This window comes from Streptantibioticus parmotrematis (assembly GCF_019890615.1).
Lineage (GTDB): Bacteria > Actinomycetota > Actinomycetes > Streptomycetales > Streptomycetaceae > Streptantibioticus_D > Streptantibioticus_D parmotrematis.
The window spans coordinates 1-57,671 of sequence record NZ_JAINVZ010000024.1; the positions used below are offsets into that span (position 1 = coordinate 1).

Below are 57,671 nucleotides of genomic sequence, written 5' to 3' on the forward strand. Positions count from 1 at the left end.
CCGAACGCGTGGCGCAGCGCCCAGGGAGAATTGACCCCCACTCCCCAGACCGGGCCGAACTCCTGGCCGATGATCGTGGTCACCCCGGAGGCGAGCGAGGCCTCCATCACGCGGGGCGACAGCAGGTGGACGTGGGTGTCGACGGCGCCCGCGGTGGCGATCATGCCCTCGCCGGGGACGATGGTGGTGCCGGTGCCGACGACCACGTCGACGCCGTCGAGCGTGTCGGGGTTGCCGGCCCGGCCGATGGCGTGGATGCGGCCCTCGCGGATGCCGATGGAGACCTTGCGGATGCCTTGGGCGGCGTCGATCACCAGGACGTTGCTGATGACCAGGTCGCAGGTGTCGCGGACGGCGGCGGCCTTCAGGTGCAGCCCGTCGCGGGCGGTCTTGCCGAAGCCGGCCAGGAACTCCTCCCCCGGCTTCTGCGCGTCCGACTCCACGCGCACGACCAGGCCCGAGTCGCCGAGCCGCACCCGGTCGCCCGCGCGCGGGCCGTGCACGGCGGCGTACTCGCGCGGGTCGATGGACGTGGCACGGTCCGCGTGCCGGTCGAGATGCCCGTACTTCACGAGGAGACCTCCGCTCCCAGGTAGCCGCAGGCGGCCGCGCGGCGCAGCGCCTCGTCCTTCGCGCCGGGCGCGTCCAGCGGGCCGTCCACCAGTCCGGCGAAGCCGATCGCGATCCGGTCGCCGCCGATCGGCAGCAGTCCCACCTCGGCGCTCTCGCCGGGCCCGAACCGCACCGAGGACCCGGCGGGCACGGCGAGCCGCATCCCGTAGGCGGCGCGGCGGTCGAACTCCAGGCGGGGGTTGGCCTCGAAGAAGTGGAAGTGCGAGGTGACGCTCACCGGGACACCGGCGGTGTTGCGCACGGTCAGCCGCACCGCGGGCTCGACGGGCGGGTCGGCCGGGCCCGGCAGCACCGCGCCGGGGGCGTCGTCGCCCGCGCCCGCGCCGCTGATCGGGTCGGTGACCACGGCGAGCCGGGAGCCGTCGTCGAAGACCGCCTCGACCATCACGTCGCCGATCACGTCGGCGACGCCGGGCAGCACGTCGTCCGGCCCGAGCACCCGGCTCGCCGCCTCGATCGCCTCGGCGAGCCGGGCGCCGTCCCGGGCGGCCTCGCAGACGGTGTCGGCGATCAGCGCGGTCGCCTCCGGCACGTTGAGCCGAAGGCCCCTGGCGCGGCGGGCGCGGGCCAGTTCGGCGGCGCCGAACAGCAGCAGGCGGTCACGTTCGGTCGGGGTCAGCCGCATCCCGCCACACCTCCACAGCTTCGCGGTCCGATCACTCGGCGCCCCGGCGGTCGACCCGGCGGGGCTGATTTGAACGCTACTCTAACAAGCAAAGCTTTTGACGAGAAGTATTGACCTGCACGCAATGTACGAGTCACATTGAACGGCGTTCTAACTAGTTCGGCGCTCAAGGAGTCAGGGCCATGCGGATCGAACAGCGGGGAGTGGACACCGTCCCCGAACAGGAGCGGACCAGCGGGCCGCGTGACGTGATCAGCATCCTGCTGGGCTCCAACCTGGCCCTCGGTGTGATCGTCTTCGGCTGGCTGCCGGTCTCCTTCGGGCTCGGCTGGTGGGCGTCGTTCACCTCGCTGGCGGCCGGCACGCTGGTGGGCACCGTGCTGGTGGCCCCGCTCGCCCTGGTCTCGCTGCGCACCGCGACCAACCTGTCGACCTCCAGCGGCGCCCACTTCGGGGTGCGCGGGCGGCTGCTGGGCTCCACGATCGGCCTGCTGCTGTCGCTGGGCTACACCGCGCTGACGCTGTGGGTCGGCGGGGACGCGGTGGTGGGATGCCTGCACCGGATGCTCGCACTGCCCACCGGGCCCGCCAGCTACGCGGTGGTCTACGCGGTGCTGGCGGCGACCACCGCCTCCTCGGCCGTCTTCGGCTACCGGATGCTGCTGCGGCTCAGCCGGGTGCTGACCGTCGGCCTGACCGCGCTGCTGCTCGTGGGCGTGGTCGCGTACGCGGGCATGTTCCACCTGCACGCGCCGCACGCCGCGCCGTACCTGCTGGGCTCCTTCTGGCCCACCTGGCTGCTGTCGGCGGTCTCCGCGGGACTGTCGGGGCCGATCGCGTTCATCACGCTGCTCGGCGACTACACCCGCTACGTCTCACCGCACCGCTTCAGCCAGCCGAAGGTCTTCGTCGGCACCTGCTTCGGCCTCGTCGTCGGCCTGCTGCTGCCGCAGCTGTTCGGCACCTTCACCGCGCTGTGCGTGGGCGCCGGCAGCGACTACGCGACGTCGCTGGTGGCCGCCTGCCCGGTCTGGTACCTGCTGTTCCTGCTGCTCAACGCGTCCGCCGGGTCGGTGGGCAACGCGGGGCTGATGCTCTACAGCATGGGCCTGGACCTCGACGCGATCCTGCCGAAGGCCAGCCGCACCCAGGCCACCTACGTGGTCGCCGCCTTCTCCACCGCGCTGGTCTACCTCGGGCACTTCGCCTGGGCGGCGCAGGACGCCATGACGTCGTTCGTGCTGGTGCTCACCGCGATCGGCACCCCGTGGGCGGTGATCACGCTGCTGGGCTTCCGCCGGGTGCGCGGGCGCTACGACGCGGACGCCCTCCAGGTCTACAACCGGCGCACCCGCGGCGGCATCTACTGGTACCGCGGCGGCTGGAACGTCTCCGCCGTGATCGCCTGGGCGTGCGGCTCGGTGATCGGCCTGCTGGAGGTCGACACCCCGCTCTACAGCGGCCCGCTGCTGCACTTCACCGGCGGCATCGACATCAGCTTCCTGCTGGCCGCGGCCGTGACCGCCGCGGTCTACCTGCTGCTCAGCGCCAAGCAGCCGCATCCCCTCCCGGCGCCGGACGCGGCAGTGCAGGACGCGGCGGCCGTGGTGGCCTGAGCCCGTACGCGCGAGGAGGGGGCCCGCGGCGGCGGGCCCCCTCCTCGTGTGCTCGCGGTCGCTCAGCCCAGCGGGTGCATCCAGCCGTGGGTGTCGGGGGACGCGCCGGTCTGGACGTCCAGCAGCGCGCGGCGCAGCCGCATGGTGACCTCGCCGGGCTCGCCGTCGGCGATCCGCCAGTCGGCGCGGGTGGACTTGACCGCGCCGACCGGGGTGATCACCGCGGCGGTGCCGCAGGCGAAGACCTCGGTGAGCGAGCCGTTCTCGGCGGCCTCGCGCCACTCGTCGACCGAGACGCGGCCCTCGGCGACCTCGTAGCCGAGGTCGGCGGCGATGCGCAGCAGCGAGGCGCGGGTGATGCCGGGCAGCAGCGAACCGGACAGCTCCGGGGTGACGATGCGGTCGCCGTACACGAAGTACAGGTTCATCCCGCCCATCTCCTCGACCCAGCGGCGCTCGATCGCGTCCAGCCACACCACCTGCGGGCAGCCGTGCTCGACCGCCTGGGCCTGCGCGACCAGCGAAGCGGCGTAGTTGCCGCCCGCCTTCGCCGCGCCGGTGCCGCCGGGCGCGGCCCGGACGTACTCCTCGGAGACCCACACCGAGACCGGCTTGACGCCGCCGGGGAAGTAGGCGCCGGCCGGGGAGGCGATGACGACGAACAGGTACTCGTTGGACGGGCGCACCCCGAGGCCGACCTCGGTGGCGAACATGAAGGGCCGCAGGTACAGCGACGCCTCGCCCTCGCTGGGCACCCACGCCTTGTCCTGCCGGACCAGCGCGTCGCAGGCGGCCACGAACAGCTCCTGCGGCAGCTCCGGCATCGCCAGCCGCCGCGCGGAGGACTGGAAGCGCTCGGCGTTGGCGAACGGCCGGAAGGTGGCCACCGAGCCGTCCGGCTGCCGGTACGCCTTGAGCCCCTCGAAGATCGTCTGCGCGTAGTGCAGCGTCATGTTCGCGGGGTCGAGCGAGATCGGCGCGTACGGGACGAGCTGGGCGTCGTGCCAGCCACGGCCCTCGGTCCACCGGATCGTCACCATGTGGTCGGTGAAGTGGCGGCCGAAGCCGGGGTCGGCGAGGATCGCCTGCCGCTCGGCGTCGGCCAGCGGGTGCGAGGAGGGCTTGAGTTCGATCGTGGGCGTCGTGGGCGTCGTCATAGTCGCGTGTCCTTCACCGTGAGGTCGTGGTGGACCGCACCGGCGTCCGCACCGCCGCGGCGGTAGTAGGACGTCCGACTTTCCCCTCACACGGCGGCCCTGCGTCCGATTATCCCGTAACCGGGTGTCCGGAGGGAATCAGGTGTGCCGGAGCGAGGTGTTCCGGTGATGCGGCCCAGATGGATGGTCGCACCCGGCCCCCGTGATCACCTACGGGGGCCGGGCTCAGCCGTGATGTCGTCGCGCGCGTGGGCGCTGCGCTGGCTTTCTCTGACCTGCCGGGCCGGCTGAGGGCTCTCCGCGGAGGTCAGCTCGCTACTCGGGCGGCGAGCGCGTCGCCGATGGCCCCGGTGGAGCGCGGCGCGGTGCCGCGGGCGGCCACGTCGGCGGCGACGGCGGCCTCGATGCGGGCGGCCTCGTCCTGGTAGCCGAGGTGCTCCAGCAGCAGGGCGACGGAGCGCACGGTGGCGGTCGGGTCGGCCTTGCCCTGTCCGGCGATGTCCGGCGCCGAGCCGTGCACCGGCTCGAACATGGACGGGAACGCCCGGGAGGGGTTGATGTTGCCGCTGGCGGCCAGGCCGATGCCTCCGGTGACGGCGGCGGCCAGGTCGGTGATGATGTCGCCGAAGAGGTTGTCGGTGACGATCACGTCGAAGCGCTCGGGCTGGGTGACGAAGAAGATCGTCGCCGCGTCCACGTGCAGGTAGTCGGTGGTGACGTCCGGGTACTCGGTGCCGACGGCGTCGAAGATCCGCTTCCACAGGTGGCCGGCGTGGACCAGCACGTTGTTCTTGTGGACCAGCGTGAGCTTCCTGCGCGGGCGGGCCTGGGCGCGGGCGTAGGCGTCGCGCACCACGCGCTCGATGCCGTAGGCGGTGTTGAGGCTGACCTCGGTGGCGACCTCGTGCGGGGTACCGGTGCGGATGGCGCCGCCGTTGCCGGTGTACGGGCCCTCGGTGCCCTCGCGGACCACCACGAAGTCGATCTCCGGGTCCCCGGCGAGCGGCGAGGCGACGCCGGGCAGCAGGGTGCTGGGCCGCAGGTTGACGTGGTGGTCGAAGGCGAACCGCAACTTGAGCAGGAAGCCGCGCTCCAGCACGCCGGACGGCACCGAGGGGTCGCCGATCGCGCCGAGCAGGATCGCGTCGTGGCGCTTGAGCGACTCCAGGTCGGCGTCGGTGAGGGTCTCGCCGGTGGCGTGGTACCGCCGGGCGCCGAAGTCGTAGGAGGTCGTCTCCAGCTTCACGTCGGACGGCAGGACGGCGCCGAGGACCTTGAGGCCTTCGGCTACCACTTCCTGGCCGATGCCGTCACCGGGGATCACTGCGAGGCTGATGCTGCGGGACATGCTCCGCACTGTACGCCCGCGTCCCACCCCATGACACGTGCGGTCCACATGCCGGACAGATCAGGAGTGGGCGGTGCGATGAACGACCTGGCGGGACGCGCGAGTTGGGCCCTCGCGGTGCGCGGGGGCCCGACTCGGCGGCGTTGTGCAGGGGGCGTAGGTCAGCGGCGCTCGTGGCCGGTGGATCCGCCGTTGTCACGGCGGTCGAGGGCGCGCTGGAGGGCTGCGGCGGCGTTCTTGCGGGTGGTCTCGTCCATGGGAGCACTTCTCCATCCGAAACGAAGGTGAGGGTGCGCCGGAAGGGGCGGGGAGCGGGCGCCGCAGGGGTGGCCTGCGTGGGGCACCGGCTCTACTCCGCCGATCGCTGGATCTAGCGAGACGTTCGGCTCCCTACAACGCTAGGACGAGATCGCCGTTCTGTCTCCACAGTTAGTCGGACTTCCTACTATCTGAGACGGCACCCCCTCCGACCTGCGGTCCCCACCCATGGCCAGGGCCCGGCACCGCGTGTTCGCGGTGCCGGGCCCCTACTTTCAGCCGCCTCGCCCGGTAGGGAGAGCCGCCTCGACCGCTCAGCCCATGTGGGGGTAGCGGTAGTCGGTCGGCGGGATCAGCGCTTCCTTGATGGAACGCGTGGAGGTCCAGCGCATCAGGTTCTGCGCGGCGCCCGCCTTGTCGTTGGTGCCGGAGGCACGGCCGCCGCCGAAGGGCTGCTGGCCGACCACGGCGCCGGTCGACTTGTCGTTGATGTAGAAGTTGCCCGCGGCGTAGCGCAGCACCTCCATGGTGTGCGCGGCGGCCGCCCGGTCGCCCGCGATGACCGAGCCGGTCAGGGCGTACTTCGCCACCGACTCCATCTGGGCGAGCATCTCGTCGTACCGCTCGTCCTCGTAGACGTGGACGGCGAGGATCGGGCCGAAGTACTCCTCGGTGAAGACCTCGTTCTCCGGGTCGGAGCAGGCCAGCACGGTCGGCCGGACGAAGTAGCCGACGGAGTCGTCGTAGCTGCCGCCCGCGACGATCTCGGTGTCCGGGTCGGCCTTGGCGCGGTCGATGGCCGCCTTGTTCTTGGCGAACGAGCGGTCGTCGATGACGGCGCCGACGAAGTTGTCCAGGTCGGTCACGTCGCCCATGGCGATGCCCTCGACCTCGGCGGCGAACGACTCCTTGAAGCCGCCCTCCCAGATCGAGCGCGGGATGTACGCGCGGGAGGTGGCCGAGCACTTCTGGCCCTGGTACTCGAAGGCGCCGCGGGTCAGCGCGGTCTTGAGCACCGCGGGGTCGGCGGACGGGTGCGCGACCACGAAGTCCTTGCCGCCGGTCTCGCCGACGATGCGCGGGTAGTTGCGGTAGTTCTCGATGTTGGCGCCGACCGTCTTCCACAGGTAGTGGAAGGTCCTGGTCGAGCCGGTGAAGTGGATGCCGGCCAGGTCCGGGTGGGCGAGGGCGACCTCGGAGACCGCGACGCCGTCGCCGGTGACCAGGTTGATGACGCCCTTGGGCAGCCCGGCCTCCTCCAGCAGCTCCATCAGCAGCACGGCGGCGCGGGTCTGGGTCGGCGACGGCTTCCACAGCACGACGTTGCCCATCAGCGCGGGCGCGGTCGGCAGGTTGGCGGCGATCGCCGAGAAGTTGAACGGCGTGATCGCGTAGACGAAGCCCTCCAGCGGGCGGTGGTCCAGGCGGTTCCAGACACCCGGCGAGTTGGTCACCGGCTGCTCGGCGAGGATCTGCCGGGCGTAGGAGACGTTGAACCGCCAGAAGTCGACCAGCTCGCAGGGGCTGTCGATCTCGGCCTGCTGCGCGGTCTTGGACTGCCCCAGCATGGTGGCGGCGGCGATGGTCTCGCGCCACGGGCCGGCCAGCAGCTCGGCGGCGCGCAGGATGATCGCGGCGCGGTCGTCGAAGGACAGCGCCCGCCACGCCGGGGCGGCGGCCAGGGCGGCGTCGATCGCCTCGCGGGCGTCGTCCTGGGTGGCGTGGCGGCCGGTGCCCAGGCGGGCGGCGTGGTTGTGCGGCTGGACGACGTCGAACGGCTCGCCGCCGCCCATCCGCTTGGCGCCGCCGATGGTCATCGGAAGGTCGACCGGGTTCTCGCCCAGCTCCTTCAGCTTGGCCTCCAGGCGGGCCCGCTCCGGGCTGCCGGGGGCATAGGAGTGCACCGGCTCGTTGACCGGGGCGGGGACCTGGGTCACGGCGTCCATGGGAGGGGTCTCCTTCTGCGGGGGTGTGCTGCTGGGGTGTGCTGCGGGCGGGCGATGGGCCTTCGGGCGGCGGGCCTTCGGGCGGCGGGCCCGGTGCCGGTCAGGCTCCGGGGACGAACGAGCGGAGGAAGAAGGCCAGGTTGGCCGGGCGCTCCGCCAGCCGCCGCATGAAGTACCCGTACCAGTCTGCGCCGTACGGCACGTAAATACGCATGCGCTCGCCCGCCTCGGCCAGCCGGCGCTGCTCGGCGACCCGGATGCCGAAGAGCATCTGGAACTCGTAGTCGCCCGCCTGGCGGCCGTGCTCCCGGGCCAGGTGCTGGCCGATGGCGATCATCCGCGGGTCGTGCGAGCCGATCATCGGGTAGCCGGCGCCCGCCATGAGGATCCCCAGGCAGCGCACGTACGCCTTGTCGACCTCGCGCTTGTCCTGGTGCGCGACGGAGGCGGGCTCCTTGTACGCGCCCTTGACCAGTCGCACCCGGGAGCCGGGGGTGGCCAGGCGGCGGCAGTCGTCCTCGGTGCGGAACAGGTAGGACTGCACGACGGCGCCGGTGCCCGGGTGGTCCTGGCGCAGCTCGTCGAGGATGGCCAGCGTCGAGTCGACGGTGGTGTGGTCCTCCATGTCGAGGGTGACCGTGGTGCCCGCGGCGGTGGCGGCCTCGGCGACCTGGCGCACGTTTTCCAGCGCGATGTCGTGGCCGCCGGACGACAGCGCCTGGCCGAACGCCGACAGCTTCACGGAGACCTCGGCCTTGCCGGCCAGGCCCTCGGTGCCCAGCGCGTCCAGCAGCCGCAGGTAGGCATCGCGGGTGGCGGTGGCGGTGGCCTTGTCGGTGACGTCCTCACCCAGGTGGTCGAGGGTGACCTCGCGGCCGGAGTCGGTCAGGGCGCGGACGCTGTCCAGGGCGGGAGCCAGCTCGTCACCGGCGACGAAGCGGTCCACGACCGGCCGGGTGACGGGGGCGGCCGCGACCAGGCGGCGCATACGGTCGCTGCGCGAGGCGGCGAGCAACACGGGACCCAGCACGGGCTCCTCCAACAAGTGCGTGACGCAAGGTGCGTGGCCCTGCGGCGGGACGGCCGGACACCCCGCGGCGGGGCAGGTGGCTACGCGATGAAATCTAGGTTTCGCCTCCACCGTGGGCCATCGACAGGTGTCACGCATCCGTGACCGGCCTCTCATACAGATGTATGAGCGACAATGGGCCGGTGCGCGCTGACGGGGACTTCCAGGAACTGGTCGACGAGGTGTCGGCGCTGCTCGGCACGCCCGCGACACTGGAGGACCGCGACTTCCGGCTGATCGCCTTCGGCGCCCACGACAGCGACGACGAGGCCGCCATGGACCCGATCCGCACCCGGTCCATCCTCACCAGGCGCTCGACCGCGCAGGTGCGCGAGTGGTTCGAGGGGTTCGGCATCGCGCGGGCCCGCGAGCCGGTGCGCGTCCCGGCCGACCCGGCGGCGGGCATCCACGCCCGTATCTGCCTGCCGGTGCGCCACCGCGGCGTGGTGCACGGCTACGTGTGGCTGCTGGACGACGGCACCGACCGTCCGCTGGACGCGGCGATGGCGGTGGCGGCCCGGATCGGCACGCTGCTGGCCGCCGAGGCGCGGGCCGGGGCGGACACCGGGCGGGAACTGCTGGGGCTGCTGACCGGTCCCGGCTCCCGCCGCGAGGGCGCGCTCGCGGCCTTGCGGGCGGCGCTGGGGCGGGTGGCGGACGACGACTTCGCGATGGTGTGCGTGGCCCCGTGGGACGGCGGTGAGGACGAGGCGTCCGATCCGCTGCCCGGGCCGCGGGCCCTGCCGGGGGCGGCCGCGGTGTGCGCGGTGCCGTCCCCCGGGCCGGGCGGGCTCGCGGTGCTGGCCCGGGCCCGGGCGGCGGACACCGTGGCGGCGCGGCTGCTGGAGTCCGCCCGCGCCCGGGGGGCCACCGCCGGGGTGAGCGGACGCGGGGCCGGGCTCGAAGGGCTCCCGGAGGCGTGGCGCGAGGCGTCGGGCGCGGCCCGCGCGGCGCACGCCCAGCCACGGCTGGCCCCGGTGGCGCACTGGTCGGACATCGGCCCGTACCGCCTGCTGACCCGGCTGCCCACGACCGCCGACCCGGCGGTCGCCCCGCTGCTGGACGCCGCGCACACCGAACTCGCGCACACCGCCGAGGTGTTCCTCGACTGCGCGGGCCAGGCCGGGCGGGCGGCCGCCGCGCTGGCCATCCACCGCCAGACGCTCTACTACCGGCTCTCCCGCGTCGAGCACCTCACCGGTCTCGACCTGGACGACGGCGAGGACCGCCTGCTGTTGCATCTGGCACTCAAGGCGGCCCGGCTCGGGTAGCGACCCGGCTCGGGTAGTGCCCGGCTGGGGCAGCGCCGGGCGCCCTCAGCCGACGTCGTGGCGGTACGGCGTCGTGGTGCCGAGCGCCTCGAAGCCGAGGCGTTCCAGGATCGGGCGGCTGGCGTCGGAGGCGTCGACCTGGAGCCAGCGGTAGCCGCGGTCGGCGGCCAGCCGGACCCGGTGGGCGACCAGCGCCCGGTAGATGCCGCGTCCGCGCCAGGCCGCCAGCGTGCCGCCGCCCCACAGCCCGGCGAACTCGGTGCCCGCGTGCAGTTCCATGCGGGCCGCGGCGACCGGCACGTCCCCCGCCATCGCCACCACGGCGCTCACCGTGTCCGGGTGGTGGGCCAGTTGGGACAGCAGACGCTGGCGCAGGCGGGAGCGGCTGGAGCGGAAGACCTGCTCGTGGACGTCGGCCACCAGGTCCACCCCGGCCGCGTCGGTCACCGCGCGCAGCCGCACCCCCTCCGGCAGCACGACCTGGTCGGACAGTTCGGCGACGGCGGCGACCATCAGGGACTCGGCGGCCTCCGGCACGAACCCCGCGGCGCGCAGCCGCGTCGCCAGGTCGGCGGGCCGGTCGTGGGAGTACAGCTTCCACTCGAAACCGTGGCCCAGCTCGCCGAAGTGCCGCAGCTGTTCGGCGATGGCCGCGTCCGCGGTCTCCTCGGTGAGGTCGGACCACAGCACACCGTTCCACGCGGCGGGCCCGCCGGCCTGCCGTACCACGTCGCCGACCCGCTCGACGCGGGCCGTGGGGTCGTCGGGCCGGGCGCCCCGGCGCATCTGACGGTCGAACAGGCTGAGCACGTGATCGCGGTCCATTTGGCCATTCCAGCACCACGACCGCTCCGGGCCAACGGCATTCGTGCCGGGTCGGCCGCGCACGGCCGTACGGGTCAGGCCCGGGCGGGACGGCGCTTGCGGACGGCGGTGACCACGGCGGCGGTGCCGAGCGCCAGCAGGCCGCCGGCCAGGCCGAACCAGCCGCCGCCCACGCCCGCGTCCACACCCTTGGTCGGCGTCAACGACCGTGTGACGGCGAGGGATTCGCTCCTGCGCACCCGGCCGTGGTGGCTGACGACGGTGACCGGGTAGCTGCCGGGCGCCAGGTCGGCGCGGACGTCGGCGGTGCCGTAGAAGCGGGGCGCGTCGCCGTCGGCGCCCTTGCTGTCGTCCGGGGCGAGGCGCACCGGCGCGGCGAAGGCCGGGGAGGTGGCGGTGAGGCTGCCGGTCTCCCCCGGGTCGGGCGCCGCGTCGTGCCACATCACGTCGACCTTGCCGCCCGCGTGGACCGTGAAGCCGTTGGTCGTGGCCCGACCGGGATCCCCGGAGGGCGTGAAGAACGCGGGCCCTGACACCTTGCCCAGGTAGTCGGGGTCACCGGGCCGCGCGGCGCGCACCGTCAGCGATCCGGAGGCGGCCCGCTCGCCGTGCGGTCCGGTCAGGCTGAAGGCGTAGGAGCCGTCCTTCGTCCCGGCCGGGACCTTGGCGGTGGCCGAGAAGGCGCGCGGGTCGTAGAAGTCGGTGGCGTCGTCGTGCTCGAGGCGGACCGAGCCAGGCAGCGCCCGCGAGGAGACGGTGAAGTCGGTGCCGGTCTGCCCGGGGTGGAGGTCGTCCCAGCGCAGCGAGATCCGCTGGCCCGGGCGGACGACCTGGCCGCCGGGGACCCCGGCGACGGTGAAGCGCGGGGCCTGGCCCGGGGAGACCTCGATCCGGTCGTGGCCGACGACGCGGTCGCCGATCGAGACGGTCAGCGGGTACGAGCCGGGCTTGGCGGTGGGCGAGAGGGTGACCAGCGCGTCGTAGCCGGAGACCCACTGGGAGTGGTACCAGCGCAGGTGGACGCGGCCGGTGAAGGCGTGCGACGAGGCGGTGACGCCCGCCTTGCCCTGCGCCTCGTCCACACCCTGAAGGTTGACGTCGACGCGCTCACCGGGGCGGGCGTCGTAGTTGCCGTTGACCAGCAGCACGGGGTGCGGCGTGCCGGAGGAATCGGCCGTCGCGGTGCCGGCCGCCACAGCGCAGCACAGCACGCCGGCGCCCAGCGCCGCCGGTACCGCTCGCATCCACCGCATGCCGTGCCCCCTTGTGGCCCATGTGCCGTGGCGTCTCGATGCCCTGGCGTCCTGAGAGACGGGAAATCCACCGGAACGGTTGCGCCCGGGCGGCCATTGTGCTGGGGGTCGCACGAGCGGAGGGAAAGCGGCGGCCCGCCGTCCGGGCCGGGCCACGGCCGCCGGATGCCGGCCTGGTCGGGCGCGCCCGGTGGACGCGCCCGACGACGGGCCTGCCGACGGTCGGTCGACCGTCAGTCGACGAGGTTGACCGCGCGGGCCGAGGTGGCGCCGATCTCCTCGGCGATCTCGGCGAGCACCGGGGCGGGGATGGAGTCGTCCACGGTCAGCGCGACCAGTGCCTCGCCGCCCTCGTTGGTGCGGGCGACCTGCATGCCCGCGATGTTGATGCCGGCCTCGCCGAGGATGCGGCCGACCGTGCCGACCACGCCGGGCCGGTCGCCGTAGCGCAGGAAGCCCATGTGGTCGGTGAGGACGAGGTCCACGTCGAACTCGCCGACGCCGACGATCTTCTGGATGTGCTTGGGCCCGGCCAGGGTGCCGGAGACCGCGATCTCGTCGCCCCCGGAGAGGGTGCCGCGCACGGTGACCAGGTTGCGGTGCTCGGGCGACTCGCTGCTGGTGGTCAGCCGCACCTCGACGCCGCGCTCCTGGGCGAACAGGGGTGCGTTGACGTAGGAGACGGTCTCGGCGACGACGTCCTCGAACACGCCCTTGAGCGTGGACAGTTCGAGCACCTTCACATCATGCTGCGTGATCTCACCACGCACCTCGACATCCAGACGCACCGCCACCTCACCCGCCAACGCCGTGAAGATCCGCCCCAACTTCTCCGCCAACGGCAACCCCGGCCGCACGTCCTCCGCGATCACACCACCCTGCACATTCACCGCATCCGGCACCAACTCACCCGCCAACGCCAACCGCACCGACTTCGCGACCGCGATACCCGCCTTCTCCTGCGCCTCACCGGTGGAAGCGCCCAGGTGGGGGGTGGCCACCACGTTGTCGAACTCGAACAGCGGCGAGTCCGTGCACGGCTCGGACGAGAACACGTCCAGACCCGCACCCGCGACCCGACCCTCCTTCAACGCACTCGCCAACGCCGCCTCGTCCACGATCCCACCACGCGCCGCGTTGACGATCCGCACCGACGGCTTGACCTTGTGCAACGCCTCATCACCGATCAGGCCGAGAGTCTCGGGGGTCTTCGGCAGGTGCACCGTGATGAAGTCCGACACCTCCAGCAACTCATCCAGCGACAGCAGCTTCACCCCCATCTGCGCCGCCCGCGCCGGCTGCACGTAGGGGTCGTACGCCACGATCTTCATGCCGAACGCCGACATCCGCTGCGCGACGAGGACGCCGATCCGGCCGAGGCCGACCACACCGAGGGTCTTCTCCGCCAGCTCGACACCCGTGTACTTGCTGCGCTTCCACTCACCGTTCTTCAACGCCGCGTTCGCCTGCGGAATGTTGCGCGCCGACGCCACCAGCAGACCACACGCCAACTCCGCCGCGGTCACGATGTTCGACGTCGGCGCATTGACGACCATCACACCGGCCTTCGTAGCGGCCGAGACATCCACATTGTCCAGACCGACACCCGCACGAGCGACGACCCGAAGCTTGCGCGCGGCGGCGATCGCCTCCGCGTCCACCTTCGTGGCCGAACGCACCAAAACCGCGTCCACCTCCACGATCGCACCCAGCAACTCGGCACGATCCGCCCCGTCGCAATGCCGGATCTCGAAATCCGGACCCAAGGCGTCCACCGTGGCGGGCGAGAGTTCTTCGGCGATGAGTACGACAGGCTTGCTGGCTGAAGCAGTGCTCACGTGATCCTCACTTGTCCTACGTGGGCGGCCGGTCCCTTTCGGCCGCTCCAGGGAGGGAGGGGCTGGCATGCCGCGTGGAAGACGCACGACGCTGTGAGCCTGACGCGCTTGTTACGGCAGTCTATCGGCGACGTGACCGGCTGCCTGTGCCGTTGCGGAAGGATCACCCGGACGTGGGTGTACGGCGTGGACAAACCTTCCGGTCACGACGCGACGGGGGCCTCCAGGGCAGCGCCCCGGAGGCCCCCGTGCACCGCGGGTGAGGCCTTACGCCTCGTCGTCCACCCAGCTCATCAGCTTGCGCAGCTTCTTGCCGGTGGTCTCCAGCAGGTGCTCGCTGTCGGCCTTCTTGTACTCGTTGTACTTCGGCAGACCGGCGTTGTACTCGTTGATCCAGTTCTTGGCGAAGGTGCCGTCCTGGATCTCGCCGAGGATCTTCTTCATCTCGGCCTTGGTCTGGTCGTTGACGACCCGCGGGCCGCTGACGTAGTCGCCCCACTCGGCGGTCTCGGAGACCGACCAGCGCATCTTCTCCAGGCCGCCCTCGTACATCAGGTCGACGATGAGCTTCAGCTCGTGCAGGCACTCGAAGTAGGCGATCTCCGGCTGGTAGCCCGCCTCGACCAGGGTCTCGAAGCCCGCCTTCACCAGCGCCGAGGCGCCGCCGCACAGCACGGCCTGCTCACCGAACAGGTCGGTCTCGGTCTCCTCGGTGAACGTGGTCTTGATGACGCCGGCGCGGGTGCCGCCGATGCCCTTCGCGTAGGACAGCGCGAGCGCGAAGGCGTTGCCGGAGGCGTCCTGCTCGACCGCGACGATGCAGGGCACGCCGCGGCCCTCCTCGTACTGGCGGCGGACCAGGTGGCCCGGGCCCTTCGGGGCGACCATGCACACGTCGACACCGGCCGGGGGCTCGATCAGGTCGAACCGGATGTTGAAGCCGTGCCCGAAGAAGAGCGCGTCGCCGTCCTTGAGGTTCGGGGCGATGGACTCGGCGTAGACCTTGGCCTGGATGGGGTCCGGGACCAGGACCATGATCACGTCGGCCTCGGCGGACGCCTCGGCGGGGGTGACCACGCGCAGGCCCTGCTCCTCGGCCTTGACCCGGGACTTGGAGCCCTCGGGCAGACCGACGCGCACGTCGACGCCGGAGTCGCGCAGCGACAGCGCGTGGGCGTGGCCCTGGCTGCCGTAACCCAGCACCGCGACCTTGCGGCCCTGGATGATGGACAGGTCGGCGTCGTCGTCGTAGAACAGCTCGGCCACTTCGGGTTTCTCCTTGGTTCTCGGGTTGTGCCGCCCACCGTACGCCCGGCGGACGAGGGGTGGCTTACGGTCTCGCGATGCGGTCGGACCGGCGCGTCACGCGCTGCGGTCCAGTGCCCGCAGCGAGCGGTCGGTGATGGAGCGGGCGCCGCGGCCGATGGCGATCGTGCCGGACTGCACCAGCTCCTTGACGCCGAACGGCTCCAGCATCCGCAGCAGCGCCTCCAGCTTCTCGGCGCCGCCGGTCGCCTCGATCGTGACCGCCTCGGGCGAGACGTCCACGGTCTTGGCGCGGAAGAGCGAGACGATCTCGGTGATCTGCGAGCGCGTCTCGTTGTCGGCGCGCACCTTCACCAGGACGAGTTCCCGCTGTACGGCGGAGGACGGCTCCAGCTCGACGATCTTCAGGACGTTGACGAGCTTGTTGAGCTGCTTCGTCACCTGTTCCAGCGGCAGTTCGTCCACCACGTTGACGACGATGGTGATGCGGGAGATGTCGGGGTGCTCGGTGGTGCCGACCGCCAGGGAGTCGATGTTGAAGCCGCGGCGGGAGAAGAGCGCGGTGATCCTCGCCAGGACACCGGGCTTGTTCTCGACCAGGACGGAGAGCGTGTGCTTGGACATGTTCCGTGATTCCTTCGCGTTGTCTTCCGGCCCGGCTCAGTCGTCCATGTCGCCGAAGTCGGGGCGCACCCCGCGGGCGGCCATGACCTCGTCGTTGGAGGTGCCTGCGGCGACCATCGGCCACACCATGGCGTCCTCGTGGCAGATGAAGTCCACGACCACCGGGCGGTCGTTGATCGCGTTGGCCTTCTCGATGACCGCGTCGAGGTCGGCCGGGTCCTCGCAGCGCAGCCCGACGCAGCCCATCGCCTCGGCGAGCTTGACGAAGTCGGGGGTGCGGGTGCCGTTGAGCGCGGGCTTGCCGTCCCCGCCCGGTCCCGAGTGCAGCACGGTGTTGGAGTAGCGCTCGTTGTAGAAGAGCGTCTGCCACTGGCGGACCATGCCCAGCGCGCCGTTGTTGATGATGCCGACCTTGATGGGGATGCCGTTGAGCGCGCAGGTGACCAGTTCCTGGTTGGTCATCTGGAAGCAGCCGTCGCCGTCGATCGCCCACACCGTGGTGTCGGGCTTGCCGGCCTTGGCGCCCATCGCGGCCGGGACCGCGTAGCCCATGGTCCCGGCGCCGCCGGAGTTGAGCCAGGTGTACGGCTTGTCGTAGCGGATGTACTGCGAGGCCCACATCTGGTGCTGGCCGACCCCGGCGGCGAACACGGTGTCCTTCGGGGCGAGTTGGCCGATGCGCTCGATGACCTGCTGCGGGGAGAGGCTGCCGTCCTCGGGCAGGTCGTAGCCGAGCGGGTAGGTCTCGCGCCAGGAGTCGATCTGCCGCCACCAGTCGGCGTAGTCGCCGCGCCGGCCCGCCTCGTGCTCGGCCTGGACCGCGACGATCAGGTCGGCCAGCACCTCGCGGGCGTCGCCGACGATCGGCACGTCGGCGGCGCGGATCTTGCCGATCTCCGCCGGGTCGATGTCGGCGTGCACGATCTTGGCGTACGGGGCGAACGTGTCGGTCTTGCCGGTCACCCGGTCGTCGAACCGGGCGCCGAGCGCGACCAGCAGGTCGGCCTTCTGCAACGCGGTGACCGCGGAGACCGAACCGTGCATGCCGGGCATGCCGACGTGCTGGCGGTGGGTGTCGGGGAAGGCGCCCAGCGCCATCAGCGTGGTGGCGACCGGGGCGCCGGTCAGCTCGGCCAGGATGCGCAGTTCCTCGGTGGCCCGGGCCTTCAGCACGCCGCCGCCGACGTACAGCACCGGGCGCCTGGCCTGGGTGAGCATCCGGGCGGCCTCGCGGATCTGCTTGGCGTGCGGCTTGGTCACCGGGCGGTAGCCGGGCAGGTCGGAGACGGGCGGCCAGGAGAAGGTGGTCCGCGCCTGGAGGGCGTCCTTGGCGATGTCGACCAGCACCGGGCCCGGGCGGCCGGTGGAGGCGATGTGGAAGGCCTCGGCGATGGTGCGCGGGATGTCGGCGGCGTCGGTGACCAGGAAGTTGTGCTTGGTGATCGGCATGGTGATGCCGACGATGTCCGCCTCCTGGAAGGCGTCGGTGCCGATGGACTTGGAGGCGACCTGGCCGGTGATGGCGACGATCGGCACCGAGTCCAGATGGGCGTCGGCGATGGGGGTGACGAGGTTGGTGGCACCCGGGCCCGAGGTGGCCATGCAGACGCCGACCTTGCCGGTGGCCTGCGCGTACCCGGTGGCGGCGTGACCGGCGCCCTGCTCGTGGCGGACCAGGATGTGGCGCACGCGCTGCGAGTCGAACATGGGGTCGTACGCGGGGAGGATCGCCCCGCCGGGAATGCCGAAGACGGTGTCGGCGCCGACTTCCTCCAGAGAACGGATGAGGGACTGGGCACCCGTCACCTGTTCGGTGATGGGCTGCTGTGCCGCGCTGCGGGCCCGCGGCTGCGGATGGTGGGCCCCAGTGGCCTGCTCGGTCATCTGCGTGTCTCTTCTCGGAGAGGCCGCCCCGGTCGCGGTGTGGAGGGGGCGGTGGGTGCCAGTGCAACAAAAAACCCCTCGTGCCAGAAGGCAAGCGAGGGGAAGCGCGCCGGTGCTTGTCGCGGGGCGATGATGAGGCCCCGGTCAGCCGACGCGCCGTCCAAGTACGAGAATTCGGGTGCGCATGGCACCGACCCTCCTCCCGCCACAGCCCACGTGTCAAGTGGGTGGGACGGACGTCTCATTATGTGAGCGCAGCGGAGGGCTGGCGAGCGGGTCGGGTCCGGCCGCGCCACCGCGTCTGACCGGCAGCGCTCCGGCGCCCGCGGTGACGACGTCACGCTCGGGTCCGCCCGGGACGGGGAAGACCCCGCGCAACAGGCAGCCGTGCAGCCGCGGGGAATCCAGCGGCCCCGCGAACGCCATGCCCTGGCCGTGGGTGCAGCCCATCTCGCGCAAGGCCACCGCCTGGTCGGGCCGGTCGACGCCCTCGGCGACCGACCGCAGTCCCAGGTCGCGGGCGATCCGCAGCAGACCCGAGGTGATCTTGTGCAGCCGGGCGGACTCGACCAGGCCCTCGGTGAAGGCCCGGTCCAGCTTGAGCACGTCGACCGGCAGCCGCCGCAGCGCCACCATCCCGGCGTACCCGGTGCCGAGGCCGCCCAGCGCGATCCGCACGCCGAGCCTGCGCAGCGCGCCGAGCCTGCGTTCCAGCTCGTCCAGCGGGACGCGCGGATCGTGGCCCGAGACCTCCAGGATCAGCGCGTCGGGCGGCAGCTCATGGCGTTCCAGCAGCGCTTCCAGCCGCTTGACCGGCAGTTCGCGGCTGAGCAGCTTGCCGGCCGGCACCGGCACGCACACCGGGACCCGGTGGCCCAGCCGGTGGCGGGTCGCGGCCTGTTCGACGGCCTCCTCCAGCAGCCATCTGCCGACCTCGGCGCGTTCGGCGCCGTCGGCCGAACCGGCGTCCACGAACCGCAGGAACTCGGCGGGCGTGAACAGGATGCCCTGCGCGCTGCGCCACCGGGCCTGCGCCTGGACGGTGTCGACGTCACCGCTGTCGAGGTCGACCACCGGCTGGTGCAGCAACGTGAACTCGCCGTCGCGCAGCGCGCTGCGCAGCCGGGCGGCCAGCTCCGCGCGGTGCGCCACCTCGCTGTGCATCTGCGGCGCGTACAGCTCCACGCGGTTCTTCCCGGCCGACTTCGCGCGGTACATCGCGAGGTCCGCGTTGCGCATCAGCTCGGCGGAGGTGATGCCGGGGGTGGCGAAGGCGACGCCGATGCTGGCGGCGACCCGCACCTGCGTCCTGCCCTCCCGCCGCCCTTCGGGGGCGCCGTGCTCCATGGGCGCGTCGCCGCCGGGCTTGCGGCCGCCGACGGAGACCACGTACGGCTCGGAGAGGGTCAGCCGCAGCCGTTCCGCGATCTCCACTATCTGCCGCTCGCGCACCTGGGGGTCGCCCTTGCCGCCACAGATGAGGGCGGCGAACTCGTCGCCGCCCAGCCGTGCCGCCGTGTCCCCGGCCCGGACCGAGTCCTGGAGCCGGCGCGCCGCCTGGATCAGCAGTTCGTCGCCGGCCTGGTGGCCGACGGTGTCGTTGACCGCCTTGAAGCCGTCGAGGTCGATGTAGAGCACGGCCGCCTCGCCGTCGTCGGCCCGGCGTCCGCCGAGGGCGTGCCCGACGCGTTCGGTGAACAGGGCGCGGTTGGGCAGGTCGGTGAGCGGGTCGTGGGAGGCGTTGTGCTGCAACTGGGCCTGCAGGCGCACCCGTTCGGTGACGTCGCGGCTGTTGAAGATCAGGCCGCCCTGGTAGCGGTTGACGGTGGACTCCACGTTGAGCCAGCCGCCGTCGCCGGAGCGCACCCGGCACTCGATGCGGGTGGCGGGCTCGGCGGACGGCTGCGCGGCGAGGAAGCGGCGCACCTCGTGCAGCATCCGGCCGAGGTCCTCGGGGTGGATGTGGGAGGCGAGTTCGGTGCCGACCATGGAGTCGGGGTCGCGGCCCAGGACCCCCTTGGCGGCCGGGCTGACGTAGCGCAGCACACCGGAGGGGGCGGCGATCATGATGACGTCGCTGGAGCCCTGCACCAGGGAGCGGAAGTGGTTCTCCTTCTGGGCGAGTTCCTGGGTGAGCGCGATGTTGTCCAGGAGCATGATGCCCTGGCGGACCACCAGCACCAGCGCCACCGTGCAGCCGGTGATCAGCACCACCCGGTCGATCTTGTGGCCGCCCAGGACGTTGTAGAGCATGCCCAGGGTGCAGACCGCGGCGGCGAGGTACGGGGTGAGCGCGCCGAGCGATCCGGCGGCCTTGCGCTCGGGGCGCACCCGGCGTGGTGGTGGTGGCGGCGCGCCGCGGTGGCCGACCCAGGGCGCGTACGCCATGAGCATGCTGGCGGCGAACCAGCCCGCGTCCAGGATCTGGCCGGAATGGTAGTCGCGACGCGGCAGCGGCGAGGTGTAGACGGCGTCGCACAGCACGGTCAGCGCGAGTGACGTGATGGCCGCGTTGACCGCGGGGCGGTCGGCGGCGGAGCGGCGGAAGTGCAGCGCCAGCACCAGGGAGACCAGCAGGATGTCGAAGACCGGGTAGGCGAGCGCGAGCGCCACGTGCGCCTTGCCGCGGCCGTCGAGCCCGGCGTCGTGCGCGAGCGCGAGACTCCAGGTGAGGGTCAGCAGCGAGCCCGCGATCAGCCAGGCGTCCAGCGTGAGGCAGACCCATCCGGCCCTGGTCACCGGGCGCTTGGCGAGGACCAGCAGTCCCACTATGGCCGGTGGCGCGAAGAGCAGGAAGCAGAAGTCGGCGGGCGAGACGTGCGGCATGGATTTGACGCCGAGCACGACCTCGTACCAGCCCCACGTGCCGTTGCCCGCGGCGAGCATGGCGGAGGAGACGGCGAACAGCACCCACGCGGGGCGGTTGGGCCCCGGGACGGTGCGGGCGTACCACAGGCACGACAGGCAGGCGGCGAGCCCCGCGGCGGCCAGCCCGAAGTCGCCCATGAACGCGGCGAGCGGCGGGGTGCCCCAGTCCAGCGCGGCCCCGGCCGCGTACCCGCCGCAGACCATGGCGACCAGGAGTTGGGGCAGCAGGCCCGCCCGGTCGCCTCCCGCCGGGCCGGGCAGCAACGCCCCTGACGCACTCACGCCGTACCCCGCCCGCGCACCCGGTGGCCGCCGCGCACCGCGTGGCGGAGGCGTCGGTTCCTGCGTACCGGTGTTGGTGTCCATAGGCCGTACATCGCCCGTCATCCCCCTCGTGCCCTGGGCCGGACCGGCCGTCCCGCCCGGACTCTCCAGACTCTTCATCCGGTGGTCGACGGCCGTTAGCGGTCCGGTCGACGCACCCCCGCTCGGGACGATACACCAGAGCGGTCACACAGGGACATAGCAGTTGTACTGAGCGTAACCGGGCGGATGATGGCGGTTGCGGAGCGCGTTCGTTCGGCGCCTGTGGGTGAGTTCGAGGCGGCGCTCACCCGGTCGCGACGACGTTCTCCAGCGGCTCCCCGGTGGTGAATCGCCGCAGCTGGGCGCGGATGAGGCGCTCGGCGCGCGGCTGGAACGCGGAGGTGCTGCCGCCGACGTGCGGGCTGATCAGCACGCCCGGCGCGTGCCAGAGCGGGTGGCCGGGCGGCAGCGGTTCGGGGTCCGTGACGTCCAGCGCGGCGCGCAGCCGGCCCGACTCCAGCTCCGCCAGCAGGGACTTGGTCTCCACCACCGGTCCGCGGGCCACGTTGACCAGCAGGGCGCCGTCCTTCATCCGGGCGAGGAAGTCGGCGTCCACCAGATGGCGGGTGGCGTCGGTGAGCGGGGTCGTGAGGATCACCACATCGGCGCGCGGGAGCAGTTGGGGTAGCTCACTGATGGCGTGCACCACTCCCCCGGGCGTCTCGCGCGCCGTGCGCGCCACCCGTACGACGGCGCACTCGAACGGCGTGAGCCGGGCCTCGACCGCCGCGCCGATCGAGCCGTACCCGACGATCAGCACCGTGCGGTCGGCGAGCGCGGGGTAGACGCCCGCGTACCAGCGCTCCGCGTCCTGGCCGCGCACGAAGCGCGGGATGGCGCGCAGCGAGGCCAGGGTGAGAGTGAGGGCGAGTTCCGCGGTGCTCGCCTCGTGCACGCCGCGGGCGTTGCACAGCACCGTGCCGGGCGGGATCGCGTCGAGGACGTTGTCCACGCCCGCGGTGAGCGTCTGGACCACGCGCGGGCGTGCGCCGTGGCGCAGCGGGCGCGTGACGACCTGCGGGGGCTTCATGTACGGCGGCACGTAGAAGTCGACGCCGACGGGGTCGCTGGGGAAGTCCCCCTCGCCGTCCCAGTGGAGGTACTCGGGCCCTTCGGGCAGTCCCGGCAGGCGGTCGGGCGGGATGGGCAGCCAGACCGTCGGGTGCCGGTCGGGCGCGGTGTCAGCGGTGGAGTCGGCCATGCGGTCGAGGCTAAGCCAGGGGTGGGGGTCGGCGCCGGGGACGGGGGTGTCGTGGCGGGGCGTTACCGTGGTCCGGCGGGTGCGGGGGGATGCGAGGAGGCAGGACCAGGTGGAGCGCAGGACGATCGGTGCGTCTGCCCTCGAAGTGGGCGCGGTGGGACTGGGCTGCATGCCGATGAGCTGGGCCTACACCACCTCGCAGCGGGACGGCGAGCGGTCGCTGCGCGCGGTGCACGCGGCGCTGGACGCGGGCGTGACGCTGCTGGACACCGCCGACATGTACGGGCCGTTCACGAACGAGCTGTTGCTCGGACGGGTGTTGAAGGAGCGGCGCGAGGAGGCGTTCGTCGCCACCAAGTGCGGGCTGCTCGTCGGCGAGCAGCACCTCGTGGCCAATGGGCGTCCCGGCTACGTCAGGAGGGCGTGCGACGCGTCGCTGCGGCGGTTGCAGACCGACGTGATCGACCTGTACCAGCTGCACCGCGTCGACCCGGAGGTGCCGGTCGAGGAGACGTGGGGCGCGATGGCCGAACTGGTCGCCGCGGGCAAGGTGCGGGCGCTCGGGCTGTGCGCCCTGGAGCCGGGCGGCACGGGACGGGGCCGCAGGACGGAGTCCGCTCCGTACGCGCAGGCGCTGCGTCAACTGGAGCGCGCGCAGCAGGTGTTCCCGGTCTCGTGCGTGCAGGCGGAGCTGTCGGTGTGGGCGCCCGGGGCCGCGGCGGCCCTGCTGCCGTGGTGCGCGGCGCGGGGCGTCGGCTTCCTGGCGGCGATGCCTCTGGGGAACGGTTTCCTCACCGGGACGTTGACGCCCGGGCAGGGCTTCGAGCCGGACGACGTACGGGCACGGCACCCACGCTTCACGGCCGAGATGATGGCCGCGAACCAGTCGATCGTGGTCGGTCTGCGCCGCGTGGCGGAACGGCACGGGGTGACGCCGGCCCAGATCGCGCTGGCGTGGGTCCTCGCGCGGGGCCCCCACGTGATTCCCGTGCCGGGCGCGAAGCGGGAGCGGTGGGCGGTGGAGAACGCGGGGGCCGCGGGGGTGCGGTTGACGGAGGGGGACGTGAGGGAGCTGGCGGGGTTGCCTTCGGCGCGGGGGTCGTGGGACTGAGCTGTCGTTTGTGGCCGGCCTCGTGTGCGGAGTGTTACGTCTGCGCCGCTGCGCGGCTTGAGGGGGGCGGAGGCGGGGAGCCATGGTGCTGCGCACCAGCTTGGAGTCCGGCCGCTGCGCGCCCGGCAGGGCAGGCATGGTTCGCGAATCGCTTGCTTCGCCGTTGTCACCGACAAGCTTTTCGGGGCGCCAATTCCTTGCCGGTGACAACGAGGTGACAAGCGATCGGCGAAGGGTGCGACCGCCCCAGCCCGGCACCCTCTGGCCGCGCAGCGGCCAGGTGTCGGCAGGTGCGCAGCACATAGCCTCCCGCCTCCGCCCCCTCAAGCCGCGCAGCGGCGCAGACGTAGCACTCCGCGGAATCCCCCGATCACCCAGCCGCCGCTCGTTCCTGGTCCGGGAAGAGGGACAACCGGTGCGCCAGTGCCGCTGCCTCGCCCCGGCCTGAAACGCCCAGCTTCGCGAGGATGTTGGAGACGTGGACACTCGCCGTCTTCGGGGAGATGAACAACTCCTCCGCTATCCGCCGGTTGCTGTGGCCCGCCGCGACCAGGCGCAGGACGTCGCGTTCGCGCGGGGTGAGGCCCAGATCCTGCGCCGGGGTCTGCGGGACCTCGCCCAGCGGCAGGCGGGCGCGCCGGGCGAGGAGTTCGACCGCCTCGCGCAACGGGCGGGCGCCCAGCCGTTCCGCGCTCTCGTGCGCCTGGGCCAGCAGCCGCCCGGCGAGGTCACGGGCCGTGCTGTCGTCGGCGAGCAGCGTCCGCGCCCAGTGGTGGCGGGCGGTCGCCAGCAGGTGGGGGCGCTCCAGCGGTTCGAACGCGGTGGCCGCCGCGGCCCAGTCCTCCACCCGGTCGCGGCCGTCGGCCCGGCGCAGTTCGGCCTCGACCAGCGTTCCGTACGCCCGCCACAGCGCGACCGGCTGCGGCAGCGCCCGCGCCGCCTCGGCGATCCGCCGCAGCACGGCGTCCCGCCCCTCCTCGGCCCCCGGCAGTCCGCGCGCGTCCGCCTCGGCGGTGGCGGCGGCCAGCAGCAGCGGCCAGGCATAGCGGTGCGCCCCGGGCGGGAAGCCCCGGTCCACCGCCCGGCTCAGCATCTCGCGCGCTTCCGCGATCCTGCCACGGGTGCCGGCGAGCGCGATGGCCAGGCGGAAGCACCACACGGCGTGCTCCGGCCGTGTCTCGTTCTTCTCCTCGTCCTCGCGCAGCGCCGCCAACGCGCTTTCCGCGCGGTCGAGTTCGCCGCGGCCGAGGGCGATGTCGGCGAGCAGGAAGTGGACGCTCGCCCGGGGCATCACGTTGGTGGCCAGGCGCATGGCCTTGGCGGCGAGCTCCTCCGCCTCGTCCCAGCGTCCCAGCGCGAACAGCGAATCGGCCTTGTTCGAGTAGGCCCACGCGAGGGACTCGACCAGCCCGAACCTCCGGTGCGCGGCGATGCCCTCGGTGGCCACCTCCACGGCCTGCGCCGATCTGCCCACCGACTCCAGCGCGGAGGCGTAGTTGACGTGGCAGCGGCCCAGCACGCTCACGTTGCCGAGTGCGACGACCCGGGCGCACACGGCCGCCATCTCGGCGAGGCCGCCCTCGACGTCCCCGGAGTCGACCTTGAGCGTGCCGAGGGTGAGCCGGGCGTGCAGCTCGATGCCTTCGGCGCCGACGAGGCGGGCGAGTTCCACGGCGCGTTCGGCGGTCGCGTAGGCCTCGGGGCCCGGCTGGTGGATCATGCCCCAGCCGGCGACCAGCGCGAGCACCTCCGCGTGCACGGCGGACGGCGGCAGCCCGCGGACCAGTTCCTGCGCGCGGCTCAGCTCCGCCCAGCCGTCACCGCGGCCGAGCCCTTCCATCACCCGGGACCGCTGCGTCCAGAACCACGCCGCCCGCAGCGGGTCGCGGCCGTCGTCCAGCAGGCGCAGGGCGCGCTTGCTGATGGCCAGGGAGCGTTCGCGGCGGCCGGACAGGTACGCGGCGACGACCGTCTCGGCGAGCAGGTCGGTGAAGCTGGGGCCCTCGTCGTCCCCGCCGCACGCGGGGTAGACGTCCACGCCGTAGTCGAACGGGTCCTGGGACTCGCGCAGTTCCCGCGGGGCGTCCTCCCACAGTTCCAACGCGCGTTCCAGCAGGCGCAGTTGCTCGGCGTACGCGTACCGCCGCCGGGCCTCGACGGCGGCGGCGAGCACCGCGGGCAGCGCCTTGGCCGGGTCGTGGGCGTGGTACCAGTAGCTGGCCAGCCGGGCCGCGCGCTCGGCGGAGCGCACCAGCGTGGGGTCGGCCTCCAGGGCTTGCGCGTAGCGGCGGTTGAGGCGGGAGCGTTCGCCGAGGAGCAGGTCGTCGACGACCGCCTCGCGCACCAGCGCGTGCCGGAAGCGGTAGCCGTCGCCGTCCGCGGTGGGCAGCAGGATGTTGGCACCGACCGCGCCGCGCAGCGCCTCGATCAGGTCGTCCTCGCCGAGCCCGGTGACCTCGGCGAGCAGCGCGTACTCCACCTCGGAGCCGCCCTCGGCCAGGATGCGGGCGACGCGCTGGGCGTCGGACGGCAGCGCCTCCACGCGTACCAGCAGCAGGTCGCGCAGCGATTCGCTCAGTCCGGTGCGGCAGCCCTGGGCGATGCTGCACGCGAGTTCCTCGACGAAGAACGCGTTGCCCTCGGAGCGGGCGAAGACCCGGTCGACCAGGGCGCTGTCCGGCGGCGCGCCCTGGATGCCGGCTATCTGCGCGTGCACCTCGTCGCGGTTGAAGCGGGCGAGTTCGACGCGCGGCACGGTGCGCATCCGGTCGAGTTCGGCGAGGAAGGGGCGCAGCGGGTGGCGGCGGTGGATGTCGTCGGAGCGGTAGGTGGCGACGATGACCAGGCGGGCGGCGCCCAGTGAACGGAAGAGGTAGGCGAGCAGTTCGCGGGTGGAGCTGTCGGCCCAGTGCAGGTCCTCGATGGCGAGGATCAGGGTGCGCTCGGCGGCCAGCCGCTCCAGCAGGCGCGCGGTCAGCTCGAACAGCCGGGCCCTGCCCTCCTGGTCGTGCGCCTCGCGGGTGGTCTCCCCCAACTCCGGCAGCAGGCGGGCGAGTTCGCCCTCCTGACCGGCGGCGGCGCGGGCCAGCTCGTCGCCGAGCCTGCGGTGCAGGGCGCGCAGCGCGGTGGCGACGGGCGCGAACGGCAGTCCGTCCGCGCCGACTTCGACGCAGCCGCCGACCGCGACGACCGCCCCGGACCGGCAGGCGCCGGACAGGAACTCCTCGACGAGCCGGGTCTTGCCGACCCCGGCCTCGCCGCCGACGAGCACGGCTTGCGGCTCGCCGGCGGCGGCACGGGTGAGCGCTGTCTGCAGCGCGGTCAGTTCGGCCGCGCGACCGACGAACACCGGGGATACGGACTGGGTCTGCACGGGTCCGAGCATCCCACAGGGGTCGGACAACAGGGCAGGTCCAGGCGCGTCCGCAGCGATCACCGTCACAGCGCTCACCCGCCTCAGGCGGCGGTCCGCAGTCGGGACCGCAACCGGGCCACGGCCGAGTCCCCCGACGCCCGGCCGTGGCGCTGTGAGCCGCCGCCTCGGCGGCGGGATCGGGCGGCTTGCACGCCTTGGGCGGAGTCGGCCTCCACCTCGTAGTCGGCGTTCACGGCCTCGTCCAGCATCCGGGCCCGTTCTGCGGCGGCGCGCAGCTCGGACTCGCGGTAGCGCAGCTGGGCCTCGTGGTAGTACATGGTTCCCCCTGGCAAGAAGGTGCCTCGCGGCGGCCGGGGACCGGTGTCCCCGACTGCCTCAAGACTCGTCTCCCAGGGGGGTGCGCCGCATCGGGCGACTGCCCGATCTCCGTTCGGTCGCCCGCCTTAGGCGGGGTGCCTATCGCGGGTCGGGGGCCTTAGGCAGTTCGCCGATCCGGGGTGCGGGCACCTCAGGCAGCGCCGGTACCGCCTCAGTTCTGGGCTCAGTACCGGGCTCAGTTCCGGGCGGTTCGATGCTCAGGCGCGGCAGTCTGCGCTCCAGCCAGCCCGGCAGCCACCAGTTGGCGCCGCCGAGCAGGTGCATCAGCGCCGGCACCAGCAGCGTGCGCAGTACGAACGCGTCCAGGGCGACGGCCGTGGCCAGCCCGATGCCGAACATCGCGATCACCCGGTCGCCGCTGAGCACGAAGGCGAGGAAGACGGAGATCATGATGACGGCCGCCGAGTTGATGACCCGGCTGGTCTCCGCGAGGCCGACGCGTACCGCACGCCGGTTGTCGCGGGTCTCCAGCCACTCCTCGTACATCCGGGAGACCAGGAAGACCTGGTAGTCCATGGAGAGTCCGAAGAGCACCGAGACCATGATGACCGGCAGGAACGGCTCGATCGGCCCGGCGCGGCCCAGGCCCATCAGTTCGCTGCCCCAGCCCCACTGGAAGATCGCGACGACCACGCCGAACGAGGACGCCACGGCGGCGACGTTCATCACGGCGGCCTTCAGCGGGATGCCGAGGCTGCGGAACGCGAGCAGCAGCAGGGTGCCGCCCAGGGCGATGACCACGCCGATGAACAGCGGCAGTTTGCCGAGGATGACGCCTGCGAAGTCGTCGTAGGCCGCGGTGACGCCGCCGACGTGGACGCGCAGCGAGGTGCCGTGCTCGGCGAGCGGGATGACGTCGCCGCGCAGGTGCGTGATGAGGCGGCTGGTGGCCTGCGACTGCGGTGAGGTGGTCGGCACGACGGTGAGCGACTCGATGCCGCCCGCGCCGGGGGTGGGCGTCGTGACGTCGGCGACGCCGGGGGTGTGGCGCAGGGTGTCGGTGAGGTGGGCGAGGGCCACCTTGCCCGCGGCGTCGTGGGTCTCGGCGACGACCTGGAGCGGCCCGTTGACGCCGGGGCCGAAGCCCTTGGCGACCAGGTCGTAGGCGGTGCGGGTGGTCGAGCCCGCCGGGTCGTTGCCCTGGTCGGAGGTGCCCAGGTGCAACGAGAGCGTGGGCAGCGCCAGCACCAGCATCACGGCCGCCGCGACGCCCGCCAGCAGCTTGGGGTGGCGTTCGACGAACGCCGACCAGCGGGCGGCGAGGCCGGTCGGCACGTCGGGGGCCGGGCCGTGCTCGGCGAGCCGGGCGCGTTCGCGGCGGCTGAGCGCCCGCATCCCGATCACCCCGAGCAGCGCGGGCAGCAGCGTCACCGAGGCGGCGACGGTGAGCAGGACGGTGAGCGAGGAGGCGACGGCGACGCCGTTGAGGAAGCTCAGGCGCAGGATGAACATGCCCAGCACGGCGACGCAGACGGTGCCGCCCGCGAAGCACACCGCGCGCCCTGAGGTGGCGACGGCGTTCTCGGCGGCCTGCTGGACGCTCAGTCCTCGCCGCAGGCCGCGCCGGTGTCTGGTGACGATGAACAGCGCGTAGTCGATGCCGACGCCGAGGCCGATGAGGGTGCCGAGCATGGGGGCGAAGTCGGCGACCGTCATGACGTGGCTGAGCAGTTCGATGCCCATGACGGCGGTGCCGACGGCCATCACCGCGGAGGCGATCGGCAGGAACATCGCGGCGAGCGAGCCGAAGGCCAGGAAGAGCACGACGGCGGCGACCGCGACGCCGACGATCTCGGACAGCTGCCCGCCGGTCTTCTGGGTCAGGCCGATGGCGTCGCCGCCCAGTTCGACCTGGAGGTCGTGGGTGCCGGCCGCCTTGGCGGTGTCGACCACGCGCTGGACCTGGGCGGCGCTGAGGTGTTCGGCGTCCGCGTCGAAGGTGATGGTCGCGTAGGCGGTGTGGCCGTCGCGGCTGATCTGGCCCGCGGCCGGGTCGGGGGTGGCGGCGTGGCCGTAGGGGCCGGTGACCTCGGTGACGCCCGGCAGGTGGGAGACCTGGTCGAGGGCTTCGGTCATGCGCTGCTCGACGGCGGCGGCCCGCACGGTTTCGTGGCCGGTGTGCCAGACGATGGTGTCACTCGACCCGGCGCGGCCGGGGAACGCCTTGGCCATCAAGGTGGCGGCGGTGCCGGACTCGGTGCCGGGCACGTCGTAGGTGTCGGAGTACGCGGAGCCGGTGGCGACGGCCGCCGCGGTGAGGCCGCAGAACGTGGCGACCCACAGCGCGATGACGACGAGACGGCGGCGCACACACCACCGAGCAAGTAGGGCCATACCCTGCTTTCCAGTCTTGAGCGGAGCTTTCGCCGGTGCGTCGGGGAGGTGAACTCCGCGCGGCCTTCGGCGGGAAAGGCCCTCAAAGAACTTCGCGTACAGCGGACCACTCTGACAGGGCGGGGAGATCCTTTGCGCCTTTCGTGGGGTTCATCACAGATCCGCAACGGTTCGTCATGAACACGAAAAAGCGGCCCTCTCGCACGGAGAGGACCGCTTTTCGATCATTGTCGTGCTTATGGCGTTTTTACCCGCGCAGGTGACGGCGTGGGCAAGGCTGCGGCGTCAGCCCTGGACACCCAGCCTCTCCAGGATCAGCTCACGCACCCGGGCGGCGTCCGCCTGGCCGCGTGTGGCCTTCATCACGGCGCCGACCAGCGCACCGGCCGCCGCCACCTTGCCGTCGCGGATCTTGTCGGCGATGCCCGGGTTGCCCGCGATCGCCTCGTCCACGGCCGCGCCGAGCGCGCCCTCGTCGGAGACCACGGCCAGACCCCGCTTGTCGACGACCTGGTCCGGGTCGCCCTCACCGGCGAGCACGCCCTCGATGACCTGGCGGGCCAGCTTGTCGTTGAGCTTGCCCTCGGCGACCAGCGCGCAGACCCGGGCGACCTGCGCCGGGGTGATCGGCAGTGCCGCGAGCTCCACGCCGTCCTCGTTGGAACGGCGGGCCAGCTCGCCCATCCACCACTTGCGGGCCTGGTCGGCCGGGGCACCGGCGTCCACCGTCGCCACGATCAGGTCGATCGCACCGGCGTTGAGCACCGACTGCATCTCGTGGTCGGAGATGCCCCACTCCTCGCGCAGCCGCTCGCGGCGCACCCGCGGCAGCTCCGGCAGCGTCGCGCGCAGTTCCTCGACCCACTCGCGGGACGGGGCGACCGGCACCAGGTCCGGCTCGGGGAAGTAGCGGTAGTCCTCCGCCTCCTCCTTGATCCGGCCGGAGGTGGTGGAGCCGTCCTCCTCGTGGAAGTGCCGGGTCTCCTGGATGATCGTGCCGCCGCCGGAGAGCACCGCGGCGTGCCGCTGGATCTCGAACCGCGCCGCCCGCTCCACGCTGCGCAGGGAGTTGACGTTCTTGGTCTCCGAACGGGTGCCGAACTTCTCGGTGCCGTGCGGGCGCAGCGACAGGTTGACGTCGCAACGCATCTGGCCCATCTCCATGCGGGCCTCGGACACGCCCAGCGCGCGGATCAGCTCACGCAGCTCCGCCACGTACGCGCGCGCCACCTCCGGAGCCCGCTCGCCCGCGCCCTCGATCGGCTTGGTGACGATCTCGATGAGCGGGATGCCGGCCCGGTTGTAGTCCAGCAGCGAGTGCGAGGCGCCGTGGATGCGGCCGGTCGCGCCACCGATGTGGGTGGACTTGCCGGTGTCCTCCTCCATGTGGGCGCGTTCGATCTCGACCCGGAAGACCTCCCCGTCCTCCAGCGCGACGTCCAGGTAGCCGTTGAAGGCGATCGGCTCGTCGTACTGCGAGGTCTGGAAGTTCTTCGGCATGTCCGGATAGAAGTAGTTCTTCCGGGCGAAACGGCACCACTGCGCGATCTCGCAGTTCAGCGCGAGACCGATCTTGATCGCCGACTCCACGCCGACCGCGTTGACCACCGGCAGCGAGCCGGGCAGCCCCAGACAGGTCGGGCAGACTTGCGAGTTGGGCTCGGCGCCCAGCTCGGTCGAGCACCCGCAGAACATCTTCGTCCTGGTGCCCAGCTCGACATGGACCTCAAGGCCCATGACGGGGTCGTACGACGCGAGCGCGTCCTCGTACGACACCAGGTCGTCAGTGACAGTCACGGAAATTTCCCTCTCAGCCCGCGTCGTCAGTCGGCGAGGACGTCGTCGCTGTTCATGTTCCGCAGCTCGCGGACGAGGACGGCCACGCCGGTGACGATGACCGCGCCGCGCACGACCGCGTCGATCACCTTGAGCGTGTCGCTGTCGCCGCGCGCGGTGCGGAACTGCTTGATGACACCCACCGCGCCGAAGAGCGTGGTGCCGATGGACAGGTAGGTGCCAGGCCGTGACTTCTTGAATCCCTTGGCCTTGTCCAGCTTTCCGGTCATAGCGTCGGTGCCTCCTCCAGCAGCGGGTGCCCCCAGCGGGCGATGAACGCGGACTCGACCGCCGCGCCGACCCGGTAGAGCCGGTCGTCGGCCAGGGCGGGCGCGATGATCTGGAGGCCGACCGGCAGGCCGTCCTCCGGGGCCAGGCCGCACGGCAGCGACATCGCCGCGTTGCCGGCCAGGTTGGACGGGATGGTGCACAGGTCGGCGAGGTACATCGCCATCGGGTCGTCGGCCCGCTCCCCGATCGGGAACGCGGTGGTCGGCGTGGTCGGCGAGACCAGCACGTCCACGTCGCCGAAGGCCCGCTCGAAGTCCCGCGTGATCAGCGTGCGGACCTTCTGGGCACTGCCGTAGTACGCGTCGTAGTAGCCGGAGCTGAGCGCGTACGTGCCGAGCATGATGCGGCGCTTGACCTCGGCGCCGAAGCCCGCCTCACGGGTGAGCGCGGTGACCTCCTCGGCGCTGTGCGTGCCGTCGTCGCCGACCCGCAGGCCGTAGCGCATCGCGTCGAACCGGGCGAGGTTCGAGGAGCACTCGGAGGGCGCGATCAGGTAGTACGCGGCCAGCGCGTAGGTGAACGACGGGCAGGAGACCTCGACGATCTCGGCGCCCAGCTCGCGCAGCAGCTCCACGGACTCGTGGAACCGCGTCATCACGCCGTCCTGGTACCCCTCGCCGCCGAACTCCTTGACGACGCCGACCCGCAGGCCGCGCACGTCGCCGTTGCGGGCCGCCTCGACGACCGCCGGAACCGGCGCGTCGACGGACGTCGAGTCCAGCGGGTCGTGGCCCGCGATCGCCTCGTGCAGCAGCGCGGCGTCCAGCACCGTGCGCGCGCACGGGCCGCCCTGGTCCAGCGACGAGGAGAACGCCACCATGCCGTAACGGGAGACCGCGCCGTAGGTCGGCTTGACGCCGACCGTGCCGGTGACGGCGGCGGGCTGGCGGATGGAGCCACCGGTGTCGGTGCCGATCGCCAGCGGCGCCTGGAACGAGGCGAGCGCCGCGGAGGAGCCGCCGCCGGAGCCGCCGGGGATGCGGGTGAGGTCCCACGGGTTGCCGGTCGGGCCGAACGCGCTGTTCTCGGTGGAGGACCCCATGGCGAACTCGTCCATGTTGGTCTTGCCGAGGATCACCACGCCGGCTTCCTTGAGCCTGCGGGTCAAGGTCGCGTCGTACGGCGGGATCCAGCCGTCGAGGATCTTCGAGCCGACGGTGGTCGGCACGCCCTCGGTGGTGAAGATGTCCTTGAGCGCGAGCGGGACGCCGGCCAGCGGGCCGAGTTCCTCGCCCTTGGCGCGCTTGGCGTCGACCGCGCGGGCGGCGGCGAGCGCCCCCTCGGTGTCGACGTGCAGGAACGCGTGCACCTTCTCGTCGATGGCGTCGATGCGGTCCAGGTGGGCCTGGGCGACGTCCACCGCGGAAGTCTCGCCGGAGGCGATCGCTTCCGCGGTCTGCGCCGCGGTGAGCCTGGTCAGGTCGGCCATGGCGATCAGTCCTCCCCCAGGATCTGCGGCACCTTGAAGCGCTGCTGCTCCTGCGCGGGGGCACCGGACAGCGCCTGCCGCGGGGTCAGCGACGGCCGGACGACGTCCGGGCGCATGACGTTGGTCAGCGGCAGGGGGTGCGAGGTCGGCGGGACGTCCTCGCCCGCGACCTCGGAGACGCGGGCCACCGCGCCGATGATCTCGTCGAGCTGTCCGGCGAAGTGGTCGAGCTCTTCGTCCTTCAGCTCCAGACGCGACAGCCGGCCGAGGTGGGCGACCTCCTCGCGCGTGATGCCAGGCATGTGGCGATCCTCTGGTGAGTTGTCGATGAGTTTCCGCCGCCAATCCTATGGCGGCACGGGGGCGCGCCGCGAAACGGTTCCACGAGCCTTCGGCTCGCGATGGATGACAGGAGGGGGGACGGCGGGGGGCGTGGGTGCGGGGTCGTGGTGCGGGCCGTAGTGCCCACCCGTCCCGCCCAGCGGGACGACTGCCCACTACGGGGGAGTAAGGACGGGGGCGGAGCCCCGGTGCAGGAGTCTGCGGGGTGCAGGGGGCGCAGCCCCCGCTGGGGTGCAGGGGGCGAAGCCCCGCGGACGGACGGGGGACGGCGGAAAGGTGGGCGGGTGGGTGGGTGGAGCGAGAGATCAACCCCGCGCAGCGTCAACGCCCGCCCGCGCCTCCTCCCCCCGGTGCCAGCCGGATTTCGCCCGTACCCGCAGCCACGCCGTCGTCTCCTCCGCCGGCATCGCCGCCGCCACCAGCCAGCCCTGGATCGCGTCGCAGCCCAGGTCCCGCAGCCGTTCCCACGTCTCGTCGTCCTCGACGCCCTCCGCGACGACCAGCAGCCCCAGCGAGTGCGCGAGGTCGACCGTGCAGCGCACGATCTCCGCGTCCTCGGTGTCCACCACGAGCCGGGCCACGAACGACCGGTCGATCTTCAGCTCGCTCACCGGCAGCCGCCGCAGGTGCACCAGCGAGGAGTACCCGGTCCCGAAGTCGTCCAGCGACATCTTCACGCCGTGCCCGGTCAGCCCGGCGAGGGTGTCCGCCGCCCGCTGCGGCTCCTCCAGCAGCACGTGTTCCGTTATCTCCAGCTGGAGTGCCCCGGGCGGGACTCCGTGCCGCGCGAGCCGGGCGGCGACCGATCCGGCGAAGCCGGGGGTGTGCACGTCGCGCGGCGAGACGTTCACCGCTACCGGCACCTCGATGCCCATCCCCCGCCACCGCGCGACCTGCGCCAGCGCGGTCTCCAGCACGTAGTCCGTCAGCTGCGGCATCAGCCCCGACGACTCGGCGATCGCGATGAACTCCTCGGGGCTGACCCGCCCGCGTTCCGGGTGTTCCCAGCGCAGCAGCGCCTCGAGACCCGCGACCTTGCCGTCGAAGCGCACCTTCGGCTGGTAGTGGAGTTCGACGTCGCCGTGGTCGATGGCGCGCCGCAGGTCGCCCAGGAGCCCGAGGCGGTCGGGCGTGTTGCCGTCGCGGGTGGCCTCGTAGACCTCGACGCCGCTGCGGTCCTGCTTGGCCTCGTACATCGCCACGTCCGCCCGCCGCAGCAGTCCTTCGGCGTCGCCGGCGTGGTCGGGGAAGACGGCGACCCCGGCGCTGGCCTCCAGGACGAGGGTGAGCCCGTCGAGGTTGAGCGGGGAGCCGAGCGCGGCGACCAGGCTGCGCGCGACGCGCTGGGCCCGGGTCGGGGAGTCGCAGGTGGGCAGCAGAACGGCGAACTCGTCGCCGCCGAGCCGGGCGGCCTCCGCGCCGCGCGGCAGGGCGAGCCGCAGCCGGTCCGCTATCTGCAACAGCAGCCGGTCGCCCGCGAGATGGCCGAGCGTGTCGTTGACCGAGCGGAACCGGTCGAGGTCGATCAGGACCAGCGCGGCCCGCACCCCGCCCCGGTCGGCGTGGTCCAGCGCGGTCCAGGTGCGTTCCAGCAGCCATTGGCGGTTGGGCAGGCCGGTCAGGGGGTCGCGCAGTTGTTCCTCGGCGCGGGCGCGGGCGATCCACAGCGTGGAGTCGAGCGCGATCAGCGGCACCGCGAACAGTGGCAGCAGCATCGGCATCTGCGCGGCGACGGCGACGACGAGCGGCGCGATGCCCAGCAGCGCGACCCCGACCAGGCCCTGGCGCACCAGGGCGGTCCTGGCGACGGTCGGCAGCCCGCCGCCGGCCGGGGCGACGGTGAACCACAGCAGGGTGCGGGTGGCGGCCAGGTAGCACAGCGAGGCCAGCACCACGGTCGGGATGGCGGAGTACGTCCAGGTGGCGGGCAGCCAGGGGCGCTCCACGGAGGGCGCGGTGCCGAACAGCCGCAGCACCAGCGCCGCCGCGCCGATGCCGAGGATGTCGACCGCGCCGTGCAGCAGCGCCTGCCGCCAGCGGTGCCTGCGGGCGGCGCCGACCAGCACGACCACGGCGAGGCTGATCAGCACCGAGGGCACCCAGCCGTACAGCAGCAGGACGGCCAGGGTCAGGGCGGCGCCGGATCCGGTGCCGCCCCACCAGCGGTCGCGGCCGAGCGCGACGAGGTGGCCGACGATGACACCGGTCAGCACGGCGAAGGCCCAGCCCGCCGCGTGGCCGGGGAAGAGCGCGTGGCCGTCGGTCACCACGCGGACCACGCCCACCACCAGCGCCAGCGCCGCGGCGGCGACCACCGCGGCCCGCAACACCGCCGGGGGCACCGGCGGCGCGGCGGACCGCCGCCGGCTCGACGCCGGTCCGGCCTTGTCCGTCGGTTTCATGCCCGTCCCTCTCACAGCCGGGGTCGCGCTCAGGTCGGCCACGCCCGGCGATGAGACTGATGCCCGGCAGGGGCGCCCCTCAACAGTAGGCCGGGAAAGCCGGTCCGGGGCAGCGATCCCCCGGGGTTGCCCGAATGGAACCCTGCATCCCTCATCCGTCTGGTATGCGCCGATCGGGTGAGCCGCCCTCACCCCTCGGCCGGATTGACCGTCACCTCCAGGGCCGCGTCCGCACCCGTCTCCAGCAGCACGCCGAAGCCCTCCTCATCGAGGATCGGCACCTTCAGCTGCACCGCCTTGTCGTACTTCGAACCGGGGTTGTCGCCCACCACGACGAATCCGGTCTTCTTCGAAACCGACCCCGTCACCTTCGCTCCCCGGCTGACGAGCGCCTCTTTCGCGCCATCTCGGGTATACGACGACAGCGTTCCGGTTACCACCACGGTGAGCCCTTCGAGTGGCCTCGGCCCTTCGTCCGAACCCTCCTCAGTGAAGCGCACCCCGGCCGCCCGCCACTTCTCGATGATGCCCCGGTGCCAGTCCTCGGTGAACCACTGCTTCACGGAGGCGGCGATGGTCGGGCCGACGCCCTCGACCGCGGCGAGTTCCTCCTCGCCGGCCGCGGCGATCCGGTCGAGGTCGCGGAACTCGCGGGCCAGCGCCTCGGCGGCGACCGGCCCGACGTGGCGGATCGACAGGCCGGTGATGACCCGGGCCAGTGGCCGGTTCTTCGCCTCGGCGATGTGTTCCAGCATCGCGAGGGTGTTCTTCTTCGGCTCGCCCTTCTGGTTGGCGAAGAAGGTGACGACCTTCTCCTCGCCGGTCTTGGGGTCGCGCTTGGGCAGGCCGCTGTCCGGGTCGAGCACGTAGGAGCGGATGGGCAGCAGTTCCTCGACGGTCAGGTCGAACACGTCGCCCTCGTCGCGCAGCGGCGGCTCGGCGGGCTCCAGCGGCTGGGTGAGGGCGGCCGCGGCCACGTAGCCGAAGTTCTCGATGTCCAGGCAGCGGCGCCCGGCGAGGTAGTAGATCCGCTCGCGCAACTGGGCGGGGCAGTAACGGGCGTTGGGGCAGCGCAGGTCGACGTCGCCCTCCTTCATCGGTTGCAGCGCCGTGCCGCAGTCGGGGCACTCGGCGGGCATGACGAACTCCCGCTCGCTGCCGTCGCGCAGGTCGGCGACCGGCCCGAGGATCTCCGGGATGACGTCACCGGCCTTGCGCAGCACCACGGTGTCGCCGATGAACACGCCCTTGGCCTTGACGACGTCCTGGTTGTGCAGGGTGGCGAACTCGACCTCGGAGCCCGCGACGGTGACCGGTTCCACCACCGCGTACGGGGTGACGCGGCCGGTGCGGCCGACGCCGACGCGGATGTCGACCAGCTTGGTGTTGACCTCCTCCGGCGCGTACTTCCAGGCGATCGCCCAGCGCGGCGCGCGGGAGGTGGAGCCCAGCCGGCCCTGGAGCGGGATCTCGTCCACCTTGACCACGACGCCGTCGATCTCGTGCTCGACGGAGTGCCGGTTCTCGCCGTAGTACGCGATGAACTCCCGTACGCCGACGATCGAGTCGACCACCTTGGCGTGCGTGGTGGTCGGCAGGCCCCACTCGTGCAGCAGCTCGTAGGCGTGCGACTGCCGGTCGATGTCGAAGCCCTCGCGGGCGCCGGTGCCGTGCACCACCATGTGCAGAGGTCTGGAGGCGGTGACCCGGGGGTCCTTCTGGCGCAGTGAACCGGCCGCCGCGTTACGGGGGTTGGCGAACGGTTTGTCGCCCGCGGCGACCAGCCGCTCGTTGAGCGCCTGGAACTCCTCCATCGGGAAGTAGACCTCGCCGCGCACCTCGACCAGGGCGGGGATCCGGTCGCCCGCGAGGCGGTCGGGGATGTCGGCGATGGTGCGCACGTTGGGCGTGATGTCCTCGCCGGTGCGGCCGTCGCCGCGGGTGGCGGCACGCGTCAGCCTGCCGTGCTCGTACGTGAGGTTGACCGCGAGGCCGTCGACCTTCAGCTCGCACAGGAAGTGGTAGTCCAGGCCGTCGAGGTCGGCGGCGATCCGCTCGGCCCAGGCGTCGAGTTCCTCGTCGTCGAACGCGTTGTCCAGCGACAGCATGCGTTCGCGGTGCTGGACGGAGGTGAACTCGGTCTCGTACGCGCCCGCGACCTTCTGGGTGGGCGAGTCGGGGGTGCGCAGCGCCGGGTGCTCGTCCTCCAGGGCCTCCAACTCGCGCAGCAGCCGGTCGAATTCGGCGTCGCTGACGACGGGGGCGTCGTTGACGTAGTACCGGAAGCGGTGCTCCTCGATCCGCTCGGACAGGTCGGCGTGCCGCTCTCGGGCCTGGGCCGGGATCTCCATGCCGGGTCCTCCGCTCTCTTCTACCGCCCGCGGCCGCAAGCCGTGGTCACTCAGGGTCATGGACGTCGGCTACTCGGGGTCGTCGACGAGGGTCCTGGCCGCCTTGGCGCAGTGGGTCAGCGCCGCGCGGGCGTACCCCGGGGAGGCACCCGCGAGACCGCACGCCGGAGTGACCACCACGGACTCCGCGAGAGTCCCCGGTGACAGCCCCAGCCCGCGCCACAACGACCGGACACCACTGACGCTACCGGCAGGGTCTGACAACGCCGTCGAACCGGTGCCCGAGCCGCGGCCCGTGCCGGACGCCGCTGCGCCGGACCCCCCGCCGGCCGCCGCGGAGCCTCCCGCGGCACCCGTCCCGGCGTCCGTTCCGGGCACGACTCCGGCCAGCAGAACCGTTCCGGCCTCGACCGCCTCGCCGATCGCGTCCCACTCACGCTCCGTGAGCAACGAGAAGTCGAACGACACGCCGGACACCCCGGCGCGCCGCAGCAGCGCGAAGGGCACGGCGGGGGCGCACGAGTGCGCGATCACCGCCGCGCCCGCCGCGCGCGCCGTCTCCACGACCTCGCGCAACGCGCCCTCCACCACGGCCCGGTCGACCGCCCGGTGGGTGCGGTAGCCGCTGGCGGAGCGGATGCGGCCGAGCAGGACGGCGGTCAGGGACGGCTCGTCGAGCTGGAGCACCGGGCGCGCCCCGGGGACGCGGCGGGCGAGGTCGGCCAGGTGCAGCCGCAGGCCCTCGGTGAGCGAGGCGGTCAGGTCGCGGCAGGCGCCGGGGTCGGACAGCGCGGCCTCGCCGCCCCGCAGCTCGACCGAGGCGGCGAGCGTCCAGGGGCCGACGACCTGCACCTTCAGCGGGCCCTCGTAGCCTTGCGTGAACTCTTCCAACGTGTCGAGGTCCTGGGCGAGGAAGGCCCGGGCCCGCCGGGTGTCGCGCCCCGGGCGGTCGCCGAACCGCCAGCCGCTGGGCTCGACCCGCGCGTACAGCTCGACCAGCATGCCGAGGGTGCGCCCGATCATGTCGGCGCCGGGGCCGCGGGCGGGCAGCTCCGGCAGGAACGGCAGCGTCGGGACGGCCTCCACCGCGACGCGGACCGCCTCGCGCACGTCGTCGCCGGGCATCGAGCCCACGCCGGTGGCCGATCCCGCGGCCGGACGCAGGAGGGCGTCGGCCGGGCCGCCGGGGGCACTGGTGTCGAAGGTGCTCTCGTCGTTCACGCGGGAAGCGTAGTCGCCGGTCAGGCGGTGTCCGGAATGCTCCGCCGGGCCGCCGGGCCGCCGGGCCCGCGGGCGACCGGAGGGCGGCCGTTCGCCGTCCGCCGGGCATTCGCCGTTCGCCCTTCGCCGGGCTCAGTGGTGGACGACCCTGGCCCGGGCCGCCATCGACTGCGAGCGCACGTACTGCGGGTACCAGTTGGTGAACTTGATGGCCAGCACCAGCAGGGCGATCGGGATGACCCAGTTGAGCCAGTCGGAGTCGGCGGTGTCGTGGATCGCCACCAGCCCGAGCACCGCCGTGACCACGAAGACCAGGCCCCACATCAGCGTCAGCACGCGGTTGACGTGCTTGAAGCCGGGGGTGTCCCAGATCTCGCGCGGCGCGGACTCGCGCGCGTACTGCTCGGTGAACGGCACGAAGGCCAGCGAGCCCAGCGCGACGACGGCGACCACGGCGTTGGAGATCACCTGCGCGTAGGTCTCCAGCCAGACCAGGTCGTGGTGGGTGAGGGCCAGGGCCAGCACGGACACCACGGCGAAGAAGACCAGCGCGGCCGCGTTCAGCGCCTTCACGCTGCCCTGGCGCAGTTCCGGCAGGTTGAGCACCACCGAGGCGATCAGCGCGGCGAAGGCGGCGAACTTCCAGGTACTCGGTCCCGCCACCACGTCGAAGATGATCCAGGGGGCGAACGACCAGAGGACGCCGCCTGAGCCCAGCGCGCCTCGGGAACGGGGAGTGGTCATCGGGTCACCTCCGGCACGGTACGGCCGTGTGGACTCTCCCTCTCCCTCCATGCTGCGACCGGCGCGCGCGGGGCGCACCCTCAGCGCGCGCCGGTCGCCCGGCTCAGCGGCCCGGCCGCACCGTCACGTCGTTGATCTCGGCGTCCCTGGGCAGGTCGAGGGCGAGCAGCACGGTGGAGGCCACCGACTCCGGGTCGATCCAGTCGGCCGGGTCGTACGCCTTGCCCTCGTACCGGTGGAGCTTCTCCTGCATCGGGGTTGCGGTGCGGCCCGGGTAGACGGAGGTGACGCGCACCCCGTTGCCGTGCTCCTCCTGCCGCAGGGAGTCCGCGAGCGCCTTGAGGCCGTGCTTGCTGGCGGCGTACGCGCTCCAGCCGGCGTTGGCGGACAGCCCGGCGCCGGAGTTGACGAAGACCACGTGACCGTTGGACAGGCGCAGTTGGGGCAGGACGAGGCGGGTCAGCTCGGCGGGCGCCATCAGGTTGACGGCGAGCGTGCGCTCCCAGACCTTGGGGGTCAGTTCGCCGACCTCGCCGAGGTCGGCGACGCCCGCGACGTGCAGCAGCGAGTCGAGCCGCTCGGGCAGCGTCTGGTGGCCGAACGCCCACGACAGCCGCTCCGGCTGGGCGAGGTCGCCGACGAGGGTGCGCGCGCCGGGGAAGACGTCGGCGAGTTCCTTGGCGCGTCCGGCGTCGCGGGCGAGCAGCCACAGGTCGTCGCCGCGTTCCAGCAGCCGCCGGGCGAGCGCCGCGCCGATGCCGGATCCGGCTCCGGTGATCAGATGAGAGGACATACCGGCCATGCTCGCATCAGCCCCCGCGCGCACCCGGCACCGCCTCCGGCGCGCGTCAGCGGACCCCGAAGCCGCCGGGCGCGTCAGCGGACCCGAAGCCGCCGGGCGCGTCGGCCGACCCGGAGCCGCCGCAGGGCACGTCGGCGGGCCCGTGGCGGGGTCAGCGGATGCCGGCCGTCTCCTCCAGGTACGCGAGCGCGCCCGCGCCGTCCTCCGCGAAGAAGACCAGCTCGGTGAGCGGCAGGGGCAGGAAGCCCTCCGCGTCCATGCGCAGGAACTGCTCGCGCAGGCCGTCGTAGAAGCCCGCGGTGTTGAGCAGGACGACCGGCTTGGCGTGCAGGCCGTGCTTCTTCAGTTCCAGGATCTCGGTGGCCTCGTCCAGCGTGCCGGTGCCGCCCACCATGATGACGACGGCGTCGGAACGGGCCAGCAGTTGCGCCTTGCGCTCCGCGAGGTCGGCGGCGACGATCATCTCGTCGGCCCCGGCGCGGGCCTTGCCGCGCAGGAACTCCACCGAGACCCCGACGAGCCGTCCGCCCGCGGCCTGCACGCCGTCCGCGACGACCTTCATCAGGCCGACGTCCGATCCGCCCCACACGAGCGTGTGACCGCCCTTGCCGAGCAGCTCGGCGAACTCGCGGGCCGGGGTGGTGTACCGCTCGTCGAGGTCGGCGGCGGAGAGGAAGACGCAGATGTTCATGGCCTCCACGCTAACCGCCCGCGCCGCGCGGCCGTCAGGCGACGCCGACGACCGCGAAGCGCACGCCCTTGGTGGCGGTGAAGGTGAACGTCACGGGGGTCAGCGTGGTCCGCGTGACCTGGTCGACGGTCACCTGGCGCGCGGTGCAGCGGGTGTGCCAGGTGCCCGCGCCGGTCGCGGTGGCGGTCAGGGTGCCGTCACCGACGCAGGCGGTGCGGACGGTGTAGCCGCCGTAGAAGAAGCGGACGTCCGCGACCGACCAGTGGTCCTCACCGGGCTGGGTGGCGTGGTCGAACACCGGCGTGTGCGCCGTCTGGCGCGCGGCGGCCAGCAGGTCCGCCTGCACCGACGAGAGCGGGGAGGCGTGCGCGGGGCGGAACGGCGGGTGGTCCTGGGGCGGCGGGTCCTGCCCCAGGCCGCCGAAGCCGCAGCCCGCCAGGCACGGCAGGGCGGCCAGCGCGACGGCCACCAGCCGGGGCCCGGCCTTCCGGCCGGGTCGGCGCACGCGGCGTAGCGGACGCAAGACGACGGACTCCCTTCGGCACGACCCGCCGCTTTCCCGGCGGGGACTGACGCCGCGTCGGGTGCGCGCGGCGGTGATGCGGCGACGGCCCTCGCATCACCGGCAGTATGGGCTACGCTCCACAGGAACTCCACAGCTTGTCCCGGATCGCCCGCCGTGAGGACCCGCGCCCGTGGCCCTGCCCCGTACCACCGTCGTGCTGGCCGTGACGGCCGCCGTCGCGTTTCCGCCGGGCGCCGTGCCCGCACCCCTGCCCGGGACGGCCTCGTCGTACACCCGGCCGCGGGACGACGCGGCGCGCGTCCCGCGGGTGCGGCCCCGCGAGGCGGTCGTGATCTCCACCGGCGGCGGTGCGCCGTGGGCGCGGATGACGCCGTCCCAGGAGGAGTTGTGGCCGCTGCTCGCGCCGGTGGCGCCGACGCGGCCCGGCGGGCGCGTGCGGGTGGCGCTGGGGCCGGACGCGGCGGGGCTGGTGGGCGACGAGATCACCTCGCCCGCGTTCGGCGGCCGGGTCGTGCTGCGGGAGACGGCGGCGCGCGCCCGGTGGCAGGCGCGCCGCCCGGCGTCCGCGCGGCCGCTCCACGTGTACGCCGCCGAGGTCACGGTGCGCTGCGGTACGGCGCCCGGGATGTACCCGGTGTACTTCTCCGGCGGCGCGGCAGACGCGCCGTATCGCTTCGAGACACAGCTGACGGTGGTGCCGGACGGGGCCGACTCGCCCTCGTCCTGCGGGAGTTGACGCTCAGGCGTGCGCCGCGGCCGGGCGCTCGCGCCGCTCGGTCGTGGCGATGGTGGCGGAGCCGACCACCTGGGTGCCGTCGTAGAGCACGACCGCCTGGCCCGGCGCGACCCCGCGCACCGGCTGCGCGAAGCGCACCCGCAGCTCGCCGTCGACGACCTCGGCGCGTACGGGCACGTCCTCGCCGTGGGCGCGCAGTTGCGCGGTGTACGCGGCCTCACCGGCCGGGGGCACGTCGCCGCACCAGCGCGGGCGGATCGCGGTCAGCCCGGTGACGTCCAGCGCCTCGGCCGGGCCGACGGTGACGGTGTTGTCGACCGGCGAGATGTCCAGCACGTAGCGCGGCTTGCCGTCGGGGGCCGGGGTGCCGATGCGCAGGCCCTTGCGCTGGCCGATGGTGAAGCCGTACGCGCCCTCGTGGCTGCCGACGCGGGTGCCGTCCTCGTCCACGATGGCGCCTTCGGCGGTGCCGAGCCGCTTGGCCAGGAAGCCCTGGGTGTCGCCGTCGGCGATGAAGCAGATGTCGTGGCTGTCGGGCTTGCGGGCGACGGCCAGGCCGCGGCGCTCGGCCTCGGCGCGGATCTCGTCCTTGGTGGTGAGGGTGTCGCCGAGCGGGAACATCGCGTGGGCGAGCTGCCGGTCGTCCAGCACGCCGAGCACGTAGCTCTGGTCCTTGGCGGCGTCGCTCGCCCGGTGCAGTTCGCGGCGGCCGTCGCCGTGGGTGACGACCGTCGCGTAGTGGCCGGTGCACACCGCGTCGAAGCCCAGCGCCAGCGCCTTGTCCAGCAGCGCGGCGAACTTGATCTTCTCGTTGCAGCGCAGGCACGGGTTGGGGGTGCGGCCGGCCGCGTACTCGCTGACGAAGTCCTCGACCACGTCCTCGCGGAACCGTTCCGCCAGGTCCCACACGTAGAACGGGATGCCGATCACGTCGGCGGCGCGGCGGGCGTCGCGGGAGTCCTCGATCGTGCAGCAGCCGCGCGCTCCGGTACGGAACGACTGCGGGTTGGCGGACAGCGCGAGGTGGACGCCGGTCACGTCGTGGCCCGCCTCGGCCGCGCGGGCGGCGGCGACGGCGGAGTCCACGCCGCCGGACATGGCGGCCAGCACGCGCAGCCGGGAGCCGTCGCGGGGGCCTGTGGGTGCACCTGGGAAAGTCATAGCCCCTCCAGGGTACGGGGCCGCGGCACGCGCTCGTGTGGCTGTGGTGTGGCTAGAGCAGCCCGGCGCTGCGGGCTCGTTCCACGACGGGACCGATGGCCTTGGCGACCTCGGCGACGTCGCCCGCGGTCGAGGTGTGGCCGAGGGAGAAGCGCAGCGAGCCGCGGGCCCGGTCGGAGTCGGCGCCCATCGCCAGCAGCACGTGGCTGGGCTGGGCGACGCCCGCGGTGCAGGCCGAGCCGGTGGAGCACTCGATGCCCTGCGCGTCGAGCAGCAGCAGCAGGGAGTCGCCCTCGCAGCCGGGGAACGAGAAGTGGGCGTTGGCGGCGAGCCGCCCGGCCGGATCGGGGTCGCCGTTGAGCACCGCGTCGGGGACCGCCTCACGCACCGCGTCGACCAGCTGGTCGCGCAGCGCCCCCACCTCGCGTACGAACTCCGTCCTGCGCCGCGCGGCCAGCGTCCCGGCGGTGGCGAAGGCGGCGATCGCGGGCACGTCGAGCGTCCCGGAGCGCACGTCGCGTTCCTGCCCGCCGCCGTGCAGCAGCGGCACCGGGGCGCACTCGCGGCGCAGCAGCAACGCGCCGATCCCGTACGGGCCGCCGACCTTGTGCGCGCTGACCGTCATCGCGTCGAGCCCGCTCGCGGCGAAGTCCACGTCCGCCTGGCCGAACGCCTGCACCGCGTCGGAGTGCAGGGGGACGTCGAACTCCCGCGCGACGGCGGCGAGTTCGGCGACCGGCATGATCGTGCCGACCTCGTTGTTGGCCCACATCACGGTGGCGAGCGCGACGTCGTGCGGGTCGCGCTCGATCGCCTCACGCAACGCTTCGGGCCGAACCCGGCCGCACCCGTCGACCGGCAGCCACTCGACGCGGGCGCCCTCGTGGTCGGCGAGCCAGTGCACGGCGTCGAGCACCGCGTGGTGCTCGACGGGGCTGGCCAGGACCCGGGCGCGGGCCGGGTCGGCGTCGCGCCTGGCCCAGTACAGGCCCTTGACGGCGAGGTTGTCGGCCTCGGTGCCGCCGCTGGTGAAGACCACTTCGCTGGGACGCCCTCCGAGGGCGGCGGCCAGCGCCTCCCGGGACTCCTCGACGGTCCGGCGGGCACGCCGCCCGGACGCGTGCAGCGAGGAGGCGTTCCCGGCAAGGCTGAGCTGCGCGCTCATCGCCTGAACCGCCTCCGGGAGCATCGGAGTGGTGGCGGCGTGGTCGAGGTAGGCCATGATGCGGTGATTCTACGGGGCGGGGGGTGGTTGTGGTTGCGGTGCGTTTCCGCACCCACCCACCCGAGCCACGGCCGGTGGGTGGCCTGCTGCGGGGCTCCGCCCCGCGAGCCCCGGACGCGGGGGCTCCGCCCCCTGCACCCCGGTCGGCGACCGGCACGGGCCGGCTGCCCGAGCGGGGGCTGTCGGGGGGCGGGGCGGAGCCCTGCGGGGGGTCGGGGGGCCGCCCACCGGTCGTGGCTCGGGTGGGTGGGTGCGGAAACGCGCCGCAACCCCCACCCTCACCCCAAAAGAACCCGCGCCAACTGCCGTGACTGCGCGACCAGCCGGTCCTGCGCGTCCCAGACCTCCGCGTCCTCCTCCAGGAAGCCCCCGGCGAGGTTCCGCGTCACGATGCCGACCCGCAGCGGGCCGGGGGCGGGCCTGCACCTGATGTGGGTGGTCAGTTCGACCGTCGGGACCCACCCCTGCAACCCCATCTCGAACGCCGTGGGCGGCAGCGCGTCCACCGTCAGCAGCAGCGACAGCGGATCCGCGTCGCGCCCGTCCGCCAGCCCGAACCACGCCCGCATCTCGCCCCGCCCGCTCGGCGTGCCCAGCGCCCACCCCGCGGTCGCCGGGTCGAGCCGCAGGTCGAGGCGTTTGGCGATCTCCGTGCTGCCGGAGATGACCGGCAGGCCGCCGGGGGCGTCCTCACCGCCGGGGCAGTGCTCGTAGGGCGGGATGGCGAACGGCTTGGCCGTCGTGCGCACGTCGTCCGGCAGCGCGGCCAGATCGCCGTACGAGGCGGTGACGCGCAGCCGTTCCACCTCGCGGCCCTCGGCGTCGGTCTGGAGCAGCCGGGCGGAGCCGGTGGACATCGTGCGGCCGGTGCGGATCACCTCGGTGCGCACGACCGCGGGGCCGGGCTCGGACGGCGTGAGGTAGTGCGCGGTGACGGTGAACGGATCGGGGTGCGGCAGCACGGCGCCGAGCGCGCGGGCGGTCAGCGCGAGGAGGTAGCCGCCGTTGACGGCGCGCAGGATCGTCCAGCCCTCCGACAGCCGCGCGTCGAACACGCCGGGCTCGCCGGCCCTGGCCGTGACCGCGGTGTCGCGGTCGAACTCGCTGTCCCCGATGGTTCCCTGTGCCATGCGGTGCACCGTACACCCAAAAGTTACCGGCCGGTAGCCCCGATAACTCCCGCTCCGGCGGCTCCGCTCACAGCTCGTCCACCGGCTCCGTCGCCGTGCTCCTACGGTGCCAGGCGCGCGGCGCCCGCCAGCCGAACCTCATCGCCAGCAGCCGCAGCACGAACGCGGTCGCCGCCGCCGCGCCGCTGCCGAACGCGGTGAGCGCGTGGAAGCGGATCAGCAGCGCCACGATGGTGGCCCCGACCAGCGCGGGCACCGCGTACAGGTCGCGGTCCCAGCGCAGCAGCGACGGCACCTCCTGCGCGAGCACGTCGCGGAAGACGCCGCCGCCGACCGCCGTCAGCAGTCCGAGCGCGGCGGACGCGGTCAGGCCGAGGCCGTAGGCGTGCGCCTTCGTCGTGCCGGTCACGCAGAACAGCCCGAGTCCCGCCGCGTCCGCGACCATCACGGCGCGGTTGATGCGTTCGACCTGCGGGTGCAGGAAGAAGACCAGCACGGTCGCGCCGAGCGGGGTCAGGAAGTAGCCGAGGTCGGTGAAGGCGGCGGGCGGGACCGCACCAATGATCAGGTCCCGCAGCACGCCGCCGCCGAGCGCGGTGACCTCGGCGAGCACGGCCATCCCGAAGACGTCGAGGTTCTTGCGCACGGCGAGCAGCGCGCCGGAGATCGCGAAGACGAAGATGCCCGCCATGTCCAGGGAGTGCTGGACGGACGGCGTGAAGAAGCCGACGACGGGGACGGGCGGGACGGGCAGGCGCGGGGTCACGCAGACAGTTCTACCTGGCCGGATCCCGTACGCCCCCATCCGGCGGCGGGGTGCCGTCGCCGAACCGCCCCCGCCGCCGCCCGCCGCTCGCTACCGTCGCCCCCATGGACACCCGACTGCGCGCGGTCTGCGATCTGATGGTGCCCGTCGTCCGGGAGATGGCGGGGCGGCACGAGTACGACGGCGTACCGCAGGACCTGTCGCCGGAGGGGGTGCGGCGCGGCCTGGACGCGCTGGCCCGCGCCCGGCGCGACACCCCCGCGCGCCCGGACCCGCACGACGAGGCGCACCTCGGCGTCTTCGAGGAGGCGGTACGGGTGCAGTTCGCCGAGCTGGAACTGCACCGCCGCGACCCCTACCTGCACCTGTCCAACCTCGAACTGGCCGCCTACGACCGCGCCTACGCGCCCGAGCCGGAGCGGGCCGAGGCGCGGCGGCGGCACCTGGCGCAATGGCCGGACGTGGTGGACGCGGCGATCGCCTCGCTGGACCGGCTGAGCGCGCCGGTGGCGGGTGCGCTGCTGGCGGCGGTGCGGGGGCTCGCGGCCGGGGTCGACCCCGCGCGGGACGCCGCCGCCGACGCGCTCGTGGCACACGAGAGGCTGGTGGCGCACGTCGCCCGGGCCGCCGAGACCGGTGACCCCGATCCCCGCCTCGGCGGCGCGGCGCTGGCGCAACTGATGGGCAGTCAAGAGGGCGTGGTGGTCGACCTGTCGGAGCTGGCGGACGCCGCCGAAGCCGAACGCGGCCGGATGCAGGCGCTGTTGACCGAGTCGTGCGCCGCGCTCGATCCGCGCCGCAAGCCCGCCGAGCTGGTCCAGGAGCTGACCGCCGACCACCCGGACGCCTCGGGCGTGATCCCCGAGGCCGCCGAACTCACCCGTGAACTGGTCGAGTTCACCCGCGAGCGGCGTCTCGTGCCGTACCTGGACGGCGAGTGCAGGGTCGGCCTCGCGCCCGCGTCGCGCCGCTGGTCGTCGGCGATGATGACCTGGGCCGCGCCCTACGAGCCGGACGCCCCGTCCTGGTACCACGTCACGCCGCCCGACCCCGCCTGGCCGCGCGAGCAGCGCGAGGAGTGGCTGACCCTCTTCAGCCGCACCGGCCTGCCCGCGGTGACGGCGCACGAGGTCGCGCCGGGGCACTACTCGCACGGCCGCGCGCTGCGGCACGCCACCACCGACGTGCGGCGCACGCTGCACTCCCTGGCGTTCTGCGAGGGCTGGGCGCACTACGCGGAGGAGATGTGCGTCGAGGAGGGTTTCCGTTCCGGCGACCCGCGCTTCGCCATCGGCGTCGCTCTGGAGGCACTGGTCCGCGTCACCCGGCTGACCTGCGCGATCGGCCTGCACACCGGGGCGATGGACGTGGCCGAGGCGACCGAGCGCTTCATCAGGGACGCCCACCTGGCGCGGGCCGCCGCGGCCTCGGAGGCCCGCCGGGGCACCTTCGACGCGGCGTACGGGCGCTACACGTGGGGCAAGCTGGCGCTGCTGTCGCTGCGGGAGCGGGCCCGGGAGCGCTGGGGCGCGGACTTCACGCCGGCGCGCTTCCACGCGGCGCTGCTGGCGCTGGGCAGCCCGCCGCTGGGGCTGGTCGACGCGGCGCTGGACGCGCGGGTACGCGACGCAGCGCCGCGGGCGGGCCGGACGCCGTAGGGCACAGGCGGGTCAGACGCCGTAGGGCGGGCCGTACGCCTGCGGGGGCTGCGGCGGGTACCGCGTGGGCGGATGCGGGTACGGCGCGGGGGCGCCGGGGTACTGGGTCGGCGCGTTCGGGCCCGGGTAGGCGGCCGTGGGGTACGTCGTCGGGTCGGCCCAGCCGCCGGGCGCCGCGGAGGGGCCGGGCGGGGCCATCGCGGCGGTGGCGCCGTAGGCCACGTCGCGGTCGTAGAACGGCCGGGCGCAGGCCCGCAGCCACATCGCGACCGGGTCGAACTCGTCGGAGAGCGCGACGGTGGCGACCCGTACCCCGTCCGGGGCGGCGCCCACCGACTGCCCCATCATCGCCCGTACCGCCTCCACAGCGGCCGGGCCCGAGTCGTACAGGTCGACGCCTATCGCGAGGTACGGCTCGCCGAGCGCGGGACGCACCCAGGCGCCGCGCAGCGCCCTGACCGGGGGCGTGCGCTGGGCGTGCTGGGTCAGCAGGCCGTAGAACCCGGTGACGGGCAGGGCCGGTTCGCCGATCTGGAGCGGGCCCGCCGGGGTGCGCTCCAGGCCGGTGGCGATGCGGCGCAGGTCGAGCCAGGGCACGCCGACGCCGCCACCGGGCGCGTGCGGGTTGAGCCACAGGCCGAAGCGCTCGCCGTACAGCTCGGTGGCGACCTCGTGGCCGGAGACCACCTCGTGCGAACGGTTCCAGCCACAGGTCAGCAGTTCCTGCGCGGAGGTGACGCACGGCGCGTAGCCGTGGCCGTCGACCTCCATGTTCCCGTACTGGGCGTCCGGGGAGCCGGGCGTGCCGTGCCACAGCAGCATCCAGACCTGGCCGTCGGCCAGCGCGCGCAACAGCGCCTCGTACGTGTCGTACCGGCCGGGCGCCACCTGGCGCAGCGCGTCCTCCACGCCCGCGTTCACCGTCGGATCCGCCCCTTCTGCTCCATCGGTCCGTGTCCGCCCGTCATCCCCTCAGGTTAGGGGTGCGTCTCAGGTTAGAGGGACGCTCTGACACATCAGGACGCAGGGACGGGGTGGCCGGTTCACGCCCCCGCGCACCGCGCGGGTCAGTCGCGGGTGAAGAACGGGGGGACCCGCTCGTGGATCCAGTCCCCCAGTGGGTCCTGGGCGACGTCCAGCAGCAGCAGGTTCACCGGCCACGGCAGCGGCGCGGCGCCCAGGGCTCGGCCGATGGCGTCCATCGCGGCGGCCCGGTCCTCCTCCTGCCAGCGGTCGAGCTCGACGCCGACGAAGAGCGTGGGCGGCTGGTCCTCGACCGCTCCCAGTGCCCGCCGCGCCGACAGCACGACCGGGGTGACCGCGAACTCGCCCGCGGCGGCGGCCAGGAAGTCCACCGGCTCGTCGCTCGGCGCCGGCTCCCACAGCCGTACGCGGGCGCCCGCGCCGGTGGAGTCGCGGCACAGGTCGCCGATCGCGGCCGCGGGCAGCGGGATGCCGACGGCGCCGCCGGGGTTGACCGCGATACCCACCCTGGGCGGCAGACCGCGGGCGAACTCCCGGCCGGGCAGCACGCCGAAGGCCATGCCGGGCGCGGCGCGCCGCAGTTGTTCCTCCGAGCTGAAGACCGGCACGAACAGCCCGCCGTCCATGACGAACGTCGGAAGGCCCGCGTCCGGCGTGCCCTGCGGCAGCGGCACCCAGACCGCGGAGCGGCCCAGCACCTCGACGACCCGGGGGGTGGCGCCGGGCTCGCCGAGCGCGGCGGTCAGCACCTCCTCCAGCTCGTTGGACGGCCAGCCGGAGCCGTGCGGCAGCGCGGGCTCGGGGGTCAGGTAGGGGTCGGCGGGCTCCACGCCGCCGTAGGGGCCCGTGGGCATCGCGGCGAGCCCGCCACCGTGGGAGCCGGGCAGCCCGCCGTCGTGGGCACCGGGCAGCCCGCCGTCGTAGAACCCCTGGGGGACGCCGCCGTAGAGCCCAGGCGCGGTGCCGTCGTAGAGCCCGGGGGCGGCTCCGTCGTAGAGCCCCTGGGGGGTGCCGTCGTAGAAGCCCGGCGCGGCGCCGTCGTGCGCGCCCGGGGCCGCGTCTTCCCAGCCGCCGGTGCCTCCGGCTCCGGTGCCTCCGGTCGCGTCGCCTGCCGGAACGTTCATCTCCACCCCACCTGTCACCGCGCGTCCTGCCGCGCGAAACCTTACTGCCCTGGCCCGGCGCCGGAACCCGTGCAATGATGACGCCGCCAACTGCATACCGGCCGCTCGACTCCGTGCGGGAGAGTCCCCGGCAGCACTCCGCCGGGGCGCCGAAGGAGCAAGTCCTCCCTTGAATCTCTCAGGCCCCGATACCGCACGGTCTAGGCAGATCTGAAAAGCGGGCCGCCCGTCAGGGCCGCCCCACCCAAGGTGCAAGCCGCGCCCCCGCATGGGTGTCGTGGTGAACCTCTCAGGTTCCGATGACAGATGGGGAGGACCGTCATCGCCATGCCCTCCGTCACCCTGGGAGCCTCCGTACCCATGTCCACTCCCCCCGCGGCGTCCCGCCGTACCGCTCTGGACGCCGTGCACCGCGCGCTCGGCGCGACCATGACCGACTTCGCCGGCTGGGACATGCCGTTGCGCTACGGCAGCGAGCGCGACGAGCACAACGCCGTGCGCACCACGGCCGGGCTGTTCGACCTGTCCCACATGGGGGAGATCACGGTCACCGGTCCGCAGGCCGGGCAGGCGCTGGACCACGCGCTGGTCGGCCACGTCTCGGCGCTCGCGGTCGGCCGCGCCCGCTACACCATGATCTGCGCCGAGGACGGCGGCATCCTGGACGACCTGATCGTCTACCGGCTCGGCGACGAGGAGTTCATGGTCGTCGCCAACGCCTCCAACGCGCAGACCGTGCTGGACGCGGTGACCGCGCGCGCCGGGGGCTTCGACGCCGCCGTGCGCGACGACCGCGACGCGTACGCGCTGCTGGCCGTGCAGGGCCCGAACTCCCCCGCGATCCTGAAGTCGCTGACCGACGCGGACCTGGACGGCCTGAAGTACTACGCGGGCCTGCCCGGCACCGTCGCGGGCGTCTCCGCGCTGATCGCCCGCACCGGTTACACCGGCGAGGACGGCTTCGAGCTGTTCGTGGCCCCGGCCGACGCCGAGAAGCTGTGGGCCGCGCTGACCGAGGCCGGCGCCGCCCACGACCTCGTCCCCTGCGGGCTGTCCTGCCGCGACACGCTGCGCCTCGAGGCGGGCATGCCGCTGTACGGGCACGAGCTGACGACCGCGCTGACGCCGTTCGACGCGGGGCTCGGGCGGGTCGTGAAGTTCGACAAGCCCGGCGACTTCGTGGGCCGCGAGGCGCTGGCCGCCGCCGCGGAGAGGGCCGCCGCGACCCCGCCGCGCAAGCTGGTCGGCCTGGTCGCCGAGGGCCGCCGGGTGCCGCGCGCGGGCTACCAGGTCGTGGCGGACGGCACGGTGATCGGCGAGGTCACCTCCGGCGCGCCCTCGCCGACGCTGGGCAAGCCGATCGCCATGGCCTACGTCGACGCCGCGCACGCCGAGCCCGGCACGGAGGGCGTCGCGGTGGACATCCGCGGTGCCCACGAGCCGTACGAGGTCGTGGCGCTGCCGTTCTACAAGCGCGCCCGCTGACCCCGCGGCACGTTCGTACCCGACCGGCCCCGGCACGCGTGCGCGCCCGCCGAGTCCGACGCGTTCGCGCCCCCGTCACCCCGTTCGCCACCACCCCACCGCATCCAGGAGAATTCCCCCATGAGCAACCCTGAGCAGCTGCGTTACAGCAAGGAGCACGAGTGGCTCTCCGCCGTCGAGGACGGCGTGGCCACCGTGGGCATCACCCAGCACGCCGCCCACGCCCTCGGCGACGTGGTCTTCGTCCAGCTCCCCGAGGTGGGCCAGGACGTCACCGCGGGCGAGTCCTGCGGTGAGCTGGAGTCCACGAAGTCGGTCAGCGACCTGTACTCGCCGGTCTCCGGCACGGTCACCGAGTTCAACCAGGACGTGGTGGACGACCCGGCGCTGGTCAACACCGCGCCGTTCGAGGGCGGCTGGCTGTTCAAGGTGCGGGTCTCCGAGGAGCCGTCCGACCTGCTGACGGCCGACGAGTACACCGCCTTCGCGGGCGAGTGACGTAACCCCGACCGCCACCTCACCCGTCACCGGAGCCAGGAGAGACCCATGTCCCTGCTCAACAGCCCGCTGCACGACCTCGATCCCGAGATCGCCGCGGCGGTCGACGCCGAGCTGCACCGCCAGCAGTCCACCCTGGAGATGATCGCGTCGGAGAACTTCGCTCCGGTCGCGGTCATGGAGGCCCAGGGCTCGGTCCTGACCAACAAGTACGCCGAGGGCTACCCCGGCCGCCGCTACTACGGCGGCTGCGAGCACGTCGACGTGGCCGAGCAGATCGCCATCGACCGCGTCAAGGAGCTGTTCGGCGCCGAGGCCGCCAACGTCCAGCCGCACTCGGGCGCGCAGGCCAACGCGGCCGCGATGTTCGCGCTGCTCAAGCCGGGCGACACCATCCTGGGCCTGAACCTCGCGCACGGCGGGCACCTGACCCACGGCATGAAGATCAACTTCTCCGGCAAGCTCTACAACGTGGTGCCCTACCACGTGGACATCGAGACCAACCGGGTCGACATGGCCGAGGTCGAGCGGCTGGCCAAGGAGCACCGCCCGCAGCTGATCGTCGCGGGCTGGTCGGCGTACCCGCGGCAGCTGGACTTCGCCGCGTTCCGCCGGATCGCCGACGAGGTCGGCGCGTACCTGATGGTCGACATGGCGCACTTCGCCGGCCTGGTGGCGGCGGGGCTGCACCCGTCCCCGGTGCCGCACGCGCACGTGGTGACCACGACCACGCACAAGACCCTGGGCGGTCCGCGCGGCGGCGTGATCCTGTCGACGGCCGAGCTGGCCAAGAAGATCAACTCCGCGGTCTTCCCCGGTCAGCAGGGCGGTCCGCTGGAACACGTGATCGCGGCCAAGGCGGTGGCGTTCAAGGTCGCCGCGTCCGAGGAGTTCAAGGAGCGGCAGCGCCGCACCCTGGACGGCGCGCGGATCCTCGCCGAGCGCCTGACCGAGGACGACGTGCGCTCGGTCGGCGTCTCGGTGCTGTCCGGCGGCACGGACGTCCACCTGGTCCTGGTCGACCTGCGCGACAGCGACCTGGACGGCCAGCAGGCGGAGGACCGGCTGCACGAGATCGGCATCACGGTCAACCGCAACGCGATCCCGAACGACCCGCGTCCGCCGATGGTCACCTCCGGCCTGCGCATCGGCACCCCGGCGCTGGCCACCCGCGGCTTCGGCGACGAGGAGTTCCGCGAGGTCGCCGACGTGATCGCGCAGGCGCTGAAGCCCTCGTACGACGCGGCGGCGCTGCGCGGCCGGGTCACCGCGCTGGCGGAGAGGTTCCCGCTCTACCCGGGCCTGGGCTGACCGTCCCCGGGACCCTCGGGTACGGATCGCGCGGCACCTGCGCCGCGCGATCCGTGAGGGCCGCGGGCACCGCACTCGGCGAACCGGCCGGTTGCCTGCACACTGGAGGGTGCGCCGGTACCCGGCCGGTCCGCCCCTGGCGGACGTGACGGCCGGGGCGGCGCTGTCGTGTCCGCCCCGTGTCCGTCCGCTTTCCGCACCACCGCCGCACCACGCACGTACGCTCGCGCCCCCACGAGCCGCCGACAAGGGAGTCCGACCCGTGGCCATCTCCGTCTTCGATCTGTTCTCCATCGGTATAGGCCCGTCCAGCTCGCACACCGTGGGTCCGATGCGGGCGGCGCGGATGTTCGCGCTCCGGCTGAAGAACGAGGGCCTGCTCGCGCACACCGCCTCGGTGCGCGCCGAGCTGTTCGGCTCGCTGGGCGCCACCGGGCACGGCCACGGCACGCCGAAGGCGGTGCTGCTCGGCCTGGAGGGCGAGTCACCGCGCACGGTGGACGTCGAGCACGCCGACGACCGCGTGGAGCGCATCCGCACGACCGGCAGGATCAGTCTGCTCGGGGCGCACGAGATCGCGTTCGACACCGACCGTGACCTGGTGCTGCACCGGCGGCGCTCCCTGCCGTACCACGCCAACGGGATGACGCTGTTCGCGTACGACGGCTCGGGCGGGCCGCTGCTGGAGAAGACGTACTACTCGGTCGGCGGCGGCTTCGTGGTGGACGAGGACGCGGTGGGCGAGGACCGCATCAAGCTCGACGACACCGTGCTGAAGTACCCGTTCCGCACCGGTGACGAGCTGCTGCGGATGTCGCAGGAGACCGGCCTGTCGATCGCCGGGCTGATGCTGGAGAACGAGAAGGCCTGGCGCACCGAGGCGGAGATCCGATCGGGCCTGCTGGACATCTGGGGCGTGATGAAGGCCTGTGTGGAGCGCGGCATGTCGCGCGAGGGCATCCTGCCCGGCGGGCTGAAGGTGCGCCGCCGGGCCGCCAACTCCGCCCGCCAGCTGCGCGCCGAGGGCAACGCGGCGGCGCACGCGATGGAGTGGGTGACGCTGTACGCGATGGCGGTCAACGAGGAGAACGCGGCGGGCGGCCGCGTGGTGACCGCCCCCACCAACGGCGCGGCGGGCATCATCCCGGCTGTCCTCCACTACTACGTCAACTTCGTGCCGGGCGCGGACGAGGAGGGCGTGATCCGCTTCCTGCTGGCGGCCGGGGCGATCGGCATGCTGTTCAAGGAGAATGCGTCGATCTCGGGTGCCGAGGTCGGCTGCCAGGGCGAGGTCGGCTCGGCCTGCTCGATGGCGGCGGGCGGCCTGGCGGAGGTCCTGGGCGGCTCGCCCGAGCAGGTGGAGAACGCCGCGGAGATCGGCATGGAGCACAACCTGGGCCTGACCTGCGACCCGGTCGGCGGCCTGGTCCAGATCCCGTGCATCGAACGCAACGGCATGGCCTCGGCGAAGGCGGTGACCGCGGCGAGGATGTCCCTGCGCGGCGACGGCCGCCACCACGTCTCCCTCGACAAGGTCATCAAGACCATGAAGGAGACGGGGGCGGACATGAAGGTCAAGTACAAGGAGACCGCCCGAGGCGGCCTCGCGGTGAACGTCATCGAGTGCTGACGACGCACTCCTGACTGCGGCTTCGCCTCTTTCAGGGCTGTCAGAGGCCTCCTCGCTCGCACAGCGGAACGTCCCGTGGCTACCCGCTGAGGTGCCCGCTTCAGCAGGTCGCTGGCCGGGCACGCTCGATCTTCAGGGCGACCCCGTCGAGGAACGTCTCCAGCACGAGCCGGAAGACCTCCTCGTCGCTGCGGAACAACTCGGTCAGCCGGGGCGAGCTCTGGTGGAGCATCGGGAAGCGGTCCGCGGGCAGCAGTCCGTACTTGACGGCCCAGGCGGCGTCGTCCTTGGCCTGGGCCTCGGGGGCGAGGGTGAGGAAGGCCGCCGAGGACTGGACGAACGCCAAGGTCAGGTCGAGCAGCATCCGGTAGCACTCGGCCGCCTCGATCACCGGCAGGCCGGCGTGGTGCAGGACGCCGATGATCTCCTCGACGCTCCTGGTCTCGGCGGGACTGGCCGTGGTGCGGGTCGCACAGAGCACGGCCAGCGCGGGCCGGGCGAGGTGGACGGCCCGGATGGCGTGCGCGGTGGCGGTCAGCCAGTCGCGCCAGTGGTCGCGCTCCGGTGCCGAGCGGGCGGCGAGTGCCAGCGACTCCTCGATCAGCAGGTCCGTCAACGCCAGCACCAGTTCGTCCTTGTCGCGGAAGTGCCGGTAGACCGCTGTGGGATCCGCGCCGAGCTCCTTGCCCAGCCGGCTGAACGTCAGCACCCCACCGCCCTCGGGTGAACACAGGCGCATGGCCGCCTCCAGGATCGCCTCCCGGGTGAGCACGGCCCGCCGTTTGACCTTGGTACCGGCTGCCGTCCTGCCCTGCTCCACCACGTGTGGTTCCTTCCGTTCCACGTCGGCGGCAAGCCTCCGCCCGAGTTGATCCGATCGTAACGGCAGATCACTGTCAACGCCGTTGACAGTACCCATGTCATCGGGTGTGATGCTCGTCATCCGGCCAGGCGGCCGGCCGTGAGGCCATCGGCCGACGGCTTCACGGCACCCTCGCGCCCACAGCGGCTCCCCTTCCAGCTCCCCGCACGGAGGACCAGTGCCCCGCGACTACCATTTCGCCGATCTCGTCTTCACCGGCGGTCCCGTCTACACCGTCGACCCCGCCCGTTCCTGGGCCGACGCCGTCGCCGTCCGCGACGGGCGCATCGTCGTGGTCGGCGGCGAGCACGACGTCAGCCACCTCGTCGGCGCCGGTACCGAGGTCGTCGACCTCACCGGAAAGCTGCTGCTCCCCGGTTTCCAGGACGCCCACGTCCACCCCGTGCTGGCCGGGACGACCCGGCGCACCTGCGACCTGCACGACCTCGAGGAAGCCCAGGACTACGTCGCCGCCGTCGCCGCCTACGCCGCCGCCCACCCCGACCGCCCATGGATCACCGGGGGCGGCTGGAGCATGGAGGCGTTCCCCGGCGGCACCCCGCACCGCGCACTGCTCGACGGCGTCGTTCCCGACCGGCCCGTGGCCCTGCCCAACCGCGACGGCCACGGCGTCTGGGCCAACACCCGTGCCCTGGAGATCGCCGGAATCACTCACGACACCCCCGACCCGGCCGACGGGCGGATCGAGCGCGACGCCGACGGCGCCCCCACCGGGATGCTCCAGGAAGGCGCCGCGGAACTGGTGACCCGGCACATCCCGGCCACCTCGGAGCGGGACTTCTACGAGGGGCTCCTCGAAGGCCAGCGCTACCTGCACGGCTTCGGCATCACCGGCTGGCAGGACGCCGCGGTCGGCCAGGCGTTCGCACCCGGCGACGTCTACGGCGCCTACCTCGCCGCCGCCGAGGACGGCTCTCTCACCGCCCGGGTCCGCGCGGCCCAGTGGTGGGACCGCGAGGGCGGCATGGAGCAGTTGCCGCAGTTCCTCGCCCGTCGCGAGGAGGCACGGGTGGGCCGCTTCAGCGCGGGCAGCGTCAAGATGATGCTGGACGGCGTCGCGGAGAACCACACCGCCGCCATGCTGGAGCCCTACCTCGACGGCTGCGGTTGCTCCAGCGGCACGTCCGGTCTGGACTTCATCGACCCCGAAAAGCTCCGCCGGTACGTCAGCACACTCGACGCGGAAGGCTTCCAGGTC

43 protein-coding genes, 2 pseudogenes and 1 riboswitch (1 of these 46 running past the window's edge) are annotated in these 57,671 nt (G+C 73.0%); of the genes and pseudogenes, 10 read left to right on the forward strand and 35 right to left on the reverse strand.

From position 1 onward, the window contains the following. Positions 1-572: pseudogene (locus tag K7472_RS26570) on the reverse strand (urease subunit alpha); the annotation flags it as partial. Then, entirely contained in the window at positions 569-1,258 is a 690-nt protein-coding gene (gene ureA, locus K7472_RS26575; protein ID WP_222981107.1) for an urease subunit gamma, read from the reverse strand. The gene ureA and the pseudogene K7472_RS26570, both read right to left, overlap by 4 nt. Before the next feature lie 182 nt (positions 1,259-1,440). On the opposite strand from ureA, the gene K7472_RS26580 reads away from it, so the two are divergent. Continuing rightward, positions 1,441-2,874: a cytosine permease gene (locus tag K7472_RS26580; RefSeq protein WP_222981108.1), complete on the forward strand. Its 1,434-nt coding sequence runs from the start codon at positions 1,441-1,443 to the stop codon at positions 2,872-2,874. A gap of 62 nt (positions 2,875-2,936) precedes the next feature. Here K7472_RS26580 and K7472_RS26585 read toward each other — a convergent pair whose 3' ends face one another. From K7472_RS26585 to K7472_RS26600, 4 genes are all read right to left on the reverse strand, one after another. Beyond that, positions 2,937-4,031: a branched-chain amino acid aminotransferase gene (locus K7472_RS26585; protein WP_222981109.1), complete on the reverse strand. Its 1,095-nt coding sequence runs from the start codon at positions 4,029-4,031 to the stop codon at positions 2,937-2,939. 307 nt (positions 4,032-4,338) lie between these two features. Beyond that, positions 4,339-5,379: a 3-isopropylmalate dehydrogenase gene (locus tag K7472_RS26590; protein ID WP_222981110.1), complete on the reverse strand. Its 1,041-nt coding sequence runs from the start codon at positions 5,377-5,379 to the stop codon at positions 4,339-4,341. Positions 5,380-5,951: 572 nt separating this feature from the next. Then, entirely contained in the window at positions 5,952-7,583 is a 1,632-nt protein-coding gene (pruA, locus tag K7472_RS26595; RefSeq protein ID WP_222981111.1) for an L-glutamate gamma-semialdehyde dehydrogenase, read from the reverse strand. A 100-nt stretch (positions 7,584-7,683) separates the two neighbouring features. Then, complete coding sequence (locus K7472_RS26600) at positions 7,684-8,613, reverse strand: proline dehydrogenase family protein (protein WP_222981112.1); 930 nt, start codon at positions 8,611-8,613, stop codon at positions 7,684-7,686. Positions 8,614-8,777: 164 nt separating this feature from the next. On the opposite strand from K7472_RS26600, the gene K7472_RS26605 reads away from it, so the two are divergent. Further along, positions 8,778-9,923, forward strand: a complete 1,146-nt coding sequence (locus tag K7472_RS26605) for a PucR family transcriptional regulator (protein ID WP_222981113.1) — start codon at positions 8,778-8,780, stop codon at positions 9,921-9,923. A gap of 45 nt (positions 9,924-9,968) precedes the next feature. On the opposite strand, the gene K7472_RS26610 is transcribed toward K7472_RS26605, so the two are convergent. From K7472_RS26610 to K7472_RS26645, 8 genes are all read right to left on the reverse strand, one after another. Beyond that, positions 9,969-10,748 carry a GNAT family N-acetyltransferase gene (locus K7472_RS26610; RefSeq protein WP_222981114.1) on the reverse strand — a complete coding sequence of 260 codons (780 nt, stop codon included), beginning with the start codon at positions 10,746-10,748 and terminating at the stop codon, positions 9,969-9,971. 74 nt (positions 10,749-10,822) lie between these two features. Then, on the reverse strand, positions 10,823-12,001 hold the full coding sequence (locus K7472_RS26615) for a hypothetical protein (protein WP_222981115.1): 1,179 nt from the start codon (positions 11,999-12,001) through the stop codon (positions 10,823-10,825). 233 nt (positions 12,002-12,234) lie between these two features. Beyond that, positions 12,235-13,839, reverse strand: coding sequence for a phosphoglycerate dehydrogenase (serA, locus tag K7472_RS26620; protein WP_222981116.1), 1,605 nt, complete (start codon positions 13,837-13,839; stop codon positions 12,235-12,237). A gap of 267 nt (positions 13,840-14,106) precedes the next feature. Further along, entirely contained in the window at positions 14,107-15,105 is a 999-nt protein-coding gene (gene ilvC / locus K7472_RS26625) for a ketol-acid reductoisomerase (RefSeq protein WP_222981117.1), read from the reverse strand. A gap of 96 nt (positions 15,106-15,201) precedes the next feature. Continuing rightward, on the reverse strand, positions 15,202-15,729 hold the full coding sequence (gene ilvN, locus K7472_RS26630) for an acetolactate synthase small subunit (protein ID WP_222981118.1): 528 nt from the start codon (positions 15,727-15,729) through the stop codon (positions 15,202-15,204). A gap of 36 nt (positions 15,730-15,765) precedes the next feature. Further along, complete coding sequence (locus K7472_RS26635; RefSeq protein WP_222981119.1) at positions 15,766-17,613, reverse strand: acetolactate synthase large subunit; 1,848 nt, start codon at positions 17,611-17,613, stop codon at positions 15,766-15,768. A 219-nt stretch (positions 17,614-17,832) separates the two neighbouring features. After that, positions 17,833-20,763 (reverse strand): putative bifunctional diguanylate cyclase/phosphodiesterase, encoded by a 2,931-nt coding sequence (locus K7472_RS26640; protein ID WP_372458081.1) that lies wholly within the window; start codon positions 20,761-20,763, stop codon positions 17,833-17,835. Between the two features lie 328 nt (positions 20,764-21,091). Then, positions 21,092-22,048, reverse strand: a complete 957-nt coding sequence (locus K7472_RS26645; RefSeq protein WP_222981121.1) for a 2-hydroxyacid dehydrogenase — start codon at positions 22,046-22,048, stop codon at positions 21,092-21,094. A 109-nt stretch (positions 22,049-22,157) separates the two neighbouring features. On the opposite strand from K7472_RS26645, the gene K7472_RS26650 reads away from it, so the two are divergent. After that, complete coding sequence (locus tag K7472_RS26650; RefSeq protein WP_222981122.1) at positions 22,158-23,159, forward strand: aldo/keto reductase; 1,002 nt, start codon at positions 22,158-22,160, stop codon at positions 23,157-23,159. 370 nt (positions 23,160-23,529) lie between these two features. Here the strand turns inward: K7472_RS26650 and K7472_RS26655 are convergent, their stop codons facing one another. From K7472_RS26655 to K7472_RS26720, 14 genes are all read right to left on the reverse strand, one after another. Beyond that, a complete protein-coding gene (locus tag K7472_RS26655) occupies positions 23,530-26,544 on the reverse strand; it encodes a helix-turn-helix transcriptional regulator (RefSeq protein WP_222981123.1) in 3,015 nt (1,004 codons plus the stop codon). A gap of 71 nt (positions 26,545-26,615) precedes the next feature. Next, positions 26,616-26,852 (reverse strand): hypothetical protein, encoded by a 237-nt coding sequence (locus K7472_RS26660; protein ID WP_222981124.1) that lies wholly within the window; start codon positions 26,850-26,852, stop codon positions 26,616-26,618. Positions 26,853-26,991: 139 nt separating this feature from the next. Continuing rightward, positions 26,992-29,247 (reverse strand): MMPL family transporter, encoded by a 2,256-nt coding sequence (locus tag K7472_RS26665; RefSeq protein WP_222981125.1) that lies wholly within the window; start codon positions 29,245-29,247, stop codon positions 26,992-26,994. 285 nt (positions 29,248-29,532) lie between these two features. Further along, complete coding sequence (gatB, locus tag K7472_RS26670; protein WP_222981126.1) at positions 29,533-31,044, reverse strand: Asp-tRNA(Asn)/Glu-tRNA(Gln) amidotransferase subunit GatB; 1,512 nt, start codon at positions 31,042-31,044, stop codon at positions 29,533-29,535. A 26-nt stretch (positions 31,045-31,070) separates the two neighbouring features. Further along, positions 31,071-31,313, reverse strand: coding sequence for a hypothetical protein (locus tag K7472_RS26675; protein ID WP_222981127.1), 243 nt, complete (start codon positions 31,311-31,313; stop codon positions 31,071-31,073). Then, entirely contained in the window at positions 31,310-32,803 is a 1,494-nt protein-coding gene (gene gatA, locus K7472_RS26680; RefSeq protein WP_222981128.1) for an Asp-tRNA(Asn)/Glu-tRNA(Gln) amidotransferase subunit GatA, read from the reverse strand. The genes K7472_RS26675 and gatA overlap by 4 nt, the downstream gene beginning before the upstream one ends. A 5-nt stretch (positions 32,804-32,808) precedes the next feature. Further along, the gene (gatC, locus tag K7472_RS26685) at positions 32,809-33,105 is read right to left on the reverse strand and encodes an Asp-tRNA(Asn)/Glu-tRNA(Gln) amidotransferase subunit GatC (protein WP_222981129.1); all 297 of its coding nucleotides are present in this window, start codon (positions 33,103-33,105) and stop codon (positions 32,809-32,811) included. A gap of 345 nt (positions 33,106-33,450) precedes the next feature. Next, positions 33,451-35,547: a putative bifunctional diguanylate cyclase/phosphodiesterase gene (locus K7472_RS26690; protein WP_222981130.1), complete on the reverse strand. Its 2,097-nt coding sequence runs from the start codon at positions 35,545-35,547 to the stop codon at positions 33,451-33,453. A gap of 188 nt (positions 35,548-35,735) precedes the next feature. Then, complete coding sequence (gene ligA / locus K7472_RS26695) at positions 35,736-37,898, reverse strand: NAD-dependent DNA ligase LigA (RefSeq protein WP_222981131.1); 2,163 nt, start codon at positions 37,896-37,898, stop codon at positions 35,736-35,738. Between the two features lie 69 nt (positions 37,899-37,967). Then, entirely contained in the window at positions 37,968-39,023 is a 1,056-nt protein-coding gene (locus tag K7472_RS26700) for a methionine synthase (protein ID WP_222981184.1), read from the reverse strand. A gap of 228 nt (positions 39,024-39,251) precedes the next feature. After that, a complete protein-coding gene (locus K7472_RS26705) occupies positions 39,252-39,863 on the reverse strand; it encodes a DUF3159 domain-containing protein (protein WP_222981132.1) in 612 nt (203 codons plus the stop codon). Between the two features lie 103 nt (positions 39,864-39,966). Beyond that, positions 39,967-40,656 carry an SDR family oxidoreductase gene (locus K7472_RS26710; RefSeq protein WP_222981133.1) on the reverse strand — a complete coding sequence of 230 codons (690 nt, stop codon included), beginning with the start codon at positions 40,654-40,656 and terminating at the stop codon, positions 39,967-39,969. Between the two features lie 160 nt (positions 40,657-40,816). Next, positions 40,817-41,356 carry an LOG family protein gene (locus tag K7472_RS26715; protein WP_222981134.1) on the reverse strand — a complete coding sequence of 180 codons (540 nt, stop codon included), beginning with the start codon at positions 41,354-41,356 and terminating at the stop codon, positions 40,817-40,819. A gap of 34 nt (positions 41,357-41,390) precedes the next feature. Beyond that, positions 41,391-41,861 carry a hypothetical protein gene (locus K7472_RS26720; protein WP_222981135.1) on the reverse strand — a complete coding sequence of 157 codons (471 nt, stop codon included), beginning with the start codon at positions 41,859-41,861 and terminating at the stop codon, positions 41,391-41,393. A 190-nt stretch (positions 41,862-42,051) separates the two neighbouring features. On the opposite strand from K7472_RS26720, the gene K7472_RS26725 reads away from it, so the two are divergent. Continuing rightward, positions 42,052-42,618, forward strand: a complete 567-nt coding sequence (locus K7472_RS26725; protein WP_222981136.1) for a hypothetical protein — start codon at positions 42,052-42,054, stop codon at positions 42,616-42,618. 3 nt (positions 42,619-42,621) lie between these two features. Here the strand turns inward: K7472_RS26725 and mnmA are convergent, their stop codons facing one another. From mnmA to K7472_RS26745, 4 genes are all read right to left on the reverse strand, one after another. Next, on the reverse strand, positions 42,622-43,779 hold the full coding sequence (gene mnmA, locus K7472_RS26730) for a tRNA 2-thiouridine(34) synthase MnmA (RefSeq protein ID WP_222981137.1): 1,158 nt from the start codon (positions 43,777-43,779) through the stop codon (positions 42,622-42,624). Positions 43,780-43,831: 52 nt separating this feature from the next. Further along, entirely contained in the window at positions 43,832-45,001 is a 1,170-nt protein-coding gene (locus K7472_RS26735) for a cysteine desulfurase family protein (protein WP_222981138.1), read from the reverse strand. A 281-nt stretch (positions 45,002-45,282) separates the two neighbouring features. Then, a complete protein-coding gene (locus K7472_RS26740; RefSeq protein WP_222981139.1) occupies positions 45,283-46,134 on the reverse strand; it encodes a thioesterase family protein in 852 nt (283 codons plus the stop codon). Between the two features lie 67 nt (positions 46,135-46,201). Further along, complete coding sequence (locus tag K7472_RS26745) at positions 46,202-46,825, reverse strand: trimeric intracellular cation channel family protein (protein WP_252396296.1); 624 nt, start codon at positions 46,823-46,825, stop codon at positions 46,202-46,204. A gap of 179 nt (positions 46,826-47,004) precedes the next feature. Here K7472_RS26745 and K7472_RS26750 point away from each other — a divergent pair, with 179 nt between their 5' ends. Continuing rightward, the gene (locus K7472_RS26750) at positions 47,005-48,558 is read left to right on the forward strand and encodes a DUF885 family protein (RefSeq protein WP_222981141.1); all 1,554 of its coding nucleotides are present in this window, start codon (positions 47,005-47,007) and stop codon (positions 48,556-48,558) included. Positions 48,559-48,708: 150 nt separating this feature from the next. On the opposite strand, the pseudogene K7472_RS26755 reads toward K7472_RS26750, so the two are convergent. Together K7472_RS26755 and K7472_RS26760 are read right to left on the reverse strand one after the other, a co-directional pair. Continuing rightward, positions 48,709-49,479 (reverse strand): annotated as a pseudogene (locus K7472_RS26755) (enhanced serine sensitivity protein SseB C-terminal domain-containing protein); the annotation flags it as partial. A 146-nt stretch (positions 49,480-49,625) separates the two neighbouring features. After that, complete coding sequence (locus K7472_RS26760) at positions 49,626-50,396, reverse strand: enhanced serine sensitivity protein SseB (RefSeq protein ID WP_222981186.1); 771 nt, start codon at positions 50,394-50,396, stop codon at positions 49,626-49,628. A gap of 376 nt (positions 50,397-50,772) precedes the next feature. Then, positions 50,773-50,870: riboswitch (glycine riboswitch) on the forward strand. A 156-nt stretch (positions 50,871-51,026) separates the two neighbouring features. Here K7472_RS26760 and gcvT point away from each other — a divergent pair. From gcvT to K7472_RS26780, 4 genes are all read left to right on the forward strand, one after another. Continuing rightward, entirely contained in the window at positions 51,027-52,151 is a 1,125-nt protein-coding gene (gcvT, locus tag K7472_RS26765; RefSeq protein ID WP_222981142.1) for a glycine cleavage system aminomethyltransferase GcvT, read from the forward strand. 120 nt (positions 52,152-52,271) lie between these two features. Further along, positions 52,272-52,649 (forward strand): glycine cleavage system protein GcvH, encoded by a 378-nt coding sequence (gene gcvH / locus K7472_RS26770; RefSeq protein WP_222981143.1) that lies wholly within the window; start codon positions 52,272-52,274, stop codon positions 52,647-52,649. Positions 52,650-52,697: 48 nt separating this feature from the next. Continuing rightward, on the forward strand, positions 52,698-53,960 hold the full coding sequence (gene glyA / locus K7472_RS26775) for a serine hydroxymethyltransferase (RefSeq protein ID WP_222981144.1): 1,263 nt from the start codon (positions 52,698-52,700) through the stop codon (positions 53,958-53,960). A gap of 262 nt (positions 53,961-54,222) precedes the next feature. Further along, positions 54,223-55,590 (forward strand): L-serine ammonia-lyase, encoded by a 1,368-nt coding sequence (locus tag K7472_RS26780; protein WP_222981145.1) that lies wholly within the window; start codon positions 54,223-54,225, stop codon positions 55,588-55,590. Between the two features lie 100 nt (positions 55,591-55,690). Here the strand turns inward: K7472_RS26780 and K7472_RS26785 are convergent, their stop codons facing one another. After that, complete coding sequence (locus K7472_RS26785) at positions 55,691-56,413, reverse strand: TetR/AcrR family transcriptional regulator (RefSeq protein WP_222981146.1); 723 nt, start codon at positions 56,411-56,413, stop codon at positions 55,691-55,693. A 217-nt stretch (positions 56,414-56,630) separates the two neighbouring features. Here K7472_RS26785 and K7472_RS26790 point away from each other — a divergent pair, with 217 nt between their 5' ends. Beyond that, positions 56,631-57,671: the 5' portion of an amidohydrolase gene (locus K7472_RS26790; protein WP_222981147.1), read on the forward strand. It continues 615 nt past the right edge of the window; only the first 1,041 of its 1,656 coding nucleotides appear in the window; it begins with the start codon at positions 56,631-56,633; its stop codon lies off the right edge, out of view.

What these genes read in the sequence shown, in the direction of transcription:
- ureA (WP_222981107.1), bottom strand. Translation starts at nt 1,258, where the DNA reads ATGCGGCTGACCCCGACCGAACGTGACCGCCTGCTGCTGTTCGGCGCC.
- K7472_RS26580 (WP_222981108.1), top strand. Translation starts at nt 1,441, where the DNA reads ATGCGGATCGAACAGCGGGGAGTGGACACCGTCCCCGAACAGGAGCGG.
- K7472_RS26585 (WP_222981109.1), bottom strand. Translation starts at nt 4,031, where the DNA reads ATGACGACGCCCACGACGCCCACGATCGAACTCAAGCCCTCCTCGCAC.
- K7472_RS26590 (WP_222981110.1), bottom strand. Translation starts at nt 5,379, where the DNA reads ATGTCCCGCAGCATCAGCCTCGCAGTGATCCCCGGTGACGGCATCGGC.
- pruA (WP_222981111.1), bottom strand. Translation starts at nt 7,583, where the DNA reads ATGGACGCCGTGACCCAGGTCCCCGCCCCGGTCAACGAGCCGGTGCAC.
- K7472_RS26605 (WP_222981113.1), top strand. Translation starts at nt 8,778, where the DNA reads ATGAGCGACAATGGGCCGGTGCGCGCTGACGGGGACTTCCAGGAACTG.
- K7472_RS26610 (WP_222981114.1), bottom strand. Translation starts at nt 10,748, where the DNA reads ATGGACCGCGATCACGTGCTCAGCCTGTTCGACCGTCAGATGCGCCGG.
- K7472_RS26615 (WP_222981115.1), bottom strand. Translation starts at nt 12,001, where the DNA reads ATGCGGTGGATGCGAGCGGTACCGGCGGCGCTGGGCGCCGGCGTGCTG.
- ilvN (WP_222981118.1), bottom strand. Translation starts at nt 15,729, where the DNA reads ATGTCCAAGCACACGCTCTCCGTCCTGGTCGAGAACAAGCCCGGTGTC.
- K7472_RS26635 (WP_222981119.1), bottom strand. Translation starts at nt 17,613, where the DNA reads ATGACCGAGCAGGCCACTGGGGCCCACCATCCGCAGCCGCGGGCCCGC.
- K7472_RS26645 (WP_222981121.1), bottom strand. Translation starts at nt 22,048, where the DNA reads ATGGCCGACTCCACCGCTGACACCGCGCCCGACCGGCACCCGACGGTC.
- K7472_RS26655 (WP_222981123.1), bottom strand. Translation starts at nt 26,544, where the DNA reads ATGCTCGGACCCGTGCAGACCCAGTCCGTATCCCCGGTGTTCGTCGGT.
- K7472_RS26660 (WP_222981124.1), bottom strand. Translation starts at nt 26,852, where the DNA reads ATGTACTACCACGAGGCCCAGCTGCGCTACCGCGAGTCCGAGCTGCGC.
- K7472_RS26665 (WP_222981125.1), bottom strand. Translation starts at nt 29,247, where the DNA reads ATGGCCCTACTTGCTCGGTGGTGTGTGCGCCGCCGTCTCGTCGTCATC.
- K7472_RS26675 (WP_222981127.1), bottom strand. Translation starts at nt 31,313, where the DNA reads ATGACCGGAAAGCTGGACAAGGCCAAGGGATTCAAGAAGTCACGGCCT.
- gatA (WP_222981128.1), bottom strand. Translation starts at nt 32,803, where the DNA reads ATGGCCGACCTGACCAGGCTCACCGCGGCGCAGACCGCGGAAGCGATC.
- gatC (WP_222981129.1), bottom strand. Translation starts at nt 33,105, where the DNA reads ATGCCTGGCATCACGCGCGAGGAGGTCGCCCACCTCGGCCGGCTGTCG.
- K7472_RS26690 (WP_222981130.1), bottom strand. Translation starts at nt 35,547, where the DNA reads ATGAAACCGACGGACAAGGCCGGACCGGCGTCGAGCCGGCGGCGGTCC.
- ligA (WP_222981131.1), bottom strand. Translation starts at nt 37,898, where the DNA reads ATGGAGATCCCGGCCCAGGCCCGAGAGCGGCACGCCGACCTGTCCGAG.
- K7472_RS26700 (WP_222981184.1), bottom strand. Translation starts at nt 39,023, where the DNA reads ATGCCCGGCGACGACGTGCGCGAGGCGGTCCGCGTCGCGGTGGAGGCC.
- K7472_RS26705 (WP_222981132.1), bottom strand. Translation starts at nt 39,863, where the DNA reads ATGACCACTCCCCGTTCCCGAGGCGCGCTGGGCTCAGGCGGCGTCCTC.
- K7472_RS26710 (WP_222981133.1), bottom strand. Translation starts at nt 40,656, where the DNA reads ATGTCCTCTCATCTGATCACCGGAGCCGGATCCGGCATCGGCGCGGCG.
- K7472_RS26715 (WP_222981134.1), bottom strand. Translation starts at nt 41,356, where the DNA reads ATGAACATCTGCGTCTTCCTCTCCGCCGCCGACCTCGACGAGCGGTAC.
- mnmA (WP_222981137.1), bottom strand. Translation starts at nt 43,779, where the DNA reads ATGACTTTCCCAGGTGCACCCACAGGCCCCCGCGACGGCTCCCGGCTG.
- K7472_RS26735 (WP_222981138.1), bottom strand. Translation starts at nt 45,001, where the DNA reads ATGGCCTACCTCGACCACGCCGCCACCACTCCGATGCTCCCGGAGGCG.
- K7472_RS26740 (WP_222981139.1), bottom strand. Translation starts at nt 46,134, where the DNA reads ATGGCACAGGGAACCATCGGGGACAGCGAGTTCGACCGCGACACCGCG.
- K7472_RS26745 (WP_252396296.1), bottom strand. Translation starts at nt 46,825, where the DNA reads ATGGCGGGCATCTTCGTCTTCGCGATCTCCGGCGCGCTGCTCGCCGTG.
- K7472_RS26750 (WP_222981141.1), top strand. Translation starts at nt 47,005, where the DNA reads ATGGACACCCGACTGCGCGCGGTCTGCGATCTGATGGTGCCCGTCGTC.
- K7472_RS26760 (WP_222981186.1), bottom strand. Translation starts at nt 50,396, where the DNA reads ATGCCCACGGGCCCCTACGGCGGCGTGGAGCCCGCCGACCCCTACCTG.
- gcvT (WP_222981142.1), top strand. Translation starts at nt 51,027, where the DNA reads ATGTCCACTCCCCCCGCGGCGTCCCGCCGTACCGCTCTGGACGCCGTG.
- gcvH (WP_222981143.1), top strand. Translation starts at nt 52,272, where the DNA reads ATGAGCAACCCTGAGCAGCTGCGTTACAGCAAGGAGCACGAGTGGCTC.
- glyA (WP_222981144.1), top strand. Translation starts at nt 52,698, where the DNA reads ATGTCCCTGCTCAACAGCCCGCTGCACGACCTCGATCCCGAGATCGCC.